Annotated in this window: 42 protein-coding genes; 25 read left to right on the top strand and 17 right to left on the bottom strand. The window is 57.0% G+C overall.

Translation table 11 applies throughout. The annotated features are described in order from the left end of the window. Positions 1–31 precede the first annotated feature (31 nt). The 3 genes from KJ970_01420 to KJ970_01410 form a co-directional block, all read right to left on the bottom strand. Complete coding sequence (locus KJ970_01420; protein ID MBU2689562.1) at positions 32–730, bottom strand: phosphatase PAP2 family protein; 699 nt, start codon at positions 728–730, stop codon at positions 32–34. Positions 731–905: 175 nt separating this feature from the next. Then, the gene (locus KJ970_01415) at positions 906–3,149 is read right to left on the bottom strand and encodes a hypothetical protein (GenBank protein MBU2689561.1); all 2,244 of its coding nucleotides are present in this window, start codon (positions 3,147–3,149) and stop codon (positions 906–908) included. Positions 3,150–3,271: 122 nt separating this feature from the next. Then, a complete protein-coding gene (locus tag KJ970_01410; protein ID MBU2689560.1) occupies positions 3,272–3,862 on the bottom strand; it encodes a TIGR00730 family Rossman fold protein in 591 nt (196 codons plus the stop codon). Positions 3,863–4,099: 237 nt separating this feature from the next. Between KJ970_01410 and KJ970_01405 the strand changes: the two genes are divergently transcribed. Together KJ970_01405 and KJ970_01400 are read left to right on the top strand one after the other, a co-directional pair. Next, a complete protein-coding gene (locus KJ970_01405; GenBank protein MBU2689559.1) occupies positions 4,100–4,612 on the top strand; it encodes a MarR family transcriptional regulator in 513 nt (170 codons plus the stop codon). A gap of 52 nt (positions 4,613–4,664) precedes the next feature. Continuing rightward, positions 4,665–5,783, top strand: coding sequence for a formylglycine-generating enzyme family protein (locus KJ970_01400; GenBank protein MBU2689558.1), 1,119 nt, complete (start codon positions 4,665–4,667; stop codon positions 5,781–5,783). Positions 5,784–5,978: 195 nt separating this feature from the next. On the opposite strand, the gene KJ970_01395 is transcribed toward KJ970_01400, so the two are convergent. After that, complete coding sequence (locus KJ970_01395; GenBank protein MBU2689557.1) at positions 5,979–8,246, bottom strand: T9SS type A sorting domain-containing protein; 2,268 nt, start codon at positions 8,244–8,246, stop codon at positions 5,979–5,981. A gap of 311 nt (positions 8,247–8,557) precedes the next feature. Here KJ970_01395 and KJ970_01390 point away from each other — a divergent pair, with 311 nt between their 5' ends. Together KJ970_01390 and KJ970_01385 are read left to right on the top strand one after the other, a co-directional pair. Then, positions 8,558–8,863 carry a hypothetical protein gene (locus KJ970_01390; GenBank protein ID MBU2689556.1) on the top strand — a complete coding sequence of 102 codons (306 nt, stop codon included), beginning with the start codon at positions 8,558–8,560 and terminating at the stop codon, positions 8,861–8,863. A 185-nt stretch (positions 8,864–9,048) separates the two neighbouring features. Next, positions 9,049–12,228, top strand: coding sequence for a M1 family metallopeptidase (locus KJ970_01385; GenBank protein MBU2689555.1), 3,180 nt, complete (start codon positions 9,049–9,051; stop codon positions 12,226–12,228). 2 nt (positions 12,229–12,230) lie between these two features. On the opposite strand, the gene KJ970_01380 is transcribed toward KJ970_01385, so the two are convergent. From KJ970_01380 to KJ970_01370, 3 genes are all read right to left on the bottom strand, one after another. Next, positions 12,231–14,834 carry a von Willebrand factor type A domain-containing protein gene (locus tag KJ970_01380; GenBank protein MBU2689554.1) on the bottom strand — a complete coding sequence of 868 codons (2,604 nt, stop codon included), beginning with the start codon at positions 14,832–14,834 and terminating at the stop codon, positions 12,231–12,233. Next, entirely contained in the window at positions 14,831–15,535 is a 705-nt protein-coding gene (locus KJ970_01375; GenBank protein ID MBU2689553.1) for an RNA polymerase sigma factor, read from the bottom strand. The genes KJ970_01380 and KJ970_01375 overlap by 4 nt, the downstream gene beginning before the upstream one ends. An 86-nt stretch (positions 15,536–15,621) precedes the next feature. Next, positions 15,622–16,833, bottom strand: coding sequence for an aminotransferase class V-fold PLP-dependent enzyme (locus KJ970_01370; protein MBU2689552.1), 1,212 nt, complete (start codon positions 16,831–16,833; stop codon positions 15,622–15,624). Between the two features lie 676 nt (positions 16,834–17,509). Here KJ970_01370 and KJ970_01365 point away from each other — a divergent pair. The 12 genes from KJ970_01365 to KJ970_01310 all read left to right on the top strand — a co-directional run bounded on the left by KJ970_01365 (position 17,510) and on the right by KJ970_01310 (position 31,093). After that, complete coding sequence (locus KJ970_01365) at positions 17,510–18,439, top strand: TonB family protein (protein MBU2689551.1); 930 nt, start codon at positions 17,510–17,512, stop codon at positions 18,437–18,439. A 30-nt stretch (positions 18,440–18,469) separates the two neighbouring features. After that, positions 18,470–19,564 carry a tRNA (adenosine(37)-N6)-threonylcarbamoyltransferase complex transferase subunit TsaD gene (gene tsaD / locus KJ970_01360; protein ID MBU2689550.1) on the top strand — a complete coding sequence of 365 codons (1,095 nt, stop codon included), beginning with the start codon at positions 18,470–18,472 and terminating at the stop codon, positions 19,562–19,564. 369 nt (positions 19,565–19,933) lie between these two features. Beyond that, positions 19,934–20,899: a response regulator gene (locus KJ970_01355; protein ID MBU2689549.1), complete on the top strand. Its 966-nt coding sequence runs from the start codon at positions 19,934–19,936 to the stop codon at positions 20,897–20,899. Continuing rightward, positions 20,856–21,326, top strand: a complete 471-nt coding sequence (locus tag KJ970_01350; protein MBU2689548.1) for a response regulator — start codon at positions 20,856–20,858, stop codon at positions 21,324–21,326. Before KJ970_01355 ends, KJ970_01350 begins: the two co-directional genes overlap by 44 nt. 159 nt (positions 21,327–21,485) lie before the next feature. Beyond that, complete coding sequence (priA, locus tag KJ970_01345) at positions 21,486–23,633, top strand: primosomal protein N' (protein MBU2689547.1); 2,148 nt, start codon at positions 21,486–21,488, stop codon at positions 23,631–23,633. Between the two features lie 147 nt (positions 23,634–23,780). Further along, entirely contained in the window at positions 23,781–25,061 is a 1,281-nt protein-coding gene (locus KJ970_01340) for a tetratricopeptide repeat protein (GenBank protein ID MBU2689546.1), read from the top strand. Continuing rightward, entirely contained in the window at positions 25,061–26,203 is a 1,143-nt protein-coding gene (locus KJ970_01335; protein ID MBU2689545.1) for a ketol-acid reductoisomerase, read from the top strand. The genes KJ970_01340 and KJ970_01335 overlap by 1 nt, the downstream gene beginning before the upstream one ends. Positions 26,204–26,493: 290 nt before the next feature. Beyond that, the gene (rho, locus tag KJ970_01330) at positions 26,494–27,741 is read left to right on the top strand and encodes a transcription termination factor Rho (GenBank protein ID MBU2689544.1); all 1,248 of its coding nucleotides are present in this window, start codon (positions 26,494–26,496) and stop codon (positions 27,739–27,741) included. Between the two features lie 14 nt (positions 27,742–27,755). Continuing rightward, on the top strand, positions 27,756–28,013 hold the full coding sequence (gene rpmE / locus KJ970_01325) for a 50S ribosomal protein L31 (protein MBU2689543.1): 258 nt from the start codon (positions 27,756–27,758) through the stop codon (positions 28,011–28,013). Positions 28,014–28,097: 84 nt separating this feature from the next. Next, positions 28,098–29,180: a peptide chain release factor 1 gene (prfA, locus tag KJ970_01320; protein ID MBU2689542.1), complete on the top strand. Its 1,083-nt coding sequence runs from the start codon at positions 28,098–28,100 to the stop codon at positions 29,178–29,180. 13 nt (positions 29,181–29,193) lie between these two features. Then, a complete protein-coding gene (gene prmC, locus KJ970_01315; GenBank protein MBU2689541.1) occupies positions 29,194–30,126 on the top strand; it encodes a peptide chain release factor N(5)-glutamine methyltransferase in 933 nt (310 codons plus the stop codon). Between the two features lie 283 nt (positions 30,127–30,409). Next, entirely contained in the window at positions 30,410–31,093 is a 684-nt protein-coding gene (locus tag KJ970_01310; GenBank protein MBU2689540.1) for a hypothetical protein, read from the top strand. Here KJ970_01310 and KJ970_01305 read toward each other — a convergent pair. Then, positions 31,071–32,246 carry a radical SAM protein gene (locus tag KJ970_01305; protein MBU2689539.1) on the bottom strand — a complete coding sequence of 392 codons (1,176 nt, stop codon included), beginning with the start codon at positions 32,244–32,246 and terminating at the stop codon, positions 31,071–31,073. The two genes, KJ970_01310 and KJ970_01305, sit on opposite strands and share 23 nt — an antisense overlap. A 189-nt stretch (positions 32,247–32,435) precedes the next feature. Between KJ970_01305 and KJ970_01300 the strand changes: the two genes are divergently transcribed. Further along, positions 32,436–32,963 carry a hypothetical protein gene (locus KJ970_01300; protein MBU2689538.1) on the top strand — a complete coding sequence of 176 codons (528 nt, stop codon included), beginning with the start codon at positions 32,436–32,438 and terminating at the stop codon, positions 32,961–32,963. A gap of 58 nt (positions 32,964–33,021) precedes the next feature. Here KJ970_01300 and KJ970_01295 read toward each other — a convergent pair whose 3' ends face one another. Further along, positions 33,022–35,679 (bottom strand): tryptophanase, encoded by a 2,658-nt coding sequence (locus tag KJ970_01295; protein MBU2689537.1) that lies wholly within the window; start codon positions 35,677–35,679, stop codon positions 33,022–33,024. 296 nt (positions 35,680–35,975) lie between these two features. On the opposite strand from KJ970_01295, the gene KJ970_01290 reads away from it, so the two are divergent. The 5 genes from KJ970_01290 (at position 35,976) to KJ970_01270 (ending at position 44,003) form a co-directional block, all read left to right on the top strand. After that, positions 35,976–37,931, top strand: coding sequence for a T9SS type A sorting domain-containing protein (locus KJ970_01290; protein MBU2689536.1), 1,956 nt, complete (start codon positions 35,976–35,978; stop codon positions 37,929–37,931). A gap of 153 nt (positions 37,932–38,084) precedes the next feature. Further along, positions 38,085–39,254 carry an AAA family ATPase gene (locus KJ970_01285; protein MBU2689535.1) on the top strand — a complete coding sequence of 390 codons (1,170 nt, stop codon included), beginning with the start codon at positions 38,085–38,087 and terminating at the stop codon, positions 39,252–39,254. 211 nt (positions 39,255–39,465) lie between these two features. Then, complete coding sequence (gene murA, locus KJ970_01280; protein ID MBU2689534.1) at positions 39,466–40,731, top strand: UDP-N-acetylglucosamine 1-carboxyvinyltransferase; 1,266 nt, start codon at positions 39,466–39,468, stop codon at positions 40,729–40,731. 6 nt (positions 40,732–40,737) lie between these two features. Further along, positions 40,738–42,726 (top strand): selenocysteine-specific translation elongation factor, encoded by a 1,989-nt coding sequence (gene selB, locus KJ970_01275; protein ID MBU2689533.1) that lies wholly within the window; start codon positions 40,738–40,740, stop codon positions 42,724–42,726. 62 nt (positions 42,727–42,788) lie between these two features. Beyond that, entirely contained in the window at positions 42,789–44,003 is a 1,215-nt protein-coding gene (locus tag KJ970_01270; GenBank protein ID MBU2689532.1) for a hypothetical protein, read from the top strand. 51 nt (positions 44,004–44,054) lie between these two features. Here the strand turns inward: KJ970_01270 and KJ970_01265 are convergent, their stop codons facing one another. Continuing rightward, entirely contained in the window at positions 44,055–44,702 is a 648-nt protein-coding gene (locus KJ970_01265) for a hypothetical protein (GenBank protein ID MBU2689531.1), read from the bottom strand. A gap of 174 nt (positions 44,703–44,876) precedes the next feature. On the opposite strand from KJ970_01265, the gene KJ970_01260 reads away from it, so the two are divergent. The 3 genes from KJ970_01260 to KJ970_01250 all read left to right on the top strand — a co-directional run bounded on the left by KJ970_01260 (position 44,877) and on the right by KJ970_01250 (position 50,244). Continuing rightward, positions 44,877–46,175: a hypothetical protein gene (locus KJ970_01260; GenBank protein ID MBU2689530.1), complete on the top strand. Its 1,299-nt coding sequence runs from the start codon at positions 44,877–44,879 to the stop codon at positions 46,173–46,175. A gap of 248 nt (positions 46,176–46,423) precedes the next feature. Next, positions 46,424–48,262, top strand: a complete 1,839-nt coding sequence (locus tag KJ970_01255) for an ABC transporter ATP-binding protein/permease (protein MBU2689529.1) — start codon at positions 46,424–46,426, stop codon at positions 48,260–48,262. Next, the gene (locus KJ970_01250) at positions 48,259–50,244 is read left to right on the top strand and encodes an ABC transporter ATP-binding protein/permease (GenBank protein MBU2689528.1); all 1,986 of its coding nucleotides are present in this window, start codon (positions 48,259–48,261) and stop codon (positions 50,242–50,244) included. The genes KJ970_01255 and KJ970_01250 overlap by 4 nt, the downstream gene beginning before the upstream one ends. A 225-nt stretch (positions 50,245–50,469) precedes the next feature. Here the strand turns inward: KJ970_01250 and KJ970_01245 are convergent, their stop codons facing one another. From KJ970_01245 to KJ970_01215, 7 genes are all read right to left on the bottom strand, one after another. Next, on the bottom strand, positions 50,470–50,898 hold the full coding sequence (locus KJ970_01245) for a DUF2089 domain-containing protein (GenBank protein ID MBU2689527.1): 429 nt from the start codon (positions 50,896–50,898) through the stop codon (positions 50,470–50,472). 27 nt (positions 50,899–50,925) lie between these two features. After that, positions 50,926–51,330: a hypothetical protein gene (locus tag KJ970_01240; GenBank protein MBU2689526.1), complete on the bottom strand. Its 405-nt coding sequence runs from the start codon at positions 51,328–51,330 to the stop codon at positions 50,926–50,928. Continuing rightward, complete coding sequence (locus KJ970_01235; protein MBU2689525.1) at positions 51,330–51,680, bottom strand: DUF2089 domain-containing protein; 351 nt, start codon at positions 51,678–51,680, stop codon at positions 51,330–51,332. The genes KJ970_01240 and KJ970_01235 overlap by 1 nt, the downstream gene beginning before the upstream one ends. A gap of 232 nt (positions 51,681–51,912) precedes the next feature. After that, on the bottom strand, positions 51,913–54,057 hold the full coding sequence (gene glgP / locus KJ970_01230; GenBank protein ID MBU2689524.1) for an alpha-glucan family phosphorylase: 2,145 nt from the start codon (positions 54,055–54,057) through the stop codon (positions 51,913–51,915). A 105-nt stretch (positions 54,058–54,162) separates the two neighbouring features. After that, on the bottom strand, positions 54,163–56,247 hold the full coding sequence (locus KJ970_01225; GenBank protein MBU2689523.1) for a DUF814 domain-containing protein: 2,085 nt from the start codon (positions 56,245–56,247) through the stop codon (positions 54,163–54,165). A gap of 63 nt (positions 56,248–56,310) precedes the next feature. After that, on the bottom strand, positions 56,311–56,877 hold the full coding sequence (locus KJ970_01220) for an N-acetyltransferase (GenBank protein ID MBU2689522.1): 567 nt from the start codon (positions 56,875–56,877) through the stop codon (positions 56,311–56,313). Positions 56,878–56,888: 11 nt separating this feature from the next. Further along, positions 56,889–57,359: hypothetical protein (locus KJ970_01215; GenBank protein ID MBU2689521.1), on the bottom strand; the 471-nt coding region annotated here is incomplete at its 5' end.

The following is a 57,359-nucleotide window of genomic DNA, read 5'->3' as shown; positions in this document are numbered from 1 at the left end:
TTCACAGCGCGCAACAGTCGGCCTATATTGTCTAGTTAAACTTATACGTTATCCCAAGCCCGAAGCCGTCCTTTGGCGCCGTGAGGCGGATCGGACTCTGATACGAGAGTGTACGCCCGGCGACAATGCCGATAATCGCCCCCGCAAAAACATCCGTCATGTAATGTTTGTTGTCTTCCATCCGGGAGATTCCGGTCATTACCGCCATTGTATAGGCCGCCGAACCGATAAGGGGGCCGAAATTTCTATAAAGAACCGGCGCCGCGGCAAAAGCGGTTGAAGTATGGCCCGAGGGAAAGGAATACGATCCGCCATTGGGCCGTCGCCTATCGAAGCTGATTTTCAGGGCCCAGGTTATTCCGGCGGCGGCCATAAGGGATGATGTGAGTTCCGTGCCGGCTTGCGTCAACTGTGGGTTGCTTGTCGTCCCGCCCAGCGCCATGAATCCGAGCGCGGTGAGGCCAAGCGTCACGCCGCCGCCGTACTGGTCGGCGAAATCCATCACGAAATCCAGACCGGAACGGTCGATCCTTTGTGGAATGCTTTTATCCCGTTCGAAACGCCGGCTGATAGAGGCGGCGGTTCCCAGGCTCAGCACCACCCAGGCGTTGGTTTTATCGAAGAGGCCTGGGTGGTGAATAGTATAAGTCTGTGGGTGGGCCGGGTTGAAGGCCCGCTCGGGGGTCATTGTGGAGCGGGCCGGCCAGTCGGCCGGCAGCCTGGTGGGCATATTGTGATAGGTTTGACATGATCCGGAGTGTGAGGAGCAGACCCAGATGATCAGAAAGCAGACAAAAGACAAGGATCGTTTGGGGCCTGCTGGGGGTTGCATACGGCCTGCTTCTCTTTCTGCCTGATGCGGGTTCGGCCGACATGGCGCGTTAAGGTGAGTGTCTGACGGACAATCACCGAACCAAGACAATAGACTGACTCTTCAACAGCCTGCCGGATAGGTAACGCAGATAATAGACACCCACCGGCATGGCCCTCCCATCACGGCGCCGGCCATCCCATTGAAAGTGGTGCGTTCCAGCGGCAAGCGGACCCCAGTGAAGTTGGTCGATGAGCCGGCCCTGAACATCGTGCACCGTCAAACGAGTCATCTCCTTTGCGGGCGTCACCAAGCGCACCGAGACGCGGTCGAAGCTGGGATTGGGGTGGATGGACATGCCGAAACCGGCCCATGCCGGTTGCGAATCATCAACATCGATGATGCCGCCGCATTCGAGGGGCGCCACTTCCAAATTCTCATTGTAGGTTGCGATGAGGACATGCCCATGGATCAGCTCGAGATCACAAGGGAAGGAACAGGGATAGTAGCCGACCAGGGAGGGAATAGCCGGGTTGGAAACATCCACCAAATGGAGCCCCGAGCGCTCTGCCGTGTCGGCGAGGTAGGCGACATCATTCTCGATGACAAGGGCTTGAACGTTGCTCCCGGTTCGCAAGCGGCTGATCGGCGTGGGATTCTCTGGATCACTGATGTCCATAATGAGCAATCCCCCCCAGCCATCCGCGATATAAAGAATGGTCTCTTCGATCCAATATTCACAAGGCGTTTCCGGTTCGGAACTCGTCCCCACGATCTGTGGATCATAGGGATCGGCGGCGTCGATGATGATCAGATCTGAATGGTTGCTAACTCTCCGGCCGACATAGAGCATGGATCCCACCGCCTTGGTCATTGACGCGCTATATCCGAATCCGATGCTGCTGATGTATTCCGGCTCTACCGGGTCGCTAATATCATAAGTCAGGAGGCCGAGGTAGCCGGCCATCACATAGAGGTAGTTCCCTTCCACCTCGAAATCACTCGGATAATGGTCGAGCGGAATGAAATTAACGGGCTCGGGATCAGCCGGATCGTTGATGTCGATTACGTGAAAGCCATCATTATCGCCACCCTCGGCGACATAGGCGAACAATCCATTGCGATTTTGTTCGGTGAGGGCTACATCACCGCCGGAATCCAGGTCAAGGATCTTGCTGCCTATCTTGAACGGATGATCCGAGTCAGAGAGATCGACGACACAGAACTCCAGGCCCCGATCGCGAAGGGTGTAGGCATAATCACCCTGGGATGTGATGGCTCTTGATTGTTCCGTTTCGAGCACGCTGGCGACGGGGGCGGGTGTCATCGGATTGATGAGTTTATAGGATGCGATCGAGTAGGAGCGGGCGAAGAGGATCGAACCGTCGACGGCAAAATCCCCCGGGTTTGGTTGCATGCCGATGGTGTCAACGATGTGCATGTTGGAGGGATCTGAAATGTCGATGAAGGCGAATCCTCCGCCATGCGTACCGACGATCGCATACTGTTCCCACAGTCCCACGTGATAGGAAGGCGCTCCTTCGGCGTCATAAACTCCCTCGATCCAGGGATCGGCGGGATCGCTGATATTGATCATGTAGAGACCGTTTCCCGTGGCGGGGTATTCTCCGGCGTCACAGACCACAAAAACATATTCGTCCCGGGCCGCCAAGTAGGCTGATTCACCTGGGATCCCGATGGAGCCAAGCGGCTTCGGTTGTTGCGGCGTAGAAATATCGAGCACCCACAGATCGCCGGAATCGATGGCAAAAGCGAGAGGTTCCGAAAGGATCACATGGCGTGGATAGTGGTTCAGCTCCACTCGGCCGACAACGAAAGGGGTCAGGGGCTTGGTGACGTCCACCACGTAGAGGCCGTGATTGTCCTCGCCATAATCCCAAGCCGGAACATAAACATAGGATTCTGTGGCGGCAACGCTCTGCGGCCCGGCAGGGATAAGAAGGGATCCCAATGTTTGTGGCGTATACGGATCAGAGATGTCAACCAGCTGGAGCTGATTCGAGAAAGCATAGACGAGGTAAGCTACCGATCCCCGTATGTCGATTTTGCGCGGTTGGGCGGGGAGTTCAAGTGAGCCGATCACCTGAAGCGCCCCGGGGTCCGCGGCATCCAAGATTGTTAAAAGGCTATCATCACTGACGACATAGAGATAAGGGGCCTGATAGACCATGGATCGTAAGTAGCCGGCAGGATAAATGACATCAAGAGCATGAACGTAGTTGTTATAGGCGATGCAGTCCGCCTGGGATGGACTCGGCCATGGGGGAAGCAGGATCAACACTGAGAGAGCCACAATCACGAGCGCATACCGTCGCATGGATCACCTCCTGATTTTGCCCTTCGCCGCCGCTGGTGGATGGGTCTTGATTACGCAACAATCCTACACCCATCGCCGGGTTTTGGCAATGTTTGCCATCCGCCTTCTGCCGTCCTCGCCTATCATAGCGTTGCGAACTTCCGCGCCTCGATTGACCAACTTGGCGCCGTCGAAATCGCGGTCAGTACATTTTCGGGAGTGGAAACGACCTGCCACATGGAATGATGTCGCTCGTCCATAAAGCCTTCGCCGACAGCATCGCTCAAGAGCTGGATGAGGGGATCAAAAAAGCCGCGTGTATTTACTAAGACGATTGGGTTGAGGTATAGCCCCAATCGCTTCAACGTAACGGCCTCCAGGAGTTCTTCGAGTGTACCAGTGCCGCCAGGCAAGGCGACGATGGCGTTGCTGTCAGACATCATGAGGTGTTTGCGGAGTCTCATGTCTTCGACAATTTTGAGTTCTGTCAAACCGCTGTGACCCCACTCCAAATCCTGCATGAACTTTGGTATGATACCTATGATCCGGCCTTCCTTCGAGATGGCTCCGTCTGCCAAAGCGCCCATCGAACCCGCCCCGCCACCGCCATATACAATTGTTGAGCCATGCTCGGCCAATATTTGTCCGAGCCGGTACGCCGCGGAGTGATAATCCTCATGGCATGCCTGGCTTGAGGCACAGAAGATACAAATTTTATTTGCCGATTCGCTCATTATTGTCTCTCTTTGGATTTGTTATCCGTTGAATTCTTTTTCACCCCTGGCTGACCGGATGACATGCGCCCGGTGCGCCTACTCCTTCTCCTCAAGAGTGCCCCGGACCAGCACTTTGCTTGCTGCCGCCATAATCTCACCTCCTCCCATCGGCGCATAGTTTAGTTGACAGGATCCTTTAATTGCAGTAATTTCTGAAATGACAGAAATTAGAGTTGTGGAGAGGGGGTCCAAACCATGAGCGAGCTGTCCATTCCGGCGGAGCAGTTCATCCTGCACTGGGGTGAAATGAGTTCACGTTGGGGAATCAACCGGAGCATGGCGCAGATCCACGCTTTGCTCTACCTGGCCGAGGAGCCCCTCAACGCGGAGCAGATCGCCGAGCGGCTGGTCCTCGCCCGCTCAAATGTCTCGAGCAGCCTGCGTGAGTTGATGGCCTGGGGAGTGATCCGCGTCGTCCACCGGCTCGGCGATCGCCGGGATTTCTTCGAGGCTGAGGCCGATGCCTGGTCGCTGCTGCAGGCGATCCTCCGACAGCGCAAGCAGCGCGAGATTGACCCTACACGCGAGATGCTGCGGGGCTGTATAAAAGAGCATGAGAAGGAACGGGGCGGCGATGTCACGTCCATCCAACGCATGCGGGAGCTGCTCGAACTACTCGAGACGCTCGTCTCTTGGTACGAGCAGATGAGCCGGCTGTCGCCGTCGATGCAGCGCAAGATTCTCCGTCTGGGTCAGAAGCTAGCCTAGCGGCTTATTGTTACTGTTATCGGGGTTGTCGCCATTGTCGAGGAGGCATGACATGCTTTCACAAAACATACGCTCCATTTCATCTTCTCTTGTTCTTACGATCCTGGTGTTTCTTCTGATCGCCAGCCTTGCTCTGCCCGCTAAACTGGCCGCTGAGCCTGGCGAACAAGCGGGGGGCCAGGAGGCGGTCAGGGCCGTCATGGCGCACATGGTTCTCGTTCCCGGCGGCGCCTTTCGCATGGGCGACCTATTCGCGGAGGGGAAAGACAACGAATTACCTGTGCATAACGTTATATTGTCGGATTACTACATCAGTAAGTTCGAGGTCATCGTCGCCGAGTATAGGGCTTTTGTAAATGAGACAGGTTATGCGACCCGTTCCGAGCGATTTGATTCCCGCGAGAAACAGCAGGCTCGGTACCATCGGTTAATGGCCAAGGCTCAAGCTGGTGAGTTTGACCAGGAATTTCAAACCATTGCCGCCGAACTTTTGGAATCCGGTGGCTGTTACTTTTGGAAGTCGAATCCCGGCAACTTCGATTTCAGCTTGGATTGCAACTGGCGCACTCCGTTGATTGAACAGACGGATAATGACCCGGTGGTGTGCTTGGCCTGGGTTGATGCGGCCAGCTATTGCAACTGGTTGAGCGCCAAAGAAGGTTTGCCACCCGCTTACAATGTGGATACGGGTGAGCTGCTGGATGCGGCGGGTACATCGACAGGCGATATGACGGCGGTCAGGGGATATCGTATGCCGACGGAGGCCGAATGGGAATTCGCCGCCAGGGAATCAGGCAAGGAGGTCCGCTTCGGCAATGGCGCCGATTTGGCCAAAGGGGAAGAGATAAACTTTGATGCCGCGCGGGATGACTATTCTTTCTGCTCCAAGGGCGGATATCGCGGCGGAACCACGCCCGTGGGAAGTTACGCGGCCAATGCCCTGGGATTGTTCGACATGAGCGGGAATGCCTGGGAATGGACCAGTGATTCCTATGCCTCCTATACGGCAGCGGATCAGGTGAATCCTATCGCCACAACAGGAGCCGCCAAGGTCATACGCGGCGGCCGTTGGGGAGGGGATGCGTTGGAGGCCCGTGTTTTCACGCGAAGTCCCTACGAAATGATCAACCGGTGCAACAACGCCGGATTTAGGATAGCGAAATCGAAATGAGCAGAGGATGATAGACTTCATGATCCTCTCTGGGCCGGGGCTTGCATTATTGTCCTACTGAAAGGAGGGGCAAAATGACCTACGTGGAACTCGGCTCTCATCATGGGGGGCGGTTGCCCGTCGGAACCCGCAAGCGTAACTCGGACCATTCCCTCCAAGGGGAGTCATCACCACCACAGCGGTAGCATTGCCCATTCATCGAATCATCACAAACCGCGTCGTTGTGATTTCCTGGGCCGTTGCAACCCGAACAAGATAAATCCCTGCTGGGACGGGGCGACCGTCGGCGTAAAGGCCATCCCATAAGATGTTGTGGTTGGTACCATTGTTATCGCCGGCGTTGAAGATCCGGTTGGACAGCTCTCGAACCCGGCGGCCGGCAACGCTGTAAATATCCGCCTGAATCCGACCGCTGCTACAGGTTTCAAAATGTATAAACGTCTGGCCCGAGCTCGGTGTGGGAAAAACCCTCAGGTGCATCTTGGATGCAGTCTGATGGTTTGCTTCAACATTCGATGCCGGATCGCACTGAATCGGGAAGATCTGCAGACCGGAATGACCGCTCGCAATGAAGACGTAGGCGCCCGAGGCGGCCACACCAAAGGCCACCCCCGGTGTAGCCGCGCCACCCACGATCTCTGGACTCTGGGGATTTGCGATGTCGATCACCAGAAGAGTGGAATACTCATTCGTAACGTAGGCGTGACGGCCCGAAACGGCCACGGCGTAGGGATCCCCCGGCGTGGCCACGCTGCCCATAATCTCGGGACTCAAGGGATTCGTGATGTCGATGACATAGAGACCGGAGTCATCGTCTGCGACATAGGCTTGAGTGCCTGAGACGGCCAGCCTCCTGGCTACTCCCGGTGTGTTGACACTGCCCACTATCTGAGGGTTTTCTGGGTCCGTGATATCGATCACCTGGAGACCTGAAGTGTAAGCCGCGACGTAGGCATAATTGCCCGAGATGACAATGCCATAGGCAATCGCTGGAGTTTCCACGCCGCCCACGATCAGGGGATTCAGGGGATTTGTAATGTTAACCACCTGCAGACCGAAGGACCCATCGGCGATGTAGGCGTGCGTATCCGAAACAGCGACGTCAAGTGCCGAGCCAGGCGTATCCGCGCTTCCCACGATCAGGGGATTCAGGGGATTTGTAATGTCGATCACTTGAAGACCGGAAGAAGCATCCGCTAAATAGGCGCATGTGCCCATGATGGCAACGCTCCGGGCATGATCCGGCGTATCCACGCTGCCCAAGGTCTGTGGGTTCTGGGGATTCGTAATATCGATCACTTGAAAACCGGAGTAACCGCCCGCGACGTAGGCGTGGGTTCCCGAGATGACGACACCCTGAGCATCTCCCGGCGTATCCGCGCCGCCCACTAACTCGGGCACTTGAGGATTCGAGATGTCGATCACATGGAACCCCCCATCATAGTCCGCAATGAAAGCGTAGGTACTCGAGACAGCAACGCCAAAGGCCATGTCCGCCGTGCCGATGCTGCTCACAATCTTGGGGCTCTGAGGATCGCTGATGTCTATCACCTGGAGACCGGAGGTAAAATCCGCGATGTAGGCCTGCGTGCCCGAGACGGCCACACCAAAAGCCCCGCCCGGTGTATTCGTCTGTCCCACGATTTGCGGGTTTTGGGGATTTGAAATGTCAATCACTTGGAGGCCGGACATGTCGTCCGCGACGTAAGCGTGGGTACCCGAGACGGCGACATCATAAGCAAGCCCCGGCGTGTCCAGACTGCCCACGATCTCGGGGCTCCGGGGATCGCTGATGTTGATGACCTGGAGCCCGAACCATTCGTCCGCGACGTAGGCGTAGTTGCCTGAAACGGCGACATCTTGAGCCCGGCCCGGCGTATCCGCACTGCCCACGATCTCGGGGCTCTGAGGATCGCTGATGTCGATGACCTGGAGTCCGGATGACCCCCCTGCGAGGTAGGCGCGGGCACCCGAGACGGCCACGCCCCTGGCGGATCCCGTCGTGTTAGCGCTGCCCACGATCTCGGGGCTCTGGGGATCGCTGATGTCGATAACCTGGAGCCCGGAATAATAGTCCGCGACATAGGCGTAGAAGCCCGAGACGGTCACGTCCTTGGCGGATCCCGGCGTATCCGCACTGCCCACGATCTCGGGGCTTTGGGGATTTGTGATGTCGATGACCTGGAGCCCGGAATAATCGTCCGCGACATAGGCGTAGAATCCCGAGACGGCCACGCCCCAGGCATCCCCCGGCGTGTCCACACAACCGACCCAATGGATGTAGTCTCTGTAATCGATGCATTCAGCCCCGGCCAAACCGGATGAGCAGATACACGACAGGGCAGCGGCCAGGATGGAGACATGAAAGAGAGGGCGGAAAGGAACTCGCCGCCGCGAGAGGGCGTCTCCGGAAAGCGCCGGAAGCAGAATGCTTAAGACCCTGGCATGTTGAGATACTTGCATTTTCAACCTCCAGTCACAGAAACTCCACGATCAGGGTGCTGGGCAAATCACCGCATTGAACTGGGGGCCGATCTGAACGGTCCAGCCAACCCGCAATCATTTTAACGCGTTTCCTCTCGAATGGCCAGGGTGATTGAGGCTCCTTTCTTTTTGTTTGCGCTGTAACAGGTGCGAAAATTCTCTCCCTTTTACAAAAATTACGAAAAAAATAGAGACCTCTCCTGCAATAGATAACACGAAGCGCGAGGGCGATCGGTTGCCGCCTTCGTATCAGATTATTGGCCGCGTGTTATTGAAGGGAGGTGACACAGATGTTCGAGTTGATCACAATTGGCGTGATCGGATTGGCGCTCGTCGCTTACTTCACCATTCGGAGAACACCTCAGGTCGCCTCCGAGAGGCAGTCCCGTTCGTTCTCGGGCTCCATCCTCGGCGCGCCTGAAGAGATGTCATCCGAACGGTGCAGCCGGTGTCATTTCGGAGAATCGACGGGAAATGCACGGGAAGTCTGGTGCCGCAAGAAAAAGTCGACGGTTTTCTGGAATGCGTCATGCGAACAATTCGAAGGTGATGCGCCGGCGGTGTGCTGCGCGACCGGCGGACGTGAGTCAGCCTGAATCGGCGCCCATTAGGTCCGTCAAACGAGTCCCACCCCCGACCTCCGCGGATCGTGTTGCAAGGCGCGATTCGCGGGGGTTTGTTGGTAATGTCCCCGCCGCCATGGAATCAGTGCTGCAAATCTCCAGCCAAAGCCTTAGAATCGAACCGGCATATCAAATCGCCGCGACCAGGAGGCCGGTTCATGATCTTAAATCCAACAATTCCGCTGAAATTGAAACAGAATGCCTTTGGAATTCTGCTTCCAATTCTTCTGATCTTTACCCTTGGAACCACCGGGGCGGCGGATGATAGAAATCCACCCGACCCCGCCTACTGGCAGCAGTTGGTCAATACCAGGATCGAGGTCCGGTTGGACCCGCCAGGTGACAATCTCATAGGCCATCTCGAAATCGACTATACAAATAACTCTCCCGACACCCTTGTCTCGCTCTACTTCCACCTCTTTCAAAACGCTTTTCGGGCTGGATCGCATATGTCCGACAGGCATGCCGCCTATGGCGACAAGCGGCTTCAAAAGATACCTCCGGAAGAAGAGGGCGGGACGCTCATCGACCATGTCACCGACGGTGATGGGTACCCGTTGGGGGTACAGGTCGATGATACGATTATGAAAGTGACCCTTGTTTCTCCCCTCACCCCCGGCGAAAACGTGCATGTCATGATGGATTTTACAACCCATTACGGCAAGGTGACCGGCCGGATGGGGAAACAGGGTAAACAATATCAAGTGACCCAATGGTACCCGCGCATTGCTGTCTACGACCGCAAGCGGGGATGGAATTTTGATCAACATGTCGGATTTGAATTCTATGGCGAGTGGGGATCCTTCGACGTCGCCATCACCGCGCCCGGCGACTACATTATCGCCGCGACCGGCCTTCTACAAAACCCCGATGAGGTCATGCCGGCCGGCCGGCGCCGGGCGCTGGATCTCGACTGGTACGCGCCCACGGTCGATCCGGAATCGCGCCCTGAAATCCCCGATCCGCCCGATTCGGTCCTGACATGGCGTTATCATGCCGATTCCGTTCATGATTTCGCCTGGGTCGCCGACCCGACCTTTCTTATCGGTGAGGCCGCCTGGGACGGCATCCCCGTTTATGCCTACGTCCGCAAGGAAAATGCCGCCGGATGGCAGGATGCCGACTCCATCACCGCCGAGTTTCTCCGCGTTTTCAGCGAAAAGATCGGACGTTATGTCTGGCCTCAACACACCGTGGTTGATGCCTCGTCGGGCATGGAATATCCCATGCTCAGTCTCGACGGCGACAGTTCTCCCGAATATTACGGTCTGATCGGACATGAGCTGGCGCACAATTGGTTCATGGGAGCCGTCGGCAGCAATGAAACCCACCGCGCCTTTATGGATGAAGTATTTACAAACTTCATTACCGCCTGGGCGATGGATATCATCTTCGGACCCGAATCAAGCGGCACCTTTTACAAAAAAGACGGATGGTATGCGCAGAAGTTTTATCCGCGGGCGTCGCGGCGATATCTGCGCAACGCGCGGCGATATATCAATTTCGCCCATTCAGGGTACCTGGATGATCTGGCGATGGATTCAAGCTGGTATCCCGAGTACCGCAACTACCGCCAAACCTATTTTAAATCCTCGACGATGCTCGAGATGCTGCGGCTGGTTCTCGGTGATGCTGTTTTTGAGAAAGCGCTCCGCGCCTATTTTGAACGCTGGAAATTCCGCCATCCTTATCCGGAAGATATGATCGCCGTTTTTGAGGATGCTTCCGGTCGCCCGCTCGATTGGTTCTTTGATCAATGGCTCTATACCTCGATGACCATGGATTATGCGATCACTGCTGTCGATGGGGAGTGGATCACGACGGGCGCCGGAGCGCGACAATATCACGTGAAGATCGATTTGGAGCGCAAGGGCGATATGTTCATGCCGCTCGATCTCGATTTTTTCCTGCGGGACGGCGCTCGCTATTCGGCCCATATCCCGGTGGATGACTATGCCAAGCGGGCGCCGGGCTGCAAGGTGCTGCCCCCTTGGACCGGATGCGGCGCCGTACGCCGGACATACATCGCGGAGTTAAGCCTTCCCGCGGAGCCTCTCTTTGTCAGCATCGACGGCGGCGGCCGGCTTCCCGATATCGACGGGCGGGATAATGTCTGGTGTTCGGATCGCTTCTACCGGTTGCAGCCCTTCGGGCCCACGCAACTCAAGTTTGACAATATGAGGCTTCATCATGAAAGCCTCGACGCCTATGATCTTCTTTGGCGGCCGTCCGCCGGTTATACAAACCAGGACGGCGTATGGCTGGGGATGCATCTGCGGGGATCGTATCTCGATGAGAGCTGGACTCGTTTCGATCAACTGCATCTCTATCCGCGGATCGGCTTGAATTCCGGCCGTCCGGGATATGAGCTGACTTATGATACCCCGGTTCAGTGGCTCGGGCGCCTCTCGCGATGGTATCTCAAGAGCGCTGTTGTTGATGGCCGCTCATGGCAGGAGATCGGCGTTCAAAAGACCTACCGCAAGCTATTGACGGAGGGGTCTTCCACAAAGATAGAGCTGGCTTTCCGCAGCCGTCAGATGCTCGAGTCGAACGACCTGGCGCCGGGTTTGGCCTGGAATGATGAGATCAACAATTCACTGACCGCCTCTGTTGTCTATCAACCGGCGCATTCCTTGCTGACGAGGAGCGGTTTCTTCTTGGAATCCACGCTGGGTGGCGCGACGCCCCCGGTGACCCGCTGGGAAGTGAAGGCGGATGGGGATGGCGCGATCGCAGGTATAACATTTTCCCTGAAATTCTTCGCCGGATATGTAACGTCGCCTGATCTGCGCGCCGGGAACCAGGCCGCCGCCCGCGCTCGAATGGCGCCCTGGCGCTACAGCCCCGCGCGCGGCGCCACGATGGATCTCTATGAGACATACCTCTATCGGGCCGACGGTGGATTGCCGGGGGATTGGTGGCGGCACGGGAATATTGTTTATAATGACGGGCCGGCGATGCGCGGTTTTGGTGATATCGGGCCGGTGGCGAATCGCATTTGGACCGCTGCTCTTGATGTCGCTCTGGGGCGCCCGCTTGATACTCTTTTTGATCTCATCCCATCGGCGGATGTCCGGCGCTGGCTCCGCATGCCGGTCTTCGCCTATGGCGAAGCAGGGAAAGTCGCCTGGCGCTGGGATGACCGCTTTTCCTTTCCATCGGGATTCCTGAAATCGGCCGGATTCTTTCTGCAATGGGAGCCGCGAGTGCCGATGCCCGGGCTCTCAAGGGGACACGTGCAATTCTATGCCCCGCTTTGGGTCGATGATCCCACGGGATGGACATCAAATGATGACGGCATCAAGTGGCGCTGGGCGATCGCCTTGGGGACATAGGATCACGGCCGGCTGATGGCGGCCGCCTTCTGCATGACCAGGTAAATTTCATCAAGATCCGGCCGTGACGTCATTCTTTCAATCGCGCCGCGGGCCAGATCGAGGACGGGGGGCAGTGTGCTTTCCTTGGCCCAGTAGCTTCCCCGCAGAATCTCCGCAAACTCGGCGACGCAGGCGTCGAAGATGAGATCAGCCGGCGCATCGTCGATACGCGCCTCGAGCCGGTTCACTTGTGCAATCTCTTCCAACTCAACGAAGCGGCCTCCTTCCGGCTTTTCGTACCGCAGGCGAACGGTCGCCAGTTCACCCTGCCGGTTGCGATCCTTCAGCTTCACTTCGTAAAGCACCGTGACTTCATGTCCGGCGCCGATTTCGCCGGCGTCAACGGCGTTGTTGCGGAAATCCGCATCGCGCACATCGCGGTTCTCGTAACCGATGAGGCGGTAGCGCTCCACGATCTCCGGATTGAATTCGATTTGCGCCTTGGTGTCGCGGGCGATCACCTGCAGCAGGCCGGTGATATTTTCGCGGAGAACCCGCGTCGCTTCACCGATCTCGTCGACATAGGCATATTGCCCGTCACCGGCGTCGGCCAACTTCTCCATCAGAACGTCATTGTAGTTGCCCATGCCGAAGCCGATTGAAGAAAGCATGATCCGGTCGGAAGATTCTTTTACATTTTCCAGGATCTTTTCCCATCCCGTGTTGCCTTCATTGGCGACGCCGTCGGAACAGAGGATGATCCGCTGGTTTGGGCTCTGATGGGGCGCTTCGCGCAGCATCGCATACCCGAACTCCAAACCCTGCTCAACATTGGTGGAGCCGTTCGGCTGAAGCGAGTGGATCGCCCGATGGATCTTCTCCTCATCCTTCAGAGAGGTCATCGGCAATACGACGCGGGCGGTGTTGCTGAAGGCGACGATGCCGAGTTCATCATCGGGACGCAGCTCATCGAGAAGGATATCCATGGAGGATTTTAACAGCTCGATCCGGTTCTCACTCCGCATCGATCCCGAGGTGTCGATGACGAGAACGACCTGCACCGCCTCCCTATCCTCCGAATCAACGACCCGGCCGCGGATGCCGACACGCACCAGCTGATACGATCCGTCCTGCACCGGCGCGAAGGGGGAGGGCATTCCGTCGACCCGGATGCTGAAATCATCATGCTCCGGCGGATCGTAGTTCTTGCGGACGAAGTTGACGAATTCCTCGACGCGGATCGCTTCCTGGGGAGGGAGCTTCCCTTTGCGAATATAATTCCGGGCGATCGTATAAGAGCCGGTGTCGACGTCGAGGCCGAAGGTTGAGAGGGCGTCTTCGTCGGCGGCGACAAAGGGATTCACGCCGTAGTGCTTGAAGAACATATCGTCCGCCAGCTCGTCATTGACCGGCTGAAGGCCGCCGGTGGCGGAGCCGTAGCGGGATTCGCCGGCGGTGGATCCTCCCGCCTCCATCAAGCGCACCTGATCGGATCTGGTGACAGAGGACGCAACCTGTTCGCTCTCGGCAATCTCCATCGAGGTGATCGCTTCTTCTGATGGAGCACTCTCATAGTGAAGTTTTCCCCCGGAGAGCGTGGATTCCTTTTTCCCTTTTGATTTCTTGTCCGGTACATCGGCATTCGTGAGATTCGCGACCAGATCGTTTTCAAGGCCGCGCTCTACATCAATGTCTTCCAGGGTCAGCGCCTGGTAGTCTCGCGCACTCACATAGATCCGATGGCGTCCAGCGGAGACATCCGTGATGCAGAAGGATCCATCATCGGCGGTGACGGCACGCCCGCCGCCGTCGAGCACCTGCACGCGCGCTCCGGCGACCGGCTCACCCGCCGAATTGAGAATCCGCCCACAGATCCGGCCGTAGGGCGAATCCGTCTCCAGCGCCACGTTGAGTTCCAGCAACTCCCGTTCTTTGACGTTCAGGTTGGAGAGGTTCACTTCATGGTATCCGGCTTCCATCACACTAAGCGTGTAATTCCCGGCGGGGAGATTGCGGATACGGAAGGAGCCGTCGTCTTGTACAATCGTGCCCCAGGGCGTGTCATTGAGGGTCACCTTAATGAAGGGCATCGGCTCGCCGTATTCGTTAAAGACACTGCCGCGGATCTCGCCCGCATCGGCGAGCATGATGGGCTGCCGTTCGCGATGCGCAATGATCTCGTCATCGGAGGGGCGCGTGGCTTTCATCTCAGAGTAGATCTCCGGCGCCTCCATCGGCGGCGCCGCGGACCGAGCATCCGTACTGAGCTGATTCGCCCCGGGGATCGGCAGAATCCCATCCGGCTTCAGAGAGTTATCATCATCATGCGCCGGCGCATCGATTCCCGGCGCGCTCTTCGGCTCCATTTTCTTGGAGAGATAGCGATCCGGCTGGAGCGGCGCCTCTGGCAGCGTTGTGTTGGGCGGGGGGGATCCGGCGCGCCAAATCGCAACCGCCAACATCGCCGTTCCCGCCACGATGGCGGCGCGGCTCAGCCAGAGTCCGAGTCTCCAACTTTTATCTTCGTCCCGGTCCTCGTGAAGGGCGCTTCGCATCCGGCCCCAAATGCGGCGTTCCTCTTCAGGGGTCAGCTTATCCTTGTAGCGGTCTAGGTCGCGTTTCATGTCGACACCTCCTCATTATCCGTGTCGCAAGTCGGGTTCGCTCGCGTCGTCACGCCCTTCAGCGAGGGCTCGCGTCGGGACTCCGTCGCAATGCCGCCGGCCGAGCCGTCCGCCGGATCGGCCGTCGCATCGTCATCAGGGTTAAGGAGGTTCTGCATGATCTTTTTGGCGCGGTGATAATGGACTCGGGCGGTCGGTTCGCCGATACCCAGCGCTTCCCCGATCTCTCGAAAGGACAATCCCTCCATCTCCCGCATGAGAAATGAAGCCCGCTGCCTTCCGGCGAGTTTTGCGATGGCTCCTTGCAATTGAAGACGCAGGGGATCGTTCGGCATCGCCGGCGGATCGAGCGCTCGCTCATCCGCCAGTTCCTGCCGGCGGCGTTTCCACACCGCCAGCTTGCGCCGCCAATCCCTCGCCCGGCGGATGGCGATAATGGCGAACCATCCGGCGAGGGAGCCGTCGCCCCTGTATCGATCGATCGAGTTGAGAGCGCTGAGGTAAGTCTCTTGAAGGAGCTCCAAGGCGTCTTCGCGCTGGCCGGTGTAATAGGAGAGGAGCGCGAAGAGGCGATCCCGCGTCGTGTCGTAGATTTCCCGCCATGCCGCTTCATCCCGCATGACGGCGCGCCGGGCCAGGGATAGATCTTCGGGGAACGCTACCGATTTCGAAATCGTTTCGCTCACTGTGATCACCCTCATTGGAAGATCCCCGGCGGAATTCATGCCGCACCTCCGACTGTAAGTTCCGTTCTTACCTGTGAAGTCGCGGCGGATGGGACTTTCGTTTACATTGACTCCCCGGATTTAAAAATGTCTTCGAGCGCCGTCGCCAGCCGCTCAAAATCCTCCTTCATGTTGTAGGCCTGCGCAGAGATACGGAACCAGCGCTTGGGGGCGTCCGGCCAGTAGACCACGGGCACCTCGATGCCATAATCATCCCAAAGCCGCTTTTGCAGTGGATCGGGGCTGATGGGGGAAAGGGGCGGCGCAAGCGATCCGTCGGATAGGGGCATCGTCGCCATCGAGCCTAGCATCTCATCGGGCGCCGGCGGCTCGGCGCCGAGCACTTGGCAAAGCCGGTCCCGCGCGGCCAGACACAGGGCGTGGTTTCTCTCCCGCAGCTCCGCCCACCCCCCCGCATAGAGGGATCCCATAAATTGTATGGCGGCGGGGATCGACAAATATCCCGTGGGATCGCTGGTTCCCGTCCAATCGAATTCCCAATGGTAGCGGGAGCGCTCGCCGGGCGGGATATTGGCGCCGTGGCTGATTGTCAGGGGACGGATCGACCCCCGTAGATCGTGGCGGACATGCAGCAAGGCCGTGCCCTTGGGTGTGCAGAGCCATTTGTGGCAATTGGTTGTGTAGTAGGCGGCGCCGATTTCCGGAATGTTCAAGTCGAGCATCCCGATGGCGTGCGCCCCGTCGACGAGCGTGTCGATGCCGCGCTCTCGCAACGCCGATACGATCTCTTTGACCGGCAGGATCAAGGCCGTGCTGCTGGTTATGTGATCGATTAGAACCAAGCGGGTTCTTGGGGTGGCCTTCTCTAGGACGGCCTCCACCACCTGGTTCGGCGACATCAACGGGAAGGGGATGTGGGCGGCCACCACCTTGGCGCCGGTGCGCGCGGCGACGAAATTGAGAGCGTTCTTGCAGGCGTTGTATTCATGGTCGGTTGTCAGAAGTTCGTCGCCGGGCCCGAACGTGAGCGAGCGCAGAACCGCGTTCACGCCGGTTGTCGCGTTGGGGACAAAGGCGAGATCCTCGGGATCGGCTTTAACAAATGCGGCCAGCTCGATTCGCGCCGCATTCATCAGGTCGAAGGATTCCTTCACCATGAACCGCACGGGATCCCTTTCCAAGCGCCGGCGGAAGTCCTCTTGTACTTTCAACACCGGCCGAGGACAAGCGCCGAAAGAGCCGTGATTGAGAAAGGCGATGTCGGGATTGAGAAGCCAGTGATGACGGTGCTCAGAGGTTTGTTCGGCGGGCATGCGGCATCTCCAAAGTTGTACAAAAGTAAGGCAACAGGACCGACGCGATGCGGCGGGTTCAACGACATCCGTCAACGGGACTTTAGACCACCGCTTCCCGTAGAAGAAACTGCTATTTCGCCGGCCGGCGCCTCATCCTCGTCTGCAAGGAGGCGCCCAAACCTCCGATCGACCGGAGACCCAACCCCAAATGGAGTCCTCTCCGGTTCCATTGGCTCTTCACAAGTTAGACCGCTCCATTGGTAAATAACTTGAGAGAAGCGGGACAATCGTCAATGTGGTAATCGGTTATCTTTTTATCTTGCAAGAGGTTGGATGATCTGATAAGCTGCCTTTCATCGCTGGGGAAAAACACCCGGCGCACCGTTCTTTAACAACCGTGCATCTTCTTCAACCGGATCAAACAACTTCCGTTTTGACGGGGGTTGTTGGGGGCAAGCCAAAAGGCTTTGGCTGGATTCGGGGGCTCCTGTCGGGTCGGATCGGGTCTTCACGAACGAGTCGGTCATCCACGGAGGGAGCCGGGGAGCCCCCAAGGATTTGGTCTATCGTTCCAAGTTTTCATCCTCTGGTGTTCCTCTCTCTTCGCCGCCGGTAGCGGGGTTGGATTTCAGATGTTACCTTGATGGTACGCCGGGTTATTGCGGCAAGAGGCCGTGTGAGGAGGGTCCCGAGGATGGGTTTCCTTCAGATCACATCATTCCATCGTCAATGGATGATGACATTATGGCTCCCGCTCCTGATGGGAGTCACAGGAATTGGTTCTTCCTTTGCGTGGGTTATCTGTCCCGAGTGCGATCCTCCGGTGCAGGAGGCATCGAGATTCTGCGAGCAGTGCGGTTCCTCTTTTTTTGCGGATGGGGAGACGGGCGGACCGCGCGTCGGTCTCATCTATGTGGCCATGAAGGACAAGGACCGGGCTCTCATCTGGGCCGGTCCCGATACCTTGTGCCCGATTTTGAGCCCGGCCGGTATCCTGGCGGAGAACCCAAATGAAGGGGTGCGTGTCGCTTGGGCCGAGATCGACTATTACCTCCCTGAAATGGGGATCCTCAAATTGCGGGACGGCACTCTATATGATGAGGAACACCTCAAGGTGGGGCAGAACAATCCCTGGTGCGCCCGGCCGCCCCGTCTTCCGGCGCGGTTGCTGACCCGCCCATGGGTGACCGATGAATGGGTCTTCACTCCCAAGGGGGAGACGATTCCGCTGAGCCATGTCCAGGTGCTCTCAACCAACTGGCCGGCGCTTCAGGAAGGAAAGCGGGAATGGGCGCGGCGGCGGATCGGCAGCCGGCCCCTGCGGCCCTTCCAAAGCGACGAGGACCGCAAATCCCTATCAAGGATTCCCGAGGTTGTGAAGCGAGAGGATCCGGTCTATCCGCAGATCCCGGATCGCCATCTCAAGGGGCGTGTCATGATCGATATTCTGATTGATCCCGAGGGGACGCCTCTCACGGCGGTATCGATCTATCCCACGGCGGAGAGCGAATCCCTGCAGATGGCGGCGATCGAGGCCGCCTATGCTTGGCGCTTCAAATCGGCGCGGTCGGGCCGGCGCGGACTTTATGCGTGGATCCCGGTTCCTTTTGATTTCAACGAGTAGGTAACCGCCACAAGGGTGAGAGGATCGTCAATGCCGGCATCTGCCCCCAATCCGCCGCGGTTCCATCCGCCACCCTTCGACCCATCGGCCCCCTTGCTGGCGATCGAATCCTCATGTGACGACACTTGCGCCGCCGTCCTGAAACTCGATGGGACGATCCTCTCCAGCGTTGTTTCTTCCCAGCAGATTCATTCCGAATTTCTCGGTATCGTTCCCGAGCTGGCCTCGCGAGAGCATCTTCGTCTCATCCTTCCGGTGATTTCGGAGGCGCTGGAGCAGGCTCATGTCACGACGGATGATCTTGTCGCCGTGGCCGTCACCAACGGACCCGGTCTGATCGGATCTCTCCTGGTGGGTCTCTCCGCCGCCAAGGGATTGGCCTATGCCCGCAAGATCCCCATCATCGGGGTCAATCATATCGAGGCGCATCTCATGTCGGTTCTGGCGGAAGGGCCGGCGGAACCGCCGGCCGTCGGGCTGGTGGTCTCGGGCGGCCATACCGAGCTCATCGATCTACCCGAGTGGGGCGAGTGGAGCATCTTGGGGGCCACCCGGGATGACGCGGCGGGGGAGGCCTTCGACAAGGTCGCCAAGCTGCTGGGACTTGGCTTTCCCGGCGGACCGGCCATTGATCGCGTGGCCCAGGCCGGATCGCCCGATGCCATTCCCTTTCCCCGGGCGATGCTCGATGTGGCCAAGGGCGGATTGGAGTTCAGCTTCAGCGGATTAAAGACGGCCGTGAAGATCTTTCTCGACGGGGATCAGCGGACGGCGTTGCCCGAGGGATCAGATGAGCGGGCGGCCTACGTCGCCGATGTCGCCGCCTCCTTCCAGACCGCCGTCATCGATGTCTTATCCGCCAAGATCCGGGCCGCGCTCCACCGGACCGGATATGATCGGGTTTTCGTCTGCGGGGGGGTGGCCTGCAATAGCGCCCTGCGGGCGCGTCTGGCCGCCGACGCCGGGAGCGAGGGGTGGGCGCTCCGGATTCCAAGCCCCAAGTACTGCGCCGATAATGCCGTTATGGTGGGGTTGGCTGGTATCCACCACTTCAAGCGCGGCGAAATCTCGACCTATGCGCTTCCCGCCATGCCGAATCTCGATGACTGGACCGGCGAGTACTAGCGGCGGCGGGACACTGCGAAATCCAATAAATTCGCAGGATGGAATTGCAGAATGCACGAACGCAGTTGGGTGTTTTGGCGCATGATTCTTTGTTAACGTTCTAATCCGCGCGGCGCTCAAGATGAGTCATCAAGCATTATGCAAAGATCAAGCAATGATTAACAAATGATCAAACGCTGGGTTAATTCCCCCATGCCGATAGCCTCTCAGAGTGGCTTATATAGCCCATTTCCGGTTTATGTTTAAGGGCGGGTGTCAACTATAAATAGCTTTCAATTTTGATGATATGAAGGTCACTTTTCGCAAAAACAGATCACAATGCATCTAAACAATGACGCGATGATTCCCGATTCATTCTGGGAACGAGCTATGGAAAAGAAACAGAATAAAAATAATCCCACGGCCTCGGCCCGGATCCTCGTCGTGGAAGATGAGAAGAGTCTGCGGACGATTCTCAGGCTTCAACTTGACAAAGCCGGATATGAAGTCATCACGGCCAGTGACGGGGAAGAAGGTGTCCAGCGGGCTCTCGAGGCGGTTCCTGATCTTATCGTCATGGATTGGATGATGCCGAAGATGGACGGGAACAAGGCCTGCCAAATTTTAAAGAACAATTTCACCACAAGCCACATTCCTGTGATCATGCTGACCGCGAAGTCGGAGTTGAAAGACCGGCTGGAAGGACTATCCGGCGGCGCGAACGATTACATCGTCAAGCCGTATGAGGCGGATGAGCTGTTGCTGCGGGTGCATAATTTATTGGTATGGAGCCGGTCGCAGAGAGAGGCGAGTCCGCTGACGGGTCTGCCGGGAAATGCGGCGATTGAAGACGAGTTTCAGAATCGGTTGGATAATAACGAGGTTTTCGCATTTCTTTATCTCGATATAGACAACTTCAAGGCCTTTAACGACTACTACGGCTATCGCCATGGCGACCAGGCGATCCGCTTGTTGGCCGACATTGTTGTAAGAGTGGTGGCTCAACACGGCGAACCCGGCGATTTTATCGGACATGTCGGCGGTGATGATTTTATTGTGATTGCGGGTATCCATACCGCTCAGATAGTGGGCGAAGCGCTCATTGAAGCTTTTGATCGTGAGATTCAGCAATTATATGACCAAGAGGATCGAACGCGGGGATTTATCAAGGTTGTCGACCGCCGGGGAAGCTATCAACAATTTCCCATCATGACTTTAACAATAGCGGCGGTGACAAACCAAGGGCGTCAGTTCAAGCATGTCGGCGAGATAACCGACACATCGGCCGAGCTCAAACATGTTGGGAAAGGACATGCGGGGAGCATTGTTGTCTGGGAGCGGCGTACGTCGGCTTAAGACATCCGAATTGGTGGGAGGGAGACCATTGCGACGCAAGCGGATACTTGTTGTGGATGACGAGGTATATATTGTTCACATCCTTGAGTTTTCGCTCAGCATGGAGGGATATGAGGTTCTCACCGCGTTCGACGGCGAGGAAGCCCTTCAGGTTGTCGAGGAAAATTCACCCGATCTCATTGTTCTCGATATCATGATGCCCAAGATCGACGGTTATGAGGTGTGCCGCCACCTGCGTTCGGAAGAGCGATTCGCCGACATCCCCATCATTCTGCTCTCCGCCAAAGGGCGCCCGATTGATCGCGAAGAGGGAATGAAGGCCGGGGCGAATGACTACATTACAAAACCTTTCCGGCCGAGAAAGCTCTTGGAAAAGATCGAGGAGCTTCTCAGTGAAGCCGACCAGGGCCAAGTAGCCAATTTATAGATCTTGTAACGCGCGACACCTGACAGCACGGGGAAGGCTCTTCGGAGCCTTCCCCAATTCTTATCCCCCATATTTCCATCTTTGAGACGCCCCTCTTTGTGATTATAATGACATCCGTCCTTGTCCCGCACCTGTTCCTTGCCCGCGCCGGAGGATGCTGTGTCGAAGCGCATCGCCCTTGTCGCCTTACCCCTCGGTTTGCGAAAACCCCTCAGTTACAGCATTCCCGATGAGCTGGAGGGAATCCTGAAACCGGGTCATCGTGTTCTTGTGCCCCTTCGCGGACGGCGGACGCACGGCTATGTCGTCGATTGCCTTCCGGCCGCCCAGGCGCCGGTCCTGACGGGGAGGATCAAGCCGGTGGAGGCGCTGGAGCCGGACGAGCCTCTTCTCGAAGGCGCGCTCTTCAAGCTGGTTCGCTGGGTCGCTGACTACTATGCCTGCCCGATCGGTGAAGTCTTTGAGGCGGCTCTACCCGGACAGGTTTGGAAGGGTCGCGCTCGGGCCCGGAAGACAGCGGATGCGCAGGATCTCCCCGAGGCGCTCGAGCAACCCCTCCATCTCACACCCCATCAATCGGAGGTTCTGGCGACGATCCTCGGTGCCCTCCCGGCCCATCGGGTGGCGGAAGAAGGGGCTGGTAAAAGGGGCGCCCCCCCGGTCTTTCTCCTGCACGGCGTTACGGGGAGCGGAAAAACCGAAGTCTATCTTAATATTGCGCAGCATCTCCTGGATCAGGGGCGCGGGACCCTGATGCTTGTTCCGGAAATCGCCATGGGGACGCAGCTGGTGCAGCGTTTTCAGAGACGATTGGGGAACTCGGTGGGGATCTTTCATAGCGGGATGGCGGCCGGCGAGCGCCGGACAAACTGGTGGCGCGCTCGGGAGGGTGAGCTGCCGGTCATTGTTGGGACCCGCTCCGCCGCCTTTGTCCCGATACCGCGGCTGGGCGCCATCATCATCGATGAGGAGCATGAAGGCGCCTATAAACAGGGGGATTCGCCTCGATATCATGGGCGCGATGTCGCCCTGATGCGGGCCCGGATCGAGGGAGTGGTCGCCATCGCCGGATCGGCAACGCCATCCTTGGAGAGCCGGCACAACGTCGATCTGGAGAAATTTCGATACCTTTCCATGCCGGAACGTGTCGAACAGCGGCCGACCGCCTGTGTCGTCATGGCCGATCTCCGACCGCGCGAGGAGGAAGCCCATCCGTCCGATAGGACATTGTCGCCGAAGGCGCCGGATGGGGAGCAAGCCCGGGCGCGCGCCATAGAGGTTCTTTCCCAGCCCCGGCTGGCCGGAGAGCCCTTCTCTGAGCTGCTGCTCGAGCGCCTGCGGAATTGTCTGGACCGCAAGGAGCAGGCGATCATCTTTCTAAACCGTCGCGGGCACTCAACATCGGTTCAATGCGTGGGGTGCGGCCTTGTCGCCCCCTGTCCCAACTGCAGTGTCATCCTGACCTATCACCGGCAAGGCGGGCACCTCCGTTGCCATTACTGCGGCCACCGCGAGGAGGAAATCCGCTCGTGTCCCTCCTGCGGGGGGCGGGACTTTCTGTACGGCGGTTTTGGGACCCAGAAGGTGGAGAGCCAGCTCCGGACCCACATGCCCGGCGCCCGCATCTTGAGGATGGATATGGATACGACCCGCCGGCGAGGCGCCCACCGAGAGATGATCGGCGCCTTCGAGGATAGAGAGATCGATATCCTCGTGGGAACGCAGATGGTGGGGAAGGGGCTCGATTTTCCCGGTGTCACCCTCGTCGGCGTTTTACTGGCGGATCGAGAAATGGCGATCCCTGATTTTCGGGGCCAGGAGCGGGCCTTCCAGATCCTGACCCAGGTGGCGGGCCGGGCCGGCCGGGGGGATCGGCCGGGTCAGGTTATCCTCCAGACCTTCATGCCCGATCATTTTGTGATTCAGGCGGCCGCGTCGCAGGACTATGAGAAATTCTACGCCGTGGAAATCGAGGAGCGGCGCGCCCTTGGATTCCCCCCCTTCTCGCGCCAGGCGCATCTGCTGCTGGACGATCCGAAGGAAGAGCGGGTCATTCAATATTCGGAGAGGCTTCAACAACACCTCGTCTCCTGGATCGCCCGGCAGGCGATTCAGGGTGTGCAGATTTTCGGGCCGGCTCCCATGCCGTTGGAACGCATGAAAGGCCGCTATCGCTGGCATCTGACACTGCGGACCCTCTCGGCCCGCAAGCTCAAGCCGGTGGTGGAAGAGGCCATTCGGTGGGATGAAGCTCAGCGGGGCGGGGTCCGGTTGATTGTCGATGTCGACCCCCTCCACAGTCTCTAATTCTCACTCTTAAAGCGTTTTCCGCGATGGGGTTCCCCGGGTGGGCTTGACACCTTCCATCCCGGTTCCTACCCTCACCAACGAGGGCCGCTGTTTTCCAACCACGATCATCAACAGCGGCGGGTTGGGATTTATAGGGGGTAGCACATGCGACTGCTGAAGATATTGTTTCTCCTCATTGTGGCCGTCAGCCTGTCGGGACTCATGGCGTGCAAAAGCGCTCATATTTCGGGGGGTAAGCTTCACTTTGATCAGCGCCGGTTCGAGAGGGCTTTGGAGCAGTTCCAATTGGCGATTATTGAACAGCCCGACAACGGCGAGGCTTACATGTACTTGGGCTTGACCGAAGCCGAGCTGAAGCATCCCGAAGAGGCGGATGCGGCTCTTAAGAAGGCCGTCGAACTGATGCCGGAGTTGGGGGATCAGATTACGGTCAATCGCCTGCACTACTGGACGGAGCTGCACAATGACGCACTGAGGCTGGCCGGTGAAGGGAATGTGCTGAGAGATGATGGCGATGAAGCGGGAAGCAAGGCGAAATTTAATGAAGCTCTAAAGCAGTTTCAAATCGCCACGATCTACGCCCCTGAACAATTAGATACGCATATCTATATCGGTAAATTGCGTTATCAGCTCGGTGAGACGGATGCGGCGATCGCCATCTTTACCAATGTTCAGAAGATGGCGGCAGAGCAGATGGCCAATGCGCAAAACGCCGCCGAGGCTCAGAAGAAACAGGAAGACGTGAATGGGCTGCTGGTCGCCGTTTATTGGGATCTGGCGAATAAAGCCTATCAGACCGAGCGATGGGATGACGCCATCCGATTCTATCACAATGTGATGGAGATCACGCCGGATGAACCCGATTTGCTTTATCAATTGGCGGGCAGTTATTTCCAGAAAGCCCTCAATGTTCCCAAGGAGGAGAAGACCGAGTATCTCAGGGAAGCGGCCAACTTCTACCAAAAGGTTGTGGATCGTGTGGCCACCGATGAGGATGCATTGTACAATATGACCGTGGCCCTGTGGGATTTGGGGGAGTATGTTGACGCCGAAGTACAGGCTCGGAAACTTGTTGATATCAACTCCAAGGACGGTGAGTACCGGATCCTGCTCGGCCGGATCTTAAGCAAGTTGGACAAGAAGGAAGAGTTCGTCGCCGAGTTTGTGCTGGGGAAGGCTCTTTCCGACAGCCGGCCGGAAACCGCCGCGACCGTGCGGGATGAAGCGACGAATTGCGGTCCGAAGTCGGATATGCTGGACGCCCTTCGTAACAGGGGCGAGCCGGAGGAGGTGCGGCGTTTCACCGACAGCTCCGGTCAGGAATATGTTTGCTGGTTCTATTGGACCGAAGGGAAAGCCTATGCTTTTGTGAACTGCAAACAGCAATTTCAATCCGAGTTCAAAGCGAGCGTCGCGGGCGACTGATGATCGGCGATTGGGTCCGCGGTGACACGCCGCAGGCCTGGGATCATTTAAAGGGGCTGAGGATCGGTGTCCTCGGCTATGGAAATCAAGGCCGGGCGCAGGCCTTGAACCTGAGAGATTCGGGAAGAGACCATCAATTCACGGTCCTTGTGGGCGCCCGTCCCGGTGGGGAGGGCGCCCGCGTTGCTGGGGACGACGGCTTCGAAGTCATATCAATGCAGGCGTGCGTTCAACGGTGCCGGATTCTCATTTCGCTGCTTCCCGACGAGCATCAAGCGGAAATTCTCTCGCGACAGGTTTTCGCCCCCCCTGACCGCCGTGAGGCTCCCGCGGCCGGCGATGCGGGCAGCCAAGATCGCACCGCGCAAATTTTGAATCCGCCCCTGCTTTGCTTGGCGCATGGTTTCTCGCTCCTATACGGAGGTTTGGAACCGCCACCCGATTGGGATGTGGTCCTTGTGGCGCCGACCGGACCGGGATCGAGGCTTCGTGAGGCGTTTATCGAAGGCCGGGGGCTGCCGGGTATTGTGGCGGTGCATCAGGATGCCGGCGGATCGGCGGAGGAGAGGGCCTTGGCCCTGGCGCAGGGATTGGGGTTATTGCGCCAGGGGGTCTATATCACGACAGTGGAAAATGAGACGGTCGTGGATCTCTTTGGCGAGCAAGCGGTCCTCTGCGGGGGGATGATGGCCTTGGCGCAAGCCGCGTACGATACCCTGGTTAAGGCGGGATATCCCGGAGAGCTGGCCTATATTGAATGTATGCAGCAGGTGGGTGTGACCGCCGACCTCCTCACCCGTTTCGGCCCCGAAGGGATGCGGGAAAAGATCAGCCCCACGGCTCTTTTTGGGGAATTGACAAGAGGGCCGAGGATCATCAATGATCAAGTCAGGGAGAGACTTGCCGAAATATTAAATGAGGCGGCCTCGGGCCGATTTGGTAAAGAGTGGATGGAAGATGTGGCCCACGGAAATCCCCGGCTCGACGATCTGTTGAAGCAAGCCCGACATCACCCTAGCAATGCAATGTATCAAAAACTCGCCCGATGGCGCGGTGATTTTAAGAATGAGTGCATGTCGGATGATCTGAGGACCGGGGAGGGTCAGCATGTCCCTCCAGAGGCCCCAGAGAAAAGGTGTTGACAGTTTCGGCAATGGGACCTAGCATCTGTACTGTACTGAGGATGGAGCCAGCCGCTAGGCTGCCAAATCTCCCAATGCTTCCCTGATTCAGATATCCGATCCAGCTGTTCTACGAGTCCGACCGATGGACCGGAATCATTTTGAAGACCAGGAAGGGAATCTCGAAAGCCTCGTAGCCATCGGCCTGCTATGTTGGGGAATTCAAGGGGAAAATCTCAACCTGAAATGTACGGTTGTCACTGTGCCAGGCTATACTGTCATGTCCAATACATAATAATAGGAGCCAAGTGATGGACATTGCCGACATGAAAAGGAAGACCATCTCGGATTTGGTAAAAGTCGCCAATGAGTTGGGTATTCAGGGCACCAGCGGTCTGCGAAAACAAGAGCTTATGTTTAAGATTCTTGAAGCGCAGACTGAGAAGAATGGAAATATCTTCGCCGAAGGTGTCCTTGAAATCCTGCCCGAGGGATATGGTTTTCTTCGCTCCCCTGATTACAACTATCTGCCAAGCCCCGACGACATCTATGTCTCCCCGAGCCAGATCAAGCGATTCGATCTGCGGACCGGCGACACTGTTTCCGGGCAGGTTCGCCCTCCCAAGGATGGCGAGCGGTATTTCGCTCTGCTGAGGGTGGAGGCGATCAATTTTGAGGGTCCCGAAGCAACGAAGGAAAAGACACTTTTTGACAACCTGACGCCTCTTTATCCGAATGAGCGATTTCGTTTGGAAGTCGCCAAGCGCGATATCACAACCCGCATCATCGACCTGCTCGCCCCGATCGGAAAAGGCCAGCGCGGGCTGATCGTCTCACCCCCCAAGGCGGGGAAAACCGTCATCCTCAAAAAAATCGCGCAGGCGATCACAGAGAATCACCCGGATGTCATGCTGATCGTCCTCCTCATCGATGAGCGCCCTGAAGAAGTGACCGATATGGCCCGTTCGGTTGACGGCGAGGTGGTTAGTTCCACATTCGATGAGCCGGCGGAACGGCACGTGCAGGTTGCGGAAATGGTAATCGAGAAGGCGCGGCGTTTGGTTGAACATAAGCGCGATGTCGTCATCCTGCTCGATTCGATTACACGTTTGGCGCGCGCCTACAATACCATCGTTCCGCACAGCGGAAAGATCCTCTCCGGTGGTGTCGACGCCAACGCGTTGCACCGCCCGAAGAGATTTTTCGGCGCGGCGCGCAATATAGAAGAGGGCGGCAGCCTCACGATTTGCGCCACGGCGCTCATCGACACGGGCAGCCGTATGGATGAGGTTATCTTTGAAGAGTTCAAGGGTACCGGTAATATGGAATTGGTCCTGGATCGCAAGCTCAGCGACAAGCGGATCTTCCCCGCGATTGATCTGAATCGGTCGGGAACCCGCCACGAAGAGCTTCTGATTGCCGAGGCCGATCTTCGCAAGGTTTGGATTCTCCGCAAATTCCTCAGTGAACTGAATTCGGTTGAAGCAATGGAGTTCCTTGTGGATAAGATGAGCCAAACGAAGACAAACAAGAAGTTCCTGGAGTCTATGAACTCGTAACAAACGAGGGAGTCATGAAGAAGAACATACATCCGAAGTATGAGAATCGTACCTTTAAGTGTGTTTGTGGAAATGTCATTGAGACACGTTCCACGATGGATAAAGATACGACGATCGAAATTTGCTCAAATTGCCATCCGTTCTTCACCGGAAAGCAGAAGCTTGTTGATTCAGCCGGCCGGGTGGAGCGATTCCGCAAGAAGTATGAGAAAAATGAAGAGCCCCAAAAGGACTCGAAGAAGAAGTCAGCTCCCTCATCCGGCGGTCAGTAGGCCGTAGCACATGTTGGATGGGGTCCGCCCGCTGATAGCGGCGACGGACCTCATCGTTTTTTTTCAAATCCGGAAGGGTGTCCTATGGATGATCTGTTGAGAGGCCGGGAACGTCTGCTGGAGCAGATGGAGCAGATCAATCAGGAATTGAGCGATCCGAAGATCCTGAAGGATCAGGATAGGCTGAAGACGGTCGGGCGTGATCGGGTGCGTGTGCAGAACCTCCTGGAAGCCATGCGTGTCTATCAAAAGGCGACGGAGGCGCTGGCCGAAGCCCAGCAGATTATTTTCCTGGGAGAAGACGCCGATCTCGTCACCCTGGCGGAAGAGGAGATCCTGGAACTCGAGGCCCAGGCGGAGAAGGCCGAAATTGCGCTGAAACGAAAGCTGATACCCAAGGATCCCGCTGATGACCGCAACGCTATGATGGAGATTCGGGCGGGTACCGGCGGCGATGAAGCGGCGCTTTTTGCGGCCGATATCTTCCGGCTCATGACCCGGTTCGCGGAGCGGCACCATTACAAGATTGAAATCATGACGAGCCACCCCACCGAGATCGGCGGTTATAAAGAGATTGTCCTCACGATACAGGGGGAGGGGGCTTACGGTCTGTTTAAATTCGAGAGCGGCGTTCACCGCGTTCAGAGAGTGCCGACGACCGAGTCGAGCGGCCGGATTCATACATCGGCGATTACTGTCGCCGTTTTTCCCGAGGCGGAAGAGGTTGATGTGAAGTTCGCCCCCGAGGATCTGAAGGTGGATGTCTACCGCTCTTCGGGACCCGGCGGCCAGAGTGTCAACACGACCGATTCGGCCGTCCGTATCCGGCATATCCCGACGGGTATTGTTGTACAATGCCAGGACGAGAGAAGCCAAATCAAGAATAAGGCGAAAGCGCTGAAGGTGTTGCGCTCAAAGATTCTCGATAAGGCCAGGACCGATCGGGTGGCGAAGGTCGCCGATGCGCGGCGCAGCATGGTTTCCACCGGTGATCGTTCAGCGAAAATCCGCACGTATAATTTTCCGCAGGGCCGAGTGACCGATCACCGCATCGGTTTTACATTGTACAACCTCGAAGCCGTGCTTGAAGGTGATCTTGATACCTTAATTGAGAAACTTCAGGTGGCCGAGGCCGAGCGGGCTCTGGCGGCGGGGATCGAGGAATAGGCTGGGATTCGTCGTGAGCGGCTCCACTTTCCAGGAACGGCTTCATATGATGGAGGTTTCCCTCCGGCGGATCGGCGCCGGGAATCCCCGCTTGGAGGCCGAGCTACTTTTCGCCCATGCCCTGCGATGCACACGGATCTCCCTTCTGACAGGCTCCGAGCGCGACATCACTTCTGATGAAGAACGTCAATTGGAAACGTTGCTGGACCGGCGGCTGTTCGGTGAGCCGCTGGCCTATGTGCTCGGCACCGCCGACTTCATGGGATATATCCTCCGCGTCGGTCCGGGCGTCCTGATTCCCCGGAGCGAGACGGAGCGGCTGGTGGAGGTGGTGGAAGAAGAGCTTGGGTTGGCAGGCGCTGAACCGGGAGGGGCGCCCGCGCCGCCGCTGAACGATGCGTCGGGAAGATTATCTTCCCCGCCGGTACGGGTGTTGGATGTGGGCACCGGATCCGGGGCGATTCCAATCGCTCTGGCGATGCGCAACAGGAATGTTCAGGCCATGGCGATCGATATCTCCACCGAGGCCCTGGCCTATGCGCGGGAAAATGTGAAAACACATGATTTGTGCTGCCGAATCCGCCTTTTAAAATCGGATCTATTCCGTGCGATCGATGAATCGATTCCCGGAGAGGGATTCGATGCCGTCATATCCAATCCGCCTTATATCCCGGCGCCGGACATGGGGCAATTGCCCCGGGAGATCCGCGAGCACGAACCCACTCTCGCCCTTGACGGCGGGGAGCAGGGCACAGATTATCTCATGCGATTGATCGCAGAAGCTCACCGCTGCTTAAGACCCGGCGGATTACTGGCGCTGGAATTCTCTTCGGAGCAGGCGCCGGCGATTCAGACGGCTGCCAAGGCGCAAGAGATTTATCACCATATCCGTATTGTTAAAGATCTTGCCGGGCGTGACCGGTTCTTTTTGGCGCAGAAGGGATAGACAAAGCCGGGTTTTCGCATTTTCTATTTTCCAGCCGGCCACGGACCGCGATTCCCCTCATATGGGTGAAATGAGTCATTAGATCTAACTTTAAAAAACACAACACGATAGATTCCAATGGCCCCATTCCATCGCGATTTTTGTTGCCCGCGCCTGAAATTTGCTGTAACATTATCTAACTAATGAGTCTCATGGGACCCATTTGAAAGAGTCCTTGGCCTTGTCGGTATCCGTATTGAGATGGTTCAGATTTATCACAGTCGTCGGAAAACGGAGGCACATCATGCGAGTTAGCTCCATCACTATCCTCATCCTGGTTGCAACACTGAGCGCGCCTGTTATGGGATCTGTTTGGCTGGCCGATTACCACGGTTACGATTTCACATGGCCGCTGCCGAATAACTACACCGAAGACGGCCAGTTCTATGCGGCGGTTGGACCGCTGGTGTCGATGAATGAGGATTTCTTTGTTCTTGATGAAGACAATAATGAATATACCATGCATATTCACAGCGGTGTCCTAACCTCGACATACATGGTGGGTACCTATGCTTTCTATGAATATATGAACGGCGACGGCACATTGAACTTTTATGAGGATCCGTTTGTCGGCGGCACGCCGGCTGATTACGGAACCTATCCGCCGAACCCCACATCGCCTTCGACATTTATCGATGGCACCTTCATGCTGGGTGGGAGTTTTGAGAGCCTGACCATCATTATCGAGACGGTGAGTGGGGACGGAAACCTGACGGGCACCCTTAATTTGAATGATGGCGATTATATTGGAAATATCCCCCCCAACATGCGCGAAGGTTGGACAATCTCGGCGCTGGGGCTCGGCCATCCTCCCTATACGCCTGAGGGGTATACAAACCAGATTGACGGCGAGGTCTATCTGGAACAGCAGCCCACACCCACGAAGCAATCGACCTGGGGACTCATTAAGAGGATTTACAATCGGTAGCGTCTAAATCGGTGGTTTTCCAACGCTCATCTTTGGGAGACTTCTTCCCCGACGGGCCGATCTCCTGGGAAATTTTTGCCCCGGGGTCAAAGCGGACAAGGCCCTCTTCTTGCGCGGCCCATACGGCCTCCTGGAATTCCGCTTCGGTCAATCCCCGGTTGATCTCTTTGTATTGTGAAGCTTTGCCGGCAGGGTGATACTGATCCATGATATTGACATAAATTTCCGGGCTGATCTGTGTGGCAAGGAAATGGAAAATCTCACGGGTGTCCTCGATGCACCCATGCATGACGAGGTGCCGCAGAAGAATTCCTCTCTTTGCAATGCCGTTGTCATCGACAACAAGATCCCCGACTTGCCGGTACATCTCGAGGATCGCCTCGCGGGCCACGCTGGGATAATCCTCCGCATTCATATAAGTCCTGGCCGATTCAGGATTCCAGAATTTAAAGTCGGGCATGTAAATATCAACGATGCCTTCGAACAATCGGAGCGTCGATAGGGTGTCGTATCCGCCGCTATTATAAACAATGGGTATATGCAGTCCGTGTTCTATGGCAATTGCGAGGGCCGAGAGAATCTGGGCGACGACATGGCTCGGTGAAACAAGATTGATATTGTGGCATCCGGCTTTCTGAAGGTTTAACATAACCCCCGCAAGCTGATCCCCGCTCATCTCACGACCGACCGGAGAATGGCTTATCTCATAGTTCTGGCAAAAGACGCAGTGCAGATTGCATCCGGTGAAGAAAATTGTCCCGGATCCATTTTCACCGACCAGGGGCGCTTCTTCGCCATAGTGCGGGAGAGCGCTGATGATCACGGCCTTGGCGCCGATACCGCACTCGCCGATTTCATTCTGGAGGCGATTGATACCGCAGTTCCGTGGGCAGAGATCGCAGGATTTCATCCTCTTCCATGCCGTTTTAGCCTGGTTTCGGATTTGTGCCGGATCCTTTTCGCTGCGGATTGGGGGCATCTCATCCTCGCATTTCAATCGCCGCACTCGATGACAAGTATTATAGTCCTCCCGGAAGGGGAGTTCAAGGAATGGGAAATCGGGGATGTTTCTGACGATGCGTCCCAAGACCGGCCGGATCCGGAATCCGGAAACCGGCGCCATTGACACGCTGTCGGCTCTCGATGTTGTCATCAAGCCTATCGATATCCCCCAAATGCGGCGTGGTATTACTTTGCCCAGAAGGCCTTCGCGGCGGCCCGGGCGGAATCTGAGGCGGCTGAAGAAACGGAACGTCTCGCCTGGCTCAACTATGACACGATTTTTCTGGGGGAACCTGACGAGTTCATCCTTCCAGAGGGAAAGGCGCTCGGCTACCGGCCCGTGATGCATAAGAATGTCGGATTGCTGACCTCGGAGCCGGTCGATCCCTTCTGGCACCGGATCTATGAAAGAAACGCCGTCGCTGAAGCGTCTCTTTTTCCCATGGTCACACCCGCCGACGGGGATACGATCAGACCCTATTTCAACGCGGGTTGTCTCGTTGTCCGCCCGGAGAGGGGTCTTTTACAGCGCTGGCGGGATGAGTTCACGCTTCTTTATCAGGATTCGATCCTGAGAGAGATGTGCGCGCAGGATGTTAAGAAGAGGATCTTTTTGCATCAGACGGCATTGACGGGCGCCATCCTGAATCATCTTGAACGGGGTGAGATCATGGAATTTTCTGACCGAATAAACTATCCGATCTTTTTCGAGCAGATGTTTGGCGCAAAGAAGAAATTCAACAATATAAATGATGTGATCACCTTCCGTCACGAGTCATATTTTAGAGATCCGGATCCCGATTGGGAGAACCAGCTTCAGGGTCCTCCGGATAAAATCGCCTGGATGCGGGAGCATTTGTTTAAGTGATAAAAAGACCCCGGGTTGCGGCCCGGGGTCTTCGCTGAGAATAGCTTTTGTTCGTGATCTATTTCGATTCAAACCGCCCCTGGAAGAAACGCAGCTTAGCCGGTTCATAAACGAACTTGAGGCCTTTGATCGATTCCCGGCGGTCCCAAACGCGCTTAACTCCTCGCGCCACCTCGCGCATGTGGTCATTGGTATAGACACGGCGTGGGATCGTGAGCCGCACCAGCTCGAGGGCCGGGCGGTAATTTTCACCGGTCTCGGGGTTGCGGCCTTTCGAGACATTCCCACGCTCCATCGCCCGGACGCCGGTCTCGACATAGATCTCGGCGGCGAGACGCTGCGCGGGGTATTCGTCCTGATCGAGGTGCGGCAGGAAACGCTTGGCATCGAGGAAGATCGCATGTGATCCGGGGGGCGTCACGATCGGGATCCCCAATTCGAGCAACTGAGAACCGAGATATTGCGTCTGCTCGACACGGGAGCGGATGTAACGGTCGTCGACCATCTCTTCCACGCCGCAGGCGATAGCCGCCAGATCGGCGGTGGCGAGCCCGCCGTCGGTGATATTGCCCTCATAGATTCGCAGCATCTCGAGCGCTTTCTCGGTCCACTCCTCGTTGTTCCGGAAAGCGAGGCAGCCGCCGATATTGATGAGAAAATCTTTCTTCCCGCTTATCGTTGCGCCATCGCCGTAGAGCATCATCTCGCGCAGGATATCCTTGATCTTCACATCAGCGTAGCGCGGATCCTTTTTCTGGATCATGTAGGCGTTCTCCACGAAACGGGTCGCGTCAAAGAAAACCGGAATGCCGATGACGCTGCAATACTCGTAGACCTCCTTCATATTGTCCATCCCGACCGGCTGGCCGCCGGCCATATTCACCGAATGTTCGAAGGAGATATAGGCGACCTTGTCGGCCCCATGCTCATTCACTAAACTCTTGAGTTTGTCTAAATCGATATTCCCCTTCCACGGAAAGGTGCTCTCGGTGTTGTGCGCTTCATCGACGATGACATCGACAAAGATGCCGCCGGCGAATTCCTGGTGCAGCTTTGTCGTGGTGAAGTACATATTGCCCGGCACATACTGGCCCTTTTTAATCATGATCTGGCTGAGGATGTGCTCGGCGGCGCGACCCTGATGAGTGGGAATGATATACTCGTAGCCCATCGTCTCCTGAAGGATATCAACTAACTCATCTGATTCGTCGCTTGCCGCGGCGCTGGGGCGAACGCTGTCATAAGCGGCCCACTGGTCGGTGCTCATGGCCGTCGTGCCCGAGTCGGTGAGCAGGTCGATCGCCACATCGGCGGAGCGCAGCAGAAAAGTATTATACCCCGCTTCGCGGATCGCCTTCTCCCGCTGGCCCTGCGTTAAGACGCCGACCTTCTCAATCGTGTGGATTTCATAGGGAAAGGTGTCAAACGTATATGTTTCAAGGTCGGGGAAAACCCAGTGATACGACATCTGGTCGCGCCACTTCCCCTGCGCGGCGGATTGGAGGCCGGTGATTTTGTTGCGCTGTTTGTACAAACTGATAATCGCATCGGCGACCTGATCCAGCTGCTCATTGGTCATCGCCAGCCGCGGGATTTGAACCGGCAGCAGATGAGTTTTAGCCGTTAATCCCGATGATGTGGCGCGGACGCCGGCGATGAGATAGATGGCCGCGGCGAGGGTGTCCTGCTGGTGCCGGTCGATATGGGGCAGGAACGATTCGGCTTCGATATAGGCGCCGTCACAGCCCCTTTCCAAGGGGATGCCGCCGTCGCGGAGCCGCTGCGTGAAGCGCTCAGTCTGCTGCATGACCCAGTGCACTTCGTCTTCGGAACACATCTCCTGAATACCGCGCGTCAGAACCTCCATCGTGCGCCCGGCCATCCCGCCGTAGGTGTGCAGTCCCTCATAGACCACAACCTCATTCATAAATTTTTCATGTGTGTCGGGATGGTCGGTGGTGAGGAGCCCACCGGTATTACATTTTGGATCCTGAGCGCCGTCCATCTGAAAGACATCCGTCGTTTTAACAATCTGTTTCACAATCTCGGCGATCGGCCGGTCGGCCTGGCCCGATTCATGGCGCTGGATATACCAGGCGTTCTCGATGACGCGGGACCCGTCGCAAATGAGTTTCTTGCCGTGCTTCTCGGCGAGGGCGGCGACCGCCCGCAGATTCTCGAGGCTGAAGGGATGCTGTCCATCGGCGAAGGCTTGAATACCGACGAAGGCGACAGGATGGGTGTTGAGAATCTCCTCGAGTGTCTCCAGATCGATGTTCCCGGTAAAAACCTTCTCCTCGTGATCGCGCACGTCGGGATAATCGACGCCGAGCGGGGAGAAAACATCGAGGCGGGAGCGGGAGTTGCTTGGAACACCCGATCCCTTGGGGATCATGGTCGCTACGATCAGCTTCACACAGCCCAAAACATTATGGGTCGGGCAGACATACTCATGGCCGAGCACGTCCCGCACCGCCTTCTGAAGCGCCTCGAAATTGCGCGATCCGGCATAGGCTTCATCACCGATGAGTTGGCCGGAGAGCTGTTCCTGGCTCACTGCGCTCATCCCCAGGGAGCACATGTCAAAAGTCACCTGCGTTGGGGTCAGGTGCCAGACATTGAAGAGGGCGTCGGATAGGAATTTCTTCCGATCCGCCAGGGTGGGGAAGGAAAGCAACCGGACGGTTTTTATCTTATGGGGTTCATGAACGACCATGGTATTACCTCTGTAAGTGATTGGATGTGAATGAATAACGCCGGATCGGCAAGGCCATCCCGTCCCACATCTGTTCCGCGTTCCGGAACCGGCGCACCGGCCTCATTAGAAACGATCTGACGGCCGCTGGCAAGCCGGGTCATGGGGGCACTGGAAGGACGATCGGGAGCTCTGCTGGTATTGATCTTGCGTAACCAGATAGCGATGACACGAAGCATGATGCGATCAGGTGGGTCATTGTTGCGCGATGGATGAAGATGCAATGGTGATTCAAGGAAAGGTCTGGGAATCCCGCAGTGATGGAGCCCGCCGGCGGAGTGTCGATATCCACATCTCTTGCGATCTGCAACAGACGGCTGTCACTAACGGCTGCAACGAACATCCGCCACAGACAGGGGAGGAGCCGCATGCGAGGATTCATACTGCTGGGATGCCTGGCCCTTGCCGTTCAGACGGCTTGGGCGGAGATCGATGTCGATTTCACCGTCGATACCGAAACAACGCTTCATCAAATCAGCCCGCTGATCTACGGCGCCAACGGCCAAGCTCTTGAAACCGCGACAGCCCGCAGAATTGGAGGCAACCGTCTTACCGGCTACAACTGGGAGAACAACGCCTCGCATGCCGGAGCGGATTGGTATCACCAGAACGATAATTATATGCCGTGGATCATGGGGATCGATCCGTCGCAATATGAGGAACCCGGCATTGTTTTAACGACCTTTCATGACATATCGCTGGCGCATAACGCCTATTCGCTGATCACCCTCCAAATGGCCGGATATGCCGCGCGCGACAAAGACGGCGTTGTCGATGAATCGGAAACGGCTCCCTCGCCGCGCTGGACCGAAGTTATCAACCGCAAGCCGGGGGCCTTTGCTCATCCGCCGGATACGGCCGACGGCGGATTGTACATCGACGAAATGTTAAACTATTTGCTGGAGACCTATGGCTCCGGCGCCGGTCCGACGGGGATAAAAGCGTATGCGCTCGATAATGAGCCGGCGCTATGGCCCTATACCCATCCGCGGATTTTTCCCGAGGCGCTGACGGTGGCGGAGCTGCTTGAAAGATCGATCGGTTTATCCCACACGATCAAGTCGATGGATCCGACGGCCGAAACCTTCGGCCCCTGCCTTTATGGCTTCAATGCCTTTTACAATCTCCAAAACGCGCCTGATTGGAATGAATACAGCGGAAATTATAACCGGTTTATTGAGACTTACCTCGATTACATGAGGGCCGCCTCGGATACCGCCGGCATGCGCCTGCTCGATGTTCTCGATGTGCACTGGTATCCGGAGCCATCCGGCGTCTACAGCGGAGATACGACGCGCGCCGTCGCTGAAGTGCGAATGCAGGTCACCCGCTCGCTCTGGGACTCAACCTATGTCGAGCCGAGTTGGATCGGCCAGTGGTTCAGTCCGGTAAGGATCATCCCTTACCTGCAGGGCGCCATTGATAACTATTACCCGGACACCAAACTCGCCGTCACCGAATATGATTACGGCGCGCCCGATCATATCTCCGGGGGCCTGGCGCAGGTCGACGCCCTGGGAATTTTCGGCCGTTACCGGCTCTATTTCGCGTCGAAATGGGGTGCGGTATCCGAATATATTGAAGCGGCTTATAAATTGTATCGCGACGGCGACGGCGCCGGCATGTGCTTCGGTGATCAATGCCTGCCGGCCGCCACATCGGATATTGAAAACAGCGCGATCTATGCCGCTCATGCAGGCACCGATTCATTGCACCTGATTCTTATCAACAGGAACTATGACGAGGTGATGGCCGGACATTTCACTCTCGACGGCGCGGCCGCGTACTCCCACGGTGAATCTTGGGCGATCACACGATCAGATACGCTGATTCATTCCGGAGCGGCGGTTGAGATCGCCGACGGCCGCACCTTCGATTTCAGCTTGCCGCCCTTGTCGGCCCACCATCTTGTCCTTCACCGGGAGTCGAGCGACGTTGTGACGAGCGATCCTCTGCGCGCCGTGCCCACCGGCATTTCGATTCAACCTCATCCAGTACGGTCGATCCTGCACCTGGCCTATCCGGAAGAGATCTCTTGCGCCGGGCGGGTGTCGATCCATGACATTTCCGGCCGGAAGCTTCGCGAGGTCTCCAATCCGACAGGAATCAATCCGCTGGTCATAGATGATCTCGCATTGGCGCCGGGAACCTATTTCCTGCGTGTTGTCGCGGGGGATCGTCGCTTCACCCGCAAGTTAGTGATGGCGGAGTAGGAAATGCGCTTCTAATTTGTTGTAATAAAATGTATTACGGAATCTAGTGGCGTAGCGGGATCGTCCCTTGATCGGCTGGCGCAAAGATTCTATTCTGGAGTAAGCTCCTGTTGAGTCCGACTATACAGGAGTGGACTCCAGAATGGAGCAACCATGGACACGGTTCGCAGGATACTGAACATCGATCTGCCGGAGCGTCAATCCGTCTTTCTGTGGGGACCCAGGATGACGGGCAAGACGACGCTCCTGAGGCAGCAGTTTCCCAAGAGCCTATACTATGACTTGCTGCAAACAGACCTCTTCTTGGAGCTATCGAGAAATCCTTCTCTTCTGCGGGAACAATTATTGGCCGTTGACGATAAAGCCCTCCGCCAGCCGGTTATCATTGACGAAGTTCAGAAAACCCCCCAACTCCTCGATGAGATTCACTGGTTAATCGAGAATAGAAGGATTCGCTTTATCCTATCCGGTTCCAGCGCGCGAAAATTAATTCGCGGAAATGCAAACCTTCTGGGGGGCCGGGCCTGGCGATATCACCTCTTTCCCCTTGTTTCTCAGGAACTCGAATCTCTTGATATTCTTCGCATTCTCAACCGAGGGCTCATTCCAAATCACTATTTTCAAAACGGATATCGCAAATCCCAAAAGGCTTATGTCCACGATTACCTGAAGGAGGAGGTTTTTGAGGAAGGGTTGACCCGCAATATACCCGCCTTCTCCCGATTCTTTGAGGCTATGGCCTATTCCCACGGCGAACTTACAAATTTCGCCAATATTGCGCGGGATAGCGGTGTGGACGCCAAAACCGTCAAGGAATACTATCAGATCCTTGTCGATACATTGCTTGGCGTTTGGGTGGCGCCGTTCAAAAGGAGACAAGACCGCCATGTGATACAAAAGGCAGCCAAGTTCTATCTTTTTGATGTGGGCGTTGCAGGGACCCTATTAAATAGAGACATTAGCGTGGAGCGGGGGGAGGCTTTTGGGAAGGCGCTGGAACATTTCATCCTCATGGAATTGCGGGCGCACGCCTCGTATCGGGAATTGGATTACCCCATTCATTTTTGGCGGACCAAAAGCGGACTCGAGGTGGATTTTGTGCTGGGTAACGGTGAAGTCGCCATCGAGGTCAAGGGGACTTCCCGTGTTGACCGTCGAGATTTGCATGCCTTGCGGTCTTTCAAGGACAGTTACAAACCCAAATCGGCCATCGTTGTCTGCAATGAGAAGCGGGAACGTCTGCATGAGGGCTTTCGGATCATGCCGGTAGCAAAGTTCCTACAGGAACTGTGGTCCGGCCGGATCATCAACTCCGGGTTATAAATTTCTGGATTGGATACGGATGAAGCCCAAGTCTTCGAGGGTCGCCGCCGACATTCTTATCCCGTGATGGCAGCGCCGCCATCCTTGCCCCCGCCGCCGCGGGAGCTTACCTTTCATTTGAACGCCCCGATTCATCCAAACGCATCGAAGATCGGAGGTTCGGTCCTGAGCTCCTTTTCACCCAGACCCGACATCCCGTCAGGAGGTCACCATGGATGCCATTTTAGTTGAGGGAGGGATCCCGCTTCGGGGAGACGTCCGGATCAGCGGCGCCAAGAACGCCGCGTTGCCGATGATCGCCGCTTCGCTGCTTGTCGAGGGGACGGTCCAAATCTCCAATGTCCCGCATTTGACCGATGTCACCACCTTCTTAAAGCTGCTGGCGCAGCTCGGCTGCACCGGGGCGTATACCGATCACTCCCTCCAGCTGGATGCCTCGAAGATCACATCAACCGAGGCTCCGTATGAGCTGGTCAAGAAGATGCGGGCTTCGATCTATGTCCTCGGACCCCTGCTGGCCCGGTTCGGCGAGGCCCGCGTATCGCTGCCGGGCGGCTGCGCCTGGGGACCGCGCCCGGTCGATCTCCATATCAAGGGGATGGAGGCGCTCGGCGCGGAGATCGAACTCGATCACGGTTATATTGTCGCCAAGGCGAAAAAACTGCGGGGCGCCAAAATCAACCTGGCTGTCTCGAGTGTCGGCGCGACGGGGAATATCATGATGGCCGCCGTTCACGCCGAGGGAGAGACAATGATCCAAAACGCCGCCTGTGAACCAGAAATGGTGATCCTGGCGGAGTTTCTCCGCGCCCTCGGCGCCGAGATCGAAGGTGAGGGGACAAAGACCATCCGCATTAAAGGTGTGACATCGCTGGCCAAGTCGCTCGCTTTCACCAATCTTCCCGACCGGATTGAAGCGGGGACCTTCCTCGCCGCCGGCGCGATCACCGGGGGGGATATTCACCTGACCCACTGCCGGCCTGATCATCTCTCCACCGTCATTTCGGTGATGCAGGAGATGGGGTGCCATATCACGGAGGAGGAGACGGGGCTTCGGATCAGGACCGAAGGCCGGCTCAACGCCGCTGATGTGAAGACGGAGGTTTATCCCGGCTTCCCGACCGATCTGCAGGCGCAGATCATGGCGCTGCTGGCCATCTCCCACGGGACCGGAGTTATACAAGAGACGATCTATCCCGATCGTTTCACGCATGTGCAGGAACTGGTGCGTCTTGGGGCGAACATTAACCTCGCCGGAAATGTGGCCACCGTGCGGGGTGTGCCTGAGCTGCAGGGAGCGCAGGTGATGTCGACCGATATCCGCGCTTCTTCCGCACTGATACTGGCCGGGCTGGTCGCCAAGGGACAAACCCATGTTTCGCGTGTTTATCATATCGATCGTGGGTATGAGGCGATTGAGAAGAAACTCGCCGGCCTTGGCGCCCGTATCCGGCGGATAAAAGAAAGCATGAGCTGACGACCCATGGCGAAACCGGTGAAGCCTCCCCAGGCATCGGATCCCCGCGGACCCATCCGTCCTTTGATTCTCGGTACGGCGGGACATATCGATCACGGGAAAACCCTATTGATCAAGCTGCTATCCGGCACCGATACCGACCGCCTCGTTGAGGAGAAGAAGCGGGGCATCTCGATCGAGCTGGGATTCGCCTCACTGACAACGCCCGGTGGACATAAACTGGGTATTGTCGACGTGCCCGGGCATGAGCGTTTTATCCGCGCGATGCTTGCCGGCGCGGCGGGGATCGATGTGATCCTCTTTATCATTGCCGCCGACGAAGGAGTGATGCCGCAGACACGCGAGCATATGGACATCATCGAACTGCTCGGGATCAATCGCGGCGTGATTGCTTTAACAAAAATCGATCTTGTCGACGATGAATGGCTTGAGCTGGTGACCGAGGAGGTGCGGGAGTATTTGCAGAAGACCCCCCTGGCCGGCGCCCCGATCGTTCCTATCTCCTCGGTGACCGGCGCCGGCAAGGATGAGCTTCTCGCCGCCATCGATGAGTTGATCCCCCAGGTTGAGCTGGAGGAGCGCGGCCGCTTCCCGCGCCTGCCCGTCGATCGGATCTTCATCATGGAGGGTTTCGGGACGGTGGTGACCGGGACCCTCTGGGCGGGCCGGCTTCGGGAGGGAGACCCGGTTTGGATCTTCCCTCAGGGGATCGAAACCCGGATCAAGGCGCTGCAGGTTCACGGTGAGCGGGTGCCTGAGGCGGTGGCGGGACAGCGAACGGCGGTATCGCTCCATGCCGTGGAGAAAGAAGCCCTAAGTCGCGGTGATTGGGTCACTTCCAGGGAGGACGCCGAGCCCCACCAGATGGTCGATGCAAAGGTCCGCTGCCTCAGCTCGGCGCCGCGAGAGCTAAAAAACGGCAGCCGGATCCGTTTCCACCTCGGCGCGGCGGAGGTGTTGGGCCGGTTGATCCTGATCGACCGGGAGAGTCTGGCGCCTGGGCAGGAGGGATGGGCACAGATCCGTCTGGAAACGCCGATCTTAGCAGAGAGAGGGGATCGCTTTGTTATCCGGTCCTATTCCCCGGCGCACACGATTGCCGGCGGAACGGTGGTGCTGGCCGAGAACAAACGCCGGCGGCGGCACCGGGCCGAGGATCTTGATACCCTCAAGGTTGCCGAAAAGGGGACGCCGGAAGAGAGGGTCACCGACTCGCTCCGCAAGCAGCAAGCGAAGGGGCACTCGATGGAGGAACTCTGCCGGGCTGTCGGGCAATCGCGGGAAGAGGTTGTGGAGATTGTTGAAGGCCTTGTCAAGTCTGAGCAGGTGCTGATCGTGGGGAAGGATCATCTCGTCCTTCCCGAAGCGGTTGATTCAGCCGGTGACCTGTTGAAGGAGACATTAAGTTGTTTCCAGAAGGAAAATCCGTTGCGGTGGGGGATGACGAAGAGCGAGCTAAAGAGCCGTCTGTCGGATCGGATCCATCCGCATGTTGTGGAGCTCTGGGTTCAGCGAATGCTCGATGGCGGCCGGCTGTTTGCGCGGAAAGACCGGCTGCGCTGGGACGCCGATGATATCAAGTTGACGCCGGAGTTGCAGGAATTGAGAGAGAAGGTTCTCGACGATCTGCTGAAGCGGGGTTTTGTCGGGCCGCATCAAAAGGAGTTGTTGGAAGCGGTGACGTCGAATGTCGGCGCCAAGACCGCCAAGATCGCCCCCGAGCTGGTGGCGTTGTTGATGGAAGAGGGGGCGATTGTCCGGGTTCCGCCCGACATTCTCTTTCATTGCGATGTTGTGAAGAAGGTTCCTGAGGCGGTGGAGAAATATTTCGCAAGCGGCAAGACGGAGATGTCGATCGCCCAGTTTAAAGATATTCTCGGGGTGAGCCGGAAACAGGCGGTGCCGTTATTGGAGTATCTGGATAAGGAACGCTATACAATGCGTCAAGGGGATGTGCGGACGCCCGGCACCCGATTGAGCCGCGGGGAAGACTGAGCCGGTATCCTGGGAGACCGGCCGGGAAAGGCCGATGAGGGGGATTCAAGATGGTCCAGAGGATGTCTGGAAAGAGGCCGCATCGGGGCGGGATGCTCCCGTCGGGAATCGGTCTTCTTTTCTTTCTTCTCTGTTGTACCATTCTGAATTGTGCAATCCTGCTTGGATTGACGGCCGGCCCGGCGAAGGCGGTTCCTCGTTTTGCGATGCGGGAGAAGGTTTCCTGCTCCGCATGCCATGTGAACCCCACCGGCGGCGGCGCGCGCAATGAATACGGCGCCGGTGCTTATTCACGGCATACCTTGGCCCGGGAGACCGACCGGACGGAAGTCATCCGGCATGACGGTTTGATGGCGTCGGGTATTCGGATCGGAGCCGATTTCCGCTTCCGCATTATCTATGAACAAGGCACGGAGAACGGGCTGCCCGCCAATCACGTTGGTTACCAGGTGACCGACGCCGATCTCTACGGTGTCTTTGAGCCGGCCCGCGATCTTATCTTTTATCTGCGCCACGATCCTGAGAATGATGAGATCGAGGCTTATGCCCTTCTAAAAAATATCAAGGGCCCCACTTATTTGAAACTGGGCGCCTTCTCTCCCGATTTCGGCATTCGGCTGGATGACCCGACGGCTTATACAAGAGCGGGGGATGGCGATGATATCCCGAATATGCCGGGCGGCGGATTAGGTTTCGGCGGCAATGACCGGGATGCCGGATTTGAGCTGGGATACGAGCGGAGCCGCTGGCGTTTTTCGTTCGCCTATCAGAATGGGAACGGGGCCACGGCCCCCGTGGGAAGCAGCAAGGCCCAGCTGTATCGCTTCGAATTGCGGCCGCGGCTGCTCGGCCTGGAATGGATCTTCGGCCTCTCCAATTACGCCCGGGCCGGCGCCAAGCGATCCGGCTATTTCGGTGGGATCGGATTAGGAAGGTTGAACATTCTTGGCGAGATTGACAAGGCTGACAGACTCGCGCTGGGGCCGCAGACCGGATTGGCGGCGGCGCATACCGGCATCCAGACAGCCGCCTGGATGTTCGAGGCCTCTTTCAAGATCAAGCGCGGGCTTGATTTTGTCGGCCGGTACGACCTTTGGGATTCCGATACGCTCGTCCCCGGCGAGGGTTATAAGAAGATTATCTTTGGTTTCGATTACTTCCCCATGCCCTACCTGGAACTGCAGCCGCAGATGCGGATGGTTCAGGAGCCGAACACCTTCGCCCATCCCAATATCCGCAATAACCTGATCCTGCTGCTGGTGCACATTTGGTTGTAGAAATGGGTGTAGCAGAGGGTTAGTGCTCAATCAAACCCGTAAGCAACGATACTATCCGAGCGCGTTCCGGAAAAGAGCGTCGTAGTTTAGAGAGGGAACGCTCTTTTTTGACGTAAGCTCCACATAGCTTCTTGCCATCGCATCCTTACCCATCCCCAGGATCGAGCTAACCAACCAGATGGAGTTAACAAACTCTTCCGCCGGTAGCTTTTTGGAGAGCACGGACCAAATGGCTTCTTCTAAAGTGTTATATGTGGTCTGTACTTCCGCAAATCCGAATCCGCTGGCGAATCGCTCTTTGGCGATTCCTTGGGCATAGCGAACCATCGGGATGACGTTGCGTTTCTCTGTGCATTCAGAACAAAGGGCGAGAAGCTTGTGCAATTTCGCGAGGGTTTCGGGGTCGTCGACATTGTAATGTTCGAGATGAGCCCGCCGCACGCCCTTCATCGCTTCGGCGATAATGTCCTCGGTGTGTATGCTGAGTGCTTCTATGAGATTCATGTTCGTCTCCTTCATCAGTAGGGGCTGGTGCGGCCTGGTCATTTTCACAACCACCATAAACATTATGACCCTCGGGATCTCGACATCAAGGATAAGATTTAAAGGTCCGCCTTGCCTCCCCGAGACAGCGATGACTTGGAAGATAAGCCAGAGATCCAAAAGGAGGGAGGGCTTGAACCGGATGCGACGGGACATCCAGAAGAGGGTCAAAGGTGAAGAAAGCCCCCTTCTTTCAATTCCTGATTCTTGCATTGCTCATTTATCTGAGGCGGTCTATGTCTTATCATTACCTTATCTTCAGAAGCGGCTGAACGGTGGGAGTCATCCGGCTAAGAGGCCAGTCTGTAAAACACATACAGGTGGAATATAATGCTGAATCCTATCACGCGGGGCACATCGATCTCTTCAATGCAGGGGGAGTTTGGGACACGGCGGCGCGGTCTCTTTGGGATCATTGTCAGCGCCCTGCTGCTGAGCCTTGCTCCGGCCCCGGCGCGCTGCGATGTCGAATCGATTCATAACGGTTCCGACCCCGCCAACGGCATTCGCACGGTGCGTCTGGAGGAAGTGTGGCGTGTCGGGGGCGAAGATAGCGAGATTCTTATGGGCGTCATCGCTGACGCCCTCGCCCGTCCCAATGGAGAGATCCTGCTGCTCGATCAGCAACTCTGCCAGGTTTTGGTTTACTCGGCTGAGGGCGCCTATCTGCGGACGCTGGGCCGCGAGGGGGACGGACCGGGCGAGGTCCGCCTTCCCCGGCAAATCCTGTGGACCGGCGACGAGGCGCTGGGATTCGTGCATCGCGCACCCGGGCGGGTGACGAGAATCGATATGGAAGGAACACCATTGCCGTCCTTTGAACTTAAGACCGAAGACGGCGGTGTTCCCGGCATGATGCAACTGAATCGGGCTTATGCGGGAGACGGTTTTGTCGTCATCAATGGCAGCGAATGGAAGAATGAGGATGACGCTCGCCAGGAGTACGGTTTCCTCGGCATCTTCGACGAGAATGGCGTTCCCCGCCGGAGGCTGATGACGGAGACCAGTGGTTTCAATTTTACCGATCGCAGTTATGACGAGACGAATGACAACACCCTCGGCACATCATGTTGGGCCGTGGATCAAGAAGGTTTTGTCTATTACGCACCGGAGCGCGATCGCTATGAAATCGATGTTCTCGATGCCGTCGGGAATCCCGTGCGGACGATTGAACGCGATTACGAACGAAACCGCCGGACTTCCGAGAGAAAAGAAGAACTGGCGAAAGGGTATTCGATGAGTATCAATGGCGAGGCTGTCCAATTGACGACCCACTTCCTTGATTTCGACCCGGTTATCAATTGGATCCGGATCGACGAGCAGGGCCGGCTGCTGGTCAGTCACAGCCGCAGCCGGTTGGACCTGCCGGACGGCATTATCGAAACATGGGATGTCTTCGACCGTGAGGGCCGCTTCCAATATGTGCTGCAGCTCGCCGGGGAGATGAATAAGGATCAGGATCGGCTCATTCCGCTGGTCGATGGCCGGTTCGTTCTGCTGCGCAACATTCTCGATGCGCAGCGCGCGATGTGGGCGGGCTACGGCAATGATGATGGTGATGATAAAGAGGAAGATCTTTCCGAGAGCGAACCGCTGGAAGTCGTATTGCTGCGCGCCGTCGCGCCATGAAAAGAATGATGAAGAGCTCCGCGGGATTGTGTGTTTAGTTGTAAACATGTAGGATATGAAGGCGAACTCAAAGGGAGATTTTTCGTACTCTGCTACCATGTAGGTTTGCCTGCTGACGCGTGGGAGAGTCGTCTTGCCGGCCGGCTCGAGAAAGAGTGAAAAGGACCTGCCCCAGCACTCAATCTACGAATGTGGCCGCGGCTTGCCATAATGAATCCCAGCCCGCTGATGGAATAGGAATCGAGACAATGTTTTGGGACGACGAGGACGATCCGAATCTGGAAGGTGAGCAGCGCGCCCGGCACCTGTCCGCGCGGCAAATGCTGATGGGCCGGATTTTGCCTCTTTTCAGACCCTACCGCGGGAAGCTCCTCCTCTCGACGCTCATGATGTTTGTCGTCGTCGCGGCGGAATTGGGCGGACCTCTCCTGGTAAGGCATGTCCTCGATAAAGACATCCCGGGGAACAACGGAGCCGGTATTGTCATCCGGGCGGTTGCCTACGCGCTGCTCTTCGGTGTAGGGATGGGTATGGCCTATCTTCAGGTCATTGTGATGGTGAAGGTCGGTCTGAAGATCGTCACCGGTCTCCGGCAGAAGGTCTTTTCCCATCTGATGACATTATCACTGGCCTACTTTGACAAAAACCCTCCGGGTTGGTTGATGGCGCGGGTGGAAAGTGATGTGGAAAGGCTGCTGATACTTTTCTCGGAGGTCTCGATCGCCATTTTCCGCAACGGCGTCCTGCTGATCGGAACATTTCTGGTGATGCTTTTCGCAAGTGTCAAGGTGACGCTCACAATCCTCGCCATTATGACGCCGATCATTTTCTCGACCTATTTCTTTCTTCGGTATATTCGCAAAGGATTTCGCACGGTGCGCCGGCTCTATGCGAAGATCTCGGGATTTCTGACCGAGTATGTTCAAGGGATTCCGATACTGCAGATCTACGGGTATACCGAGAAGGCCCGTATGGATCTTATGAAGTTCAATCAGGACAAGTACGTCAAAGAGGTCAAACTGGCCTATGTCGAGTATGGGTTCTGGGGGATCTTCTCCGCGATGGAGATTGTCGCAGTTATGATGATCATCTATGTCAGCGCGCCGCAGGTCTTGGGCGCGACGATGACAATCGGAACCCTGATTCTCTTTATCGAATATACGCGGCGCCTGTTCTGGCCGCTGCTCATGTTTTCCGAGCAACTCAACTTCATCCAGCGCGCTTTCGCGTCGGCGGACCGTGTTTTTGAGCTGCTCGATACGCCATCCAGGACTCCCGACCGGCCCGGTGCGAGTTCCCATGTGCCGGCGGTATGGGAAGAGATGGCGTTCGAAAATGTAAGCTTTTCCTATGACGGCGGCGCGAAGGCGCTCGATAATGTAAGCTTTCGAGTCCGGCGGGGGGAAAAGATCGCTCTGGTCGGGTTGTCCGGCGGCGGCAAGACAACCGTCACCAACATGATCCTCCGTTATTACGAACCTCAGGCCGGGTTCATCACTCTTGACCGGGTTGATATCAGGGAATACAAGCAGGGCGCCTGGCGGAAAAAAATCGGACTCGTTCTACAGGACATTCATCTCTTCCCCGGATCATTGGGCGACAACCTGCGTGTCTTGCGGGATGAGATTCCGAAAGAGGCCTTGGACCGGGCGATCCGCGTCGTCCACGCCGAGGAGATGATTCAGCGCCTGCCGAAGGGATATGACACTGAGTTGTCGGAAGGCGGAACGAATCTTTCGATGGGTGAGCGACAACTTCTCTGTTTTGCCCGCGCCGTCGTCGAGGATCCGGACATCCTGATTTTAGATGAAGCGACCTCGTCGGTCGATCCGATGACAGAACAGAAAATCCAGGCATCGTTGGATCATCTTATGGAGGGGCGGACATCCTTGATCGTCGCGCACCGTTTGGCAACGATAACAAAGGCCGACCGGATTCTCGTTCTTCACGAAGGGGCGTTGGCCGAAGAGGGAACTCACGACGAGCTTTATCAAAAGGGAGGAATTTACCGGGATCTCTTTGATTTGCAATTCGCGGCGCAGAGCGGAGCCGAAGGCGGCAACGGGAAGAATGGGCGGAAACGATGAGTACCGAACAGAGTGACAAACAGGCCGAGACGCCAACCGATTCCAATACGAGGGAAGACGGCATGACGTCGCGGAATGTCATGGGTTCGGGCACACTCAAGGGTGTGAAAGCCCATCTGCGCTGGCTGTGGGGCTACTGGCGGCCGCATACTCCCATCCTCATCTCTCTGACCCTCTTTACCCTCGTCTCAACAGCGGTCGCGGTCGCCTATCCCCTTGTCTTTCGCTGGGTGATCGACCGCCTCACAGAAATTGTCGGGCAAAGCAGCGAAGGCGCAAAGATCGTCAGCGTTATGACGGCGTTGGGATTTATCGCCCTGGGGCGGATCGTGGCTGGTTTGTATCCGGCCACCCGGGCTCTCATGAATCTGCGTCTTGACAAGGATATTCGTGAGGATGTCTTCGGCCACCTCATGCAAAAGGATTATTGCTTCAACAATGCCTTCCGGACCGGGGATGTCGTCACGCGTCTGACCGATGATATCTATGAGTTTCCCAAGATCTCCTGGTTCGGCTGCTCGGGGATCTTCAGGGCGATCGAGTCGGCGTCAAAGATGCTCTTCTGTCTCGGTGTCATGATGACGCTGAACTGGAAGCTGACCCTTGTCTCGGTTATCCCGCTGCCGATCATGATGTGGCTCTTCTACAACCTGCGGCACAAGATCCGTCTTTATGTGCAGGCGTCGCAGGAGTCTATCTCAAAGACGAGCGATCTTCTCGAAGCGGCCTTTTCCGGGATCCGCATTGTCAAAGCCTTTCGCGCGGAAGAGGGGCAAAGTAACCGGCTGTCGGAGCTGATGAAGGAGCGCCGCGGGATCTTCTTGGGATTGATGAAGATTCAGACCGTGCTCTGGTCGCTGGATACGCTGGCCAGCCGGGTCGGTCAAATGATCGTCATTGCTGTCGGCGGATACATGGTTATACGCGGCGAGATGACAATCGGCACGCTCTTTGCCTTTTATGTCTTTCTGGATATGCTGGCTCATCCGATGATGGACCTTCCCCATCTCTTCATGACGGGGCAGCAGGCTTTTGTTTCGATCGACCGTGTCGAAGAGATCAAGCAATACCCGGTGAAGATCACACGCGAGAAGGGTGATGAACTGGATGAGATCCAGAAGATCGCCTTCGACAATGTCTCATTTGCCTACGATGACGGCAGGATGACTGTTTCGGAGGCGACATTCCAAATCTCCGCCGGGTCGCGGGTTGCCATCGTGGGCCCTGTCGCGAGCGGCAAATCGACCCTGTTGAAGCTGCTGGCCGGCATCCTCATTCCGCAGAAGGGGGAGGTGCGCGTCAACGGGCGGCTGTTCAGCGAATGGGATTGGGACTCATATAGGCGGCATCTCGGCTATGTGCCCCAAGAAGGCGTTCTCTTCTCGAAGTCGGTCGCCGAAAATGTCCTCTTCGGGCGTTCCGTACCGGATGCGGAGAATATGGCTTTAACAAACGAGGGCGCGGCCGGAGACACAGCAGAAGATATGGCTGTGGACACGATCGCAGAGACGGCCCAGGACGAAGAATGGACCCGCCGATGCCTATCGATTGCCCAGATGAACCAGGACTTGAAGGTCTTGCCGGAAGGAATGCAGACCATGGTGGGACAGAAGGGATCGCTGGTATCGGGCGGGCAGAAGCAGCGGATCGCCATTGCGCGGGCCCTCGCGGGACGTCCGCGGGTTCTGCTATTAGATGATTGCACCGCGGCGCTGGATGCACATAATGAGGATCGATTCTGGGAACGGCTGGATAATGAATTCGGAAACTGCACCTGCTTTATCGTGTCGCATCGGCTGGCGACGATCCGGCGGGCGGATAGAATTCTGGTTCTGAACGGCGGCCGTTTGGTTGACCAGGGAACACACGACGAGTTGGCTGTACGCTGCGACACTTACAGGAAGTTCCTGATCACCGAACATCGTAAAGCGCACCTAAAGGCGTCAGCGGGGGGAGTAACATCCGCCAAGGCACAGGTCTAATCCGCTGAACTTGTGTTTGCCGTCGGAACCTGCGCCGAGTTCTCTTGTTAAAAAATTTTTGGTGATATGTTAAAACAGGGTCGCCAAAGAATCGCAGATGTGCTTTTATGAGTAAGTCCGTCGACGGCCTAATCCACGGGTGTCGATCGGACATGGGGCGGGCTTTATGTCCGCCCCTATTTTTTATTGATCCCGGGGATGCGTGATGGGCGGCGCGCAAAAGATCTATTCACAGAATACCTTCACCACATCGCCGTTGGATGAATCGATATCGATCGACAGGGTCTTCAGCGCCTCCAATAATTCATCCTGCTCGAGGCCCTGGAATTGCGACAGATCGATGCCCTTCTCGTTCAGCTTGATCTTCGCTTCATCTGGAAGCATGGCGCCAAGCTTTATCCCTGTGCGGATTAAGGCAAGCGGGACCCGGATGTTGACCGTCTCGCCGTTCTTGCTGTTCACGAGAACCCGCAGGAATTTGGGAGTCCCCGTCGTTCTGCGCTCGTTTGTCTTTGATTGAAAACCTTCCGCGTAAGATTTTGTTTCAAAAGATCCGCTCTCACTGGATTTCAATTTATCCAGCAGGCGCTCCGCCTCTTCCGGTGTAATCGTTCCGGCGGCCAGCATATCCAGAATCTGCTTGCGTTCAGACATTGGTTTTCCTCCTATGCATGCTTCACCTTATATAATCAGAAAATAGACCTTATGGTTGTCTTTTGATCTGACATCGATCCGTAGACCGTGCAGCTTTGTAAAAGCGGTCAGAGCCAATCCCAGGGGAATCTCCGGGCGGGTTTTTATGGAATAGGCCTCGTCGGCCCGTCGCCATTTGGGTTCTGCGTGAAATTTGTACTCGTCGCCGCCTTGAATGATCTCTGGTTGTCTGTCGGATGGTCTTCCGGGGCGTGAATCTCGGCTCTGCCGTGTGCTCGAAGGATGATGGGTTCCATGGATCCGCCTTATGAGGGTTATCAAACCGGCGACCATCCAGCCGATCAGGATAAACGGCCAGAATAGAAAGAGAGGAAAAGGCAGGGGGATCGGCTTCCGTCGCCCGATTCCGACGATAAGCAAGACCGGCCACATCAGCTCATCCTCCTCAAGGCCTCGTCGACCGTGATCTCGCCGGCTGCGAGTTGATCAAGAATGAAGGAGTTGGTGGAAGGGACGTCGAAGCTCTTGTCGAGGCGGGAAACGATGAGATTGAGCTTGTTCTTCACTGTCGGATAGCTGATCCCGAAGAGATCCTCCATTTTTTTAATGGAACCGTGGTGCCGCAGGAAGGCCATCACAAAGAGCTGATCCTCAAGGGGCAGACGAGCAAGGGCGGAAACCTCGAACTCACCATTTAGCTTGATGTTACACGTCTCGCATCTTGTCGTGGTGATCTTCATCGGGTTTCCACAATCGGGGCAAGTGCATTGAGAAATATCCATGATCTCCTCCAGTTATTGTCATATTATCGTCAATAATATTGATTATGTCAATATGAATATTGAATAAATTAAGTTTTTGAAAATAGTTGATTTTGAGGGGTGGTCTGTTTGGGGCCGGGCTTTGACCCGAGGCAAAAAATGACCCGGCGCCGGTGTGTTACCGGCGCCGGGTGGTGATCATTACGGCGTCGCGCTCAACGCCCGGATTCAGATCCTCATCACTCCGTTGACCCTAGTGCCCTGATTTGGAGAGCCTCCGCTCCAGCGCCCCACGCGGGAAGCTGCAGATAAATCCTCCACAAGCCGGTAGATAGCAGTTCCGGGTATAGTCCTGCACCATCCGGTCGGCATTAAACTTCCAGCCGAGACTGCTGATCGCCCGCTTTACACGATGGATCCAGCCCCGGGGGAGACCCTGCTCGTCGCGGTCGTAGAAGAGGGGGATGACCTCGTTTTCAAAGGCGTTATAGGTGGCCTCCCGGTCATAGGCGTCTTGTTTGTCCAGATTGGCGTGTTCTCCCCCCTCGCCGATGGCGAAACCGTTGGTGCCGTCGAAAGCCTCGGCCCACCAGCCGTCCAGGATCGAAAGATTCAATCCGCCATTCAGCAGGACTTTTTCTCCGCTGGTTCCGCATGCTTCCAGAGGACGCCGCGGCGTATTCAGCCAGACATCGACACCTTGAACAAGGTGCCGGGAGACATTGTAACCGTAATCTTCAACGAAGAAGATTTTTCCCTGGAAACGGGGGTCCTGTGTCACCCTGCAAACACGCTGGATCAACTTCTTCCCAGGCTCGTCGGCGGGGTGCGCCTTCCCGGAGAAGACAAACTGCACCGGGTGCTCGGGATGATTCACCAGGCGATCGAACCGCTCGATATCATCCAAAAGGAGTCCCAAGCGCTTATACGTTGCCGCGCGCCGTGCAAAACCGACGGTCAACGCTGCTGGATCGAGGCGGGTGATATTGTTGATCTTGGCGCCGCTTTTTGCCCAGCGCTCATGTTGGACCTTTATGGCCCGCTCTACGAAGTCAACGAGACGGACCTTAAGGATCTGGTGGACTTCCCAGAATTCGGTATCCTCAATGTCAAAGATCCGCTCCCAAGTTTCGGGATAACAGACCCGTGTTTTCCATTTCTCCCGAAGGTAACGATCGTAGAGTTGCGCCATCGGCACGGCGAGCCATGAGTGAACATGCACGCCGTTGGTAATGTGGCCGATCGGGATTTGATGGACTTCGGTCTCGGGCCAAAGTGATTGCCACATGGCGCGGCTCACTCGTCCATGGATGGCGGAGACACCGTTGATCGAGCGGGCCATCTTCATCCCCAGAACCGTCATGCAGAAGAGTTCGTTGTTGTTGTCAGGATTGACGCGTCCCAGACCGAGGAGTTCCTTCTCAGAGAGACCGATCTGCTCGCGCAGCGGGCCGATGGTCGATTCAACCAATTCTGCGGAAAAGCGGTCGTGACCGGCTTCCACCGGTGTGTGGGTTGTAAAAACTGTCATTGAGGCGGCGGTTTCTTCCACTTCTGAAAAAGTTTTAGCGTCGCGTTCCATCAACTTCCGGGCGAGTTCCAAGACGGCGAAGGCGCTGTGCCCCTCGTTCATATGAATGACTCCGGGGCATATCTCCAGAGCGCAGAGGGCGCGCAGGCCGCCGACACCGAGAATATGTTCCTGGCGGATCCGGACTCGCTGATCGCCTCCGTAGAGTGTCGTGGTCAGGGCGCGGTCGGCGTCGCTGTTTCCTTCCACATCGGAATCGAGAAGGATCAGGCGGTTCCGTCCGACCTGGGCGGACCAGATACCGAGCTTTATTTCCGATTCACGGGTTTTTACTTTAACGAAGATCGGTTCACCATCGGGCCCCAAGGCGTGATCCATCGGCAGCAGTTCAACATCCGACTCAAAATAATGTTCGGATTGCCACCCCTCCGGATTGATCTCCTGGTTGAAGTAACCTTGAGCATAAAAGAGACCGACGCCGACCAGCGGCACGCCGAGATCGGAAGCAGCCTTCAGATGATCGCCGGCCAGCACACCCAGGCCGCCGGAAAAGATCGGCAGCGACTCATGCAGGCCGAATTCGGCGGAGAAATAGGCGACGGGTCTGGAATGAAGAGGGCCGCCGTGAAAGGCTCCCCATGTATGTTCGTTGTCGAGATATTCCCGCAGCCTGTGAAAGGCGAAATTGATCCGAGGCTCCAGTGCGAGATCCGTCGCCCGTTTTTCCAAATCCTCTTTTGAAAAGCGGGCGAGAAGCTCAACCGGATTATGTTTAACCGAGCGAAAGAGAGCCGGATCAATGGCGCGAAACAAACGGATGACTTCAGGCTGCCAGGTCCACTGGAGATTTCTGGCCAGTTCTCTCATTTTTACATCGATGTCCACGGACTCCTCCTTGATCGTACAAAAAACGGGTTATACAAAATGCACAACCTGCAGGGTTCTTCCAGGGAACCCGCCTGGAACCGGGTACTATAGTTGTCGGCCGGGAAATCGAGTTGTAGAGCTTGGATCGCTGGAGCCGGGCTTCGACGCGCTGTCCGCGGCCTGGTGTTCCTTCAGCCAATCCTCGGTAGCCGGTGAGACCAAGATCGTCTTGGTCTGCGTGCAAAGGGCAAGGCCGGCCGGGGCCTTGCGCGGTTTACGGACGAACTTTTTCAGCGTATAGGTCACCGGGACCTTGCCGGAATGGTGGGCCTTGCTATAGCGGGCGGCGATCGATGCCGCTTCCTCCATCGCCCGGATGCTGGGATTGTCCTTCCGGCCGGCGCGTTGGAGGACAACATGGCTCCCCGCCGCATGATCGGCGTGGAACCAGAGATCATCCGACCGGGCCAGATGGTGTGTCAAGAAGTCATTCTCCTGATTGCTGCGGCCGACCAGGACGATCCATCCCTCGGCCAGGATAAAGCGGCGCGGATGGAAGCCGGATGACTCCGGCCGCTGCGCCCCGGTCTTTTTGGGCCCGGCTCGGCGTGAGGCCGGCCGGCCCCCTTCCCGCCCACCGGGACTTCGGCCTTCCGCGGAGGCGGGCAACAGCCGGTAGGTAAGCTCCTCCAGGGGTCCCTGCGACCCCGGCGCCTCAAGCAGGGGAAGGAGTTGCGAGCGAAGCCTCTGCCACTTCACCCGGAGGTCCTGTGTCACCGGCGGCTTGGATTCCGCCTCTGGGAAGAGCTTGTCCCCCTGCTCCAGCCATCGCTTCCAGGAGCGAGACCCCTGAACCGCCTCGCCCATCGCCAGGTGCGTCACAACGGCTTCAACACAGGCTAAGCGCTTCTCCCGCAATGGCCTGGCTCGATCCTCCCGGCCGGCCTTGCGAAAATAATCATCCGCATTCTCCGGAACATTCCGCGTCGGATCGAGAGGAATCATGAGCTCCTCGGCGGGATTCATGGGATCGGGGAGAAGCGCCATCCGGCTCCCCCGCTTTATCATTTGTTTGTGGATAAGGAGGGCCTGCGCCCATTGACGCCAAGAACCCGTGGCCTCTCCGCGTTTGTTCTCCTCCAGCAGTTTTTTCGCCAGGCGGGTCAGCGATTGCTGGAGGGAGCGCATGATCTGGATCCGCCGCTGCTGCAGGAGCTGGTCCACGGTCCGCTTTTCGAGATGCCGGCCCCAGCGCCCGGCCTGGAGGATCGCCTCGTCCTCGCGATGTCCCAGCGCCGCTTGGCCGGTTGCATGCCGATCCGAAAGATGCGGCGCGGAAAGATGCCGCAGCTCGAAGGGGCTGAGAAAACCCAGCGGGCTCTCCGGCGGCGATTCCCCTCTGCGCGACTCATCCGGGAGATAGAGATGGAGGTTCGGCGGGCCGGCCTTTTGCGCCTGCTCGAAATCTTTGATGAGCCCCTGCAAAACCTCCTTTATAAGGATCCCGCTTTCCTCCGCGCGATGGAGGATCTCCCGCGCCATGGGATCGGTGCAACCTTTTAATGTATATGTCAGATACTCGGTGAGAAATTTTATGTCGGAACTCTGAAACGGAGGTCCTGTTTCAAGTTCCGCCTTCACCGCATCGGGCGCGCTTTCAAGCGCTAGAGGATCAAGAAAACGAATCCGATCGGCGTCGACGCCGGATTCCGCCGGGCCGGGGTCGTGATCCGGCGATCCGGTATCCGATCCGCCGGGGCAGCGATATTGAACATTTCCGTTTTCATCCAGCAGAACAAGACGCGGAGTTGAACCGAATAGGTCACATCGGAGCAGCCCCGGCCCGCCATCATCGGATGGCTGGGGACTCAGCCGGAGGGTCAAGGTGCGGTCCCAGGGCACGGCCGCGATCGACAGAAGGGTCCGTCCGATCAGCCAGTCGGTGAGAGTTTCCGCCAGGGGATCGGGGTTTGGATGATGGCGGAACGGTTCGATCCAAACGGCCGGATGGGAAGGGTGGAGATCAATGATAAAGTCGATGTCGTCCTTCTCTTCAGAGGTGTCTGAGGCGCTTTGGAGACGGAGCAAGGCCCGGCGCGGCACGGGCAGGAGGAGCGCAGAAACGGCCGTGTCTCCCGCCAGCCTGCGGTTCAACGCTTCGGCGAGAATGGAAAGAGCGGCTGCGTCCAAAGAAATCTCCCTTATTTCCGGCCCTTGATGGCGGTGATGCCGTCTTTTGCTCCCAAACCGTTTTTACTCCGCCGGCCTGAGGCCTCCATCACTCTTACGGTAGCGCTTGCCGCAAGAACAGGTGAGATTTTCGGGGAGTCTTTGGCCGCAGCGGCAGACCCAGCCGATTTGATGGGCCGGATTGCCGACAACCAGGCCGTGCGAGGGGACATTTCGAACCACCACGGCCCCGGCGCCGACAAAACACCACCGTCCCAGCGTTGTGCCGCAGATGATGGTCGCGTTGGCGCCGATCGTGGTTCCTTCGCACAGGAGTGTCGGGAGCCATTTCTCCTGATGTCCTTTGTAGTCGGGATGGCTGCGGGGAACCGGGTCGTTCGTCAGCACGGCATTCGGCCCCAGGAAGACGTAATCCTCACAGGTGACCCGATCCCAAACGGAAACGCCGTTCTTTACGGTCACGCAGTTGCCGAGAACCGCTCCGGTTTCAATAAAGGCGCCATCGCCGATATTACAATCCCGCCCGACCTTCGCGCCCTTCATGACATGGGCATGCGCCCAGATCCGCGTACCGGAACCGACATCATCCGACTCGTTGATCCCTTTTGCGTGTACAAAAACTTCGGCCATGGTTATCTCCCTCACTCCTTTTCCCGCCCGGGCCGCGGCCGCTCCGTATCCTTCTTTGATGGCGTCCCTGTGCCGCCCGCCTTCTCCCGGCCCAGCATCTTGGCCCGGATCACCTTTCCCTGCCCGAATCGCTCTTCGATCTGGTCGATGGTCCGCGTCAGGTTCCGCCGCTTCTCGTTCTTCTGCGGCGATGAGAAAAGATCCAGCATCTCAGAAGCCGCTTGCTGGATCCCGCTGACGCCGACGCCGATCAACCGCACCGCTTTATGGGACCATACGCGCTGGAAGAGGTGCCGCGCTACACGATAAATCTCATCCGCATCGGCGGTCGGTCCGGCCAGCGTCACCCTGCGTGTGTAGGTGCTGAAGTCATGATAGCGGATTTTGAGTTGCACAATCCGGCCGGTGACATCGTCCCGGCGCAGGCGCCTGGAGACGCGCAGCGATTGGTCGAGCAGCATACCTTCCAGCAATTCACCATC

This window comes from Candidatus Eisenbacteria bacterium, from assembly GCA_018831195.1.
Classification (GTDB): domain Bacteria; phylum Eisenbacteria; class RBG-16-71-46; order CAIMUX01; family JAHJDP01; genus JAHJDP01.
This window is presented reverse-complemented; position numbering and strand designations above follow the sequence as displayed.

What these genes read in the sequence shown, in the direction of transcription:
- KJ970_01410 (MBU2689560.1), bottom strand. Translation starts at nt 3,862, where the DNA reads ATGAGCGAATCGGCAAATAAAATTTGTATCTTCTGTGCCTCAAGCCAG.
- KJ970_01335 (MBU2689545.1), top strand. Translation starts at nt 25,061, where the DNA reads ATGATCGGCGATTGGGTCCGCGGTGACACGCCGCAGGCCTGGGATCAT.
- KJ970_01395 (MBU2689557.1), bottom strand. Translation starts at nt 8,246, where the DNA reads ATGCAAGTATCTCAACATGCCAGGGTCTTAAGCATTCTGCTTCCGGCG.
- KJ970_01375 (MBU2689553.1), bottom strand. Translation starts at nt 15,535, where the DNA reads ATGAGGGTGATCACAGTGAGCGAAACGATTTCGAAATCGGTAGCGTTC.
- KJ970_01250 (MBU2689528.1), top strand. Translation starts at nt 48,259, where the DNA reads ATGAGTACCGAACAGAGTGACAAACAGGCCGAGACGCCAACCGATTCC.
- KJ970_01385 (MBU2689555.1), top strand. Translation starts at nt 9,049, where the DNA reads ATGATCTTAAATCCAACAATTCCGCTGAAATTGAAACAGAATGCCTTT.
- KJ970_01350 (MBU2689548.1), top strand. Translation starts at nt 20,856, where the DNA reads ATGCGGGGAGCATTGTTGTCTGGGAGCGGCGTACGTCGGCTTAAGACA.
- KJ970_01380 (MBU2689554.1), bottom strand. Translation starts at nt 14,834, where the DNA reads ATGAAACGCGACCTAGACCGCTACAAGGATAAGCTGACCCCTGAAGAG.
- tsaD (MBU2689550.1), top strand. Translation starts at nt 18,470, where the DNA reads ATGCCGGCATCTGCCCCCAATCCGCCGCGGTTCCATCCGCCACCCTTC.
- KJ970_01415 (MBU2689561.1), bottom strand. Translation starts at nt 3,149, where the DNA reads ATGCGACGGTATGCGCTCGTGATTGTGGCTCTCTCAGTGTTGATCCTG.
- prfA (MBU2689542.1), top strand. Translation starts at nt 28,098, where the DNA reads ATGGATGATCTGTTGAGAGGCCGGGAACGTCTGCTGGAGCAGATGGAG.
- glgP (MBU2689524.1), bottom strand. Translation starts at nt 54,057, where the DNA reads ATGAGAGAACTGGCCAGAAATCTCCAGTGGACCTGGCAGCCTGAAGTC.
- KJ970_01405 (MBU2689559.1), top strand. Translation starts at nt 4,100, where the DNA reads ATGAGCGAGCTGTCCATTCCGGCGGAGCAGTTCATCCTGCACTGGGGT.
- KJ970_01305 (MBU2689539.1), bottom strand. Translation starts at nt 32,246, where the DNA reads ATGACAACATCGAGAGCCGACAGCGTGTCAATGGCGCCGGTTTCCGGA.
- rho (MBU2689544.1), top strand. Translation starts at nt 26,494, where the DNA reads ATGGACATTGCCGACATGAAAAGGAAGACCATCTCGGATTTGGTAAAA.
- KJ970_01355 (MBU2689549.1), top strand. Translation starts at nt 19,934, where the DNA reads ATGGAAAAGAAACAGAATAAAAATAATCCCACGGCCTCGGCCCGGATC.
- KJ970_01420 (MBU2689562.1), bottom strand. Translation starts at nt 730, where the DNA reads ATGCCCACCAGGCTGCCGGCCGACTGGCCGGCCCGCTCCACAATGACC.
- KJ970_01270 (MBU2689532.1), top strand. Translation starts at nt 42,789, where the DNA reads ATGTCTGGAAAGAGGCCGCATCGGGGCGGGATGCTCCCGTCGGGAATC.
- KJ970_01370 (MBU2689552.1), bottom strand. Translation starts at nt 16,833, where the DNA reads ATGCCCGCCGAACAAACCTCTGAGCACCGTCATCACTGGCTTCTCAAT.
- KJ970_01400 (MBU2689558.1), top strand. Translation starts at nt 4,665, where the DNA reads ATGCTTTCACAAAACATACGCTCCATTTCATCTTCTCTTGTTCTTACG.
- murA (MBU2689534.1), top strand. Translation starts at nt 39,466, where the DNA reads ATGGATGCCATTTTAGTTGAGGGAGGGATCCCGCTTCGGGGAGACGTC.
- rpmE (MBU2689543.1), top strand. Translation starts at nt 27,756, where the DNA reads ATGAAGAAGAACATACATCCGAAGTATGAGAATCGTACCTTTAAGTGT.
- KJ970_01260 (MBU2689530.1), top strand. Translation starts at nt 44,877, where the DNA reads ATGCTGAATCCTATCACGCGGGGCACATCGATCTCTTCAATGCAGGGG.
- KJ970_01310 (MBU2689540.1), top strand. Translation starts at nt 30,410, where the DNA reads ATGCGAGTTAGCTCCATCACTATCCTCATCCTGGTTGCAACACTGAGC.
- KJ970_01235 (MBU2689525.1), bottom strand. Translation starts at nt 51,680, where the DNA reads ATGGATATTTCTCAATGCACTTGCCCCGATTGTGGAAACCCGATGAAG.
- KJ970_01340 (MBU2689546.1), top strand. Translation starts at nt 23,781, where the DNA reads ATGCGACTGCTGAAGATATTGTTTCTCCTCATTGTGGCCGTCAGCCTG.
- KJ970_01295 (MBU2689537.1), bottom strand. Translation starts at nt 35,679, where the DNA reads ATGGTCGTTCATGAACCCCATAAGATAAAAACCGTCCGGTTGCTTTCC.
- KJ970_01245 (MBU2689527.1), bottom strand. Translation starts at nt 50,898, where the DNA reads ATGTCTGAACGCAAGCAGATTCTGGATATGCTGGCCGCCGGAACGATT.
- KJ970_01390 (MBU2689556.1), top strand. Translation starts at nt 8,558, where the DNA reads ATGTTCGAGTTGATCACAATTGGCGTGATCGGATTGGCGCTCGTCGCT.
- KJ970_01220 (MBU2689522.1), bottom strand. Translation starts at nt 56,877, where the DNA reads ATGGCCGAAGTTTTTGTACACGCAAAAGGGATCAACGAGTCGGATGAT.
- selB (MBU2689533.1), top strand. Translation starts at nt 40,738, where the DNA reads ATGGCGAAACCGGTGAAGCCTCCCCAGGCATCGGATCCCCGCGGACCC.
- KJ970_01365 (MBU2689551.1), top strand. Translation starts at nt 17,510, where the DNA reads ATGGGTTTCCTTCAGATCACATCATTCCATCGTCAATGGATGATGACA.
- KJ970_01285 (MBU2689535.1), top strand. Translation starts at nt 38,085, where the DNA reads ATGGACACGGTTCGCAGGATACTGAACATCGATCTGCCGGAGCGTCAA.
- KJ970_01265 (MBU2689531.1), bottom strand. Translation starts at nt 44,702, where the DNA reads ATGTCCCGTCGCATCCGGTTCAAGCCCTCCCTCCTTTTGGATCTCTGG.
- KJ970_01255 (MBU2689529.1), top strand. Translation starts at nt 46,424, where the DNA reads ATGTTTTGGGACGACGAGGACGATCCGAATCTGGAAGGTGAGCAGCGC.
- KJ970_01240 (MBU2689526.1), bottom strand. Translation starts at nt 51,330, where the DNA reads ATGTGGCCGGTCTTGCTTATCGTCGGAATCGGGCGACGGAAGCCGATC.